Origin of the sequence: Mycobacterium sp. Aquia_216 (assembly GCF_026723865.1) — a bacterium.
In the GTDB taxonomy this organism is placed as follows: Bacteria; Actinomycetota; Actinomycetes; order Mycobacteriales; family Mycobacteriaceae; genus Mycobacterium.
Genome location: NZ_CP113529.1, coordinates 3,902,770 through 3,958,934, shown reverse-complemented (window position 1 = coordinate 3,958,934; position 56,165 = coordinate 3,902,770). Strand labels below are relative to the sequence as shown.

The 56,165-nt window shown below is 65.8% G+C and carries 54 protein-coding genes and 2 pseudogenes (2 of these 56 only partly in view); 20 read left to right on the top strand and 36 right to left on the bottom strand.

The features are described 5' to 3' along the window. From OK015_RS18535 to OK015_RS18495, 9 genes are all read right to left on the bottom strand, one after another. A protein-coding gene (locus OK015_RS18535; protein WP_268125229.1) for a sulfurtransferase crosses the window boundary here: on the bottom strand, nucleotides 1–745 show its 5' portion. 110 nt of this gene lie to the left of the window's left edge; only the first 745 of its 855 coding nucleotides appear in the window; it begins with the start codon at nucleotides 743–745; the stop codon falls past the left edge of the window. A gap of 89 nt (nucleotides 746–834) precedes the next feature. After that, entirely contained in the window at nucleotides 835–1,977 is a 1,143-nt protein-coding gene (locus tag OK015_RS18530; RefSeq protein WP_268125227.1) for a glycosyltransferase, read from the bottom strand. Between the two features lie 80 nt (nucleotides 1,978–2,057). After that, the gene (gene budA, locus OK015_RS18525; protein WP_268125225.1) at nucleotides 2,058–2,870 is read right to left on the bottom strand and encodes an acetolactate decarboxylase; all 813 of its coding nucleotides are present in this window, start codon (nucleotides 2,868–2,870) and stop codon (nucleotides 2,058–2,060) included. Nucleotides 2,871–2,890: 20 nt separating this feature from the next. Further along, a complete protein-coding gene (gene alsS / locus OK015_RS18520; RefSeq protein ID WP_268125223.1) occupies nucleotides 2,891–4,573 on the bottom strand; it encodes an acetolactate synthase AlsS in 1,683 nt (560 codons plus the stop codon). A 23-nt stretch (nucleotides 4,574–4,596) separates the two neighbouring features. Continuing rightward, on the bottom strand, nucleotides 4,597–6,120 hold the full coding sequence (locus OK015_RS18515; RefSeq protein WP_268125221.1) for an FAD-dependent monooxygenase: 1,524 nt from the start codon (nucleotides 6,118–6,120) through the stop codon (nucleotides 4,597–4,599). Then, nucleotides 6,113–6,745 (bottom strand): TetR/AcrR family transcriptional regulator, encoded by a 633-nt coding sequence (locus OK015_RS18510; protein WP_268125219.1) that lies wholly within the window; start codon nucleotides 6,743–6,745, stop codon nucleotides 6,113–6,115. Before OK015_RS18510 ends, OK015_RS18515 begins: the two co-directional genes overlap by 8 nt. A 142-nt stretch (nucleotides 6,746–6,887) precedes the next feature. Next, entirely contained in the window at nucleotides 6,888–8,066 is a 1,179-nt protein-coding gene (locus tag OK015_RS18505; RefSeq protein WP_268125217.1) for an AAA family ATPase, read from the bottom strand. Between the two features lie 31 nt (nucleotides 8,067–8,097). Next, nucleotides 8,098–9,690 (bottom strand): Na+/H+ antiporter, encoded by a 1,593-nt coding sequence (locus OK015_RS18500; RefSeq protein ID WP_268125215.1) that lies wholly within the window; start codon nucleotides 9,688–9,690, stop codon nucleotides 8,098–8,100. A gap of 86 nt (nucleotides 9,691–9,776) precedes the next feature. Then, nucleotides 9,777–10,838 (bottom strand): DUF5685 family protein, encoded by a 1,062-nt coding sequence (locus OK015_RS18495; protein ID WP_268125213.1) that lies wholly within the window; start codon nucleotides 10,836–10,838, stop codon nucleotides 9,777–9,779. Between the two features lie 252 nt (nucleotides 10,839–11,090). Between OK015_RS18495 and OK015_RS18490 the strand changes: the two genes are divergently transcribed. Further along, nucleotides 11,091–11,531, top strand: a complete 441-nt coding sequence (locus tag OK015_RS18490) for a protease inhibitor I42 family protein (RefSeq protein ID WP_268132883.1) — start codon at nucleotides 11,091–11,093, stop codon at nucleotides 11,529–11,531. A 144-nt stretch (nucleotides 11,532–11,675) separates the two neighbouring features. On the opposite strand, the gene OK015_RS18485 is transcribed toward OK015_RS18490, so the two are convergent. The 5 genes from OK015_RS18485 to OK015_RS18465 all read right to left on the bottom strand — a co-directional run bounded on the left by OK015_RS18485 (nucleotide 11,676) and on the right by OK015_RS18465 (nucleotide 18,954). Beyond that, entirely contained in the window at nucleotides 11,676–12,689 is a 1,014-nt protein-coding gene (locus tag OK015_RS18485; protein ID WP_268125211.1) for a TIGR03617 family F420-dependent LLM class oxidoreductase, read from the bottom strand. 25 nt (nucleotides 12,690–12,714) lie between these two features. Then, a complete protein-coding gene (locus OK015_RS18480) occupies nucleotides 12,715–14,979 on the bottom strand; it encodes a putative bifunctional diguanylate cyclase/phosphodiesterase (RefSeq protein ID WP_268125209.1) in 2,265 nt (754 codons plus the stop codon). A 431-nt stretch (nucleotides 14,980–15,410) separates the two neighbouring features. After that, nucleotides 15,411–16,796: an FAD-binding oxidoreductase gene (locus OK015_RS18475; protein ID WP_268125207.1), complete on the bottom strand. Its 1,386-nt coding sequence runs from the start codon at nucleotides 16,794–16,796 to the stop codon at nucleotides 15,411–15,413. Further along, nucleotides 16,793–17,647, bottom strand: a complete 855-nt coding sequence (locus OK015_RS18470) for a phytanoyl-CoA dioxygenase family protein (protein WP_268125205.1) — start codon at nucleotides 17,645–17,647, stop codon at nucleotides 16,793–16,795. Before OK015_RS18470 ends, OK015_RS18475 begins: the two co-directional genes overlap by 4 nt. Before the next feature lie 32 nt (nucleotides 17,648–17,679). Beyond that, nucleotides 17,680–18,954 carry a cytochrome P450 gene (locus OK015_RS18465; RefSeq protein ID WP_268125203.1) on the bottom strand — a complete coding sequence of 425 codons (1,275 nt, stop codon included), beginning with the start codon at nucleotides 18,952–18,954 and terminating at the stop codon, nucleotides 17,680–17,682. A 103-nt stretch (nucleotides 18,955–19,057) separates the two neighbouring features. On the opposite strand from OK015_RS18465, the gene OK015_RS18460 reads away from it, so the two are divergent. Beyond that, complete coding sequence (locus OK015_RS18460) at nucleotides 19,058–19,510, top strand: VOC family protein (RefSeq protein ID WP_268125201.1); 453 nt, start codon at nucleotides 19,058–19,060, stop codon at nucleotides 19,508–19,510. Nucleotides 19,511–19,965: 455 nt separating this feature from the next. On the opposite strand, the gene OK015_RS18455 is transcribed toward OK015_RS18460, so the two are convergent. Then, nucleotides 19,966–20,091 carry a hypothetical protein gene (locus tag OK015_RS18455; protein WP_268125199.1) on the bottom strand — a complete coding sequence of 42 codons (126 nt, stop codon included), beginning with the start codon at nucleotides 20,089–20,091 and terminating at the stop codon, nucleotides 19,966–19,968. A gap of 51 nt (nucleotides 20,092–20,142) precedes the next feature. Here OK015_RS18455 and OK015_RS18450 point away from each other — a divergent pair, with 51 nt between their 5' ends. From OK015_RS18450 to OK015_RS18440, 3 genes are all read left to right on the top strand, one after another. After that, nucleotides 20,143–21,183, top strand: a complete 1,041-nt coding sequence (locus tag OK015_RS18450) for an EcsC family protein (protein ID WP_268125197.1) — start codon at nucleotides 20,143–20,145, stop codon at nucleotides 21,181–21,183. 16 nt (nucleotides 21,184–21,199) lie between these two features. Then, nucleotides 21,200–21,670 carry an HD domain-containing protein gene (locus OK015_RS18445; protein ID WP_268125195.1) on the top strand — a complete coding sequence of 157 codons (471 nt, stop codon included), beginning with the start codon at nucleotides 21,200–21,202 and terminating at the stop codon, nucleotides 21,668–21,670. 101 nt (nucleotides 21,671–21,771) lie between these two features. Continuing rightward, nucleotides 21,772–23,010: an HNH endonuclease signature motif containing protein gene (locus OK015_RS18440; RefSeq protein WP_268125193.1), complete on the top strand. Its 1,239-nt coding sequence runs from the start codon at nucleotides 21,772–21,774 to the stop codon at nucleotides 23,008–23,010. Between the two features lie 147 nt (nucleotides 23,011–23,157). On the opposite strand, the gene OK015_RS18435 is transcribed toward OK015_RS18440, so the two are convergent. Further along, complete coding sequence (locus OK015_RS18435; protein WP_268125191.1) at nucleotides 23,158–24,036, bottom strand: LysR family transcriptional regulator; 879 nt, start codon at nucleotides 24,034–24,036, stop codon at nucleotides 23,158–23,160. A gap of 114 nt (nucleotides 24,037–24,150) precedes the next feature. Here OK015_RS18435 and OK015_RS18430 point away from each other — a divergent pair, with 114 nt between their 5' ends. Genes OK015_RS18430 through OK015_RS18415 form a run of 4 tightly spaced genes read left to right on the top strand, consistent with a single transcriptional unit; the run spans nucleotide 24,151 to nucleotide 27,103 of the window. Then, nucleotides 24,151–25,122, top strand: a complete 972-nt coding sequence (locus tag OK015_RS18430) for a quinone oxidoreductase family protein (RefSeq protein ID WP_268125189.1) — start codon at nucleotides 24,151–24,153, stop codon at nucleotides 25,120–25,122. A 13-nt stretch (nucleotides 25,123–25,135) separates the two neighbouring features. After that, the gene (locus tag OK015_RS18425; protein WP_268125187.1) at nucleotides 25,136–26,005 is read left to right on the top strand and encodes a dioxygenase family protein; all 870 of its coding nucleotides are present in this window, start codon (nucleotides 25,136–25,138) and stop codon (nucleotides 26,003–26,005) included. A 13-nt stretch (nucleotides 26,006–26,018) separates the two neighbouring features. After that, nucleotides 26,019–26,549, top strand: a complete 531-nt coding sequence (locus tag OK015_RS18420; protein ID WP_268125185.1) for a carboxymuconolactone decarboxylase family protein — start codon at nucleotides 26,019–26,021, stop codon at nucleotides 26,547–26,549. Between the two features lie 2 nt (nucleotides 26,550–26,551). Beyond that, entirely contained in the window at nucleotides 26,552–27,103 is a 552-nt protein-coding gene (locus OK015_RS18415) for a carboxymuconolactone decarboxylase family protein (RefSeq protein ID WP_268125183.1), read from the top strand. A gap of 49 nt (nucleotides 27,104–27,152) precedes the next feature. Here the strand turns inward: OK015_RS18415 and OK015_RS18410 are convergent. Both OK015_RS18410 and OK015_RS18405 read right to left on the bottom strand, forming a co-directional pair. Continuing rightward, nucleotides 27,153–27,280: pseudogene (locus tag OK015_RS18410) on the bottom strand (acyl-CoA dehydrogenase); the annotation flags it as partial. A gap of 53 nt (nucleotides 27,281–27,333) precedes the next feature. Further along, on the bottom strand, nucleotides 27,334–28,104 hold the full coding sequence (locus tag OK015_RS18405; protein ID WP_326498488.1) for a cutinase family protein: 771 nt from the start codon (nucleotides 28,102–28,104) through the stop codon (nucleotides 27,334–27,336). A gap of 297 nt (nucleotides 28,105–28,401) precedes the next feature. Here OK015_RS18405 and OK015_RS18400 point away from each other — a divergent pair, with 297 nt between their 5' ends. Further along, entirely contained in the window at nucleotides 28,402–29,100 is a 699-nt protein-coding gene (locus OK015_RS18400; RefSeq protein WP_268132880.1) for an Rv3717 family N-acetylmuramoyl-L-alanine amidase, read from the top strand. On the opposite strand, the pseudogene OK015_RS18395 reads toward OK015_RS18400, so the two are convergent. The 3 genes and pseudogenes from OK015_RS18395 to OK015_RS18385 all read right to left on the bottom strand — a co-directional run. Next, nucleotides 29,097–29,873, bottom strand: a pseudogene (locus tag OK015_RS18395) (lysophospholipid acyltransferase family protein); the annotation flags it as partial. The gene OK015_RS18400 and the pseudogene OK015_RS18395 sit on opposite strands and share 4 nt — an antisense overlap. A 186-nt stretch (nucleotides 29,874–30,059) precedes the next feature. Then, on the bottom strand, nucleotides 30,060–30,404 hold the full coding sequence (locus OK015_RS18390; protein ID WP_268125181.1) for a DUF202 domain-containing protein: 345 nt from the start codon (nucleotides 30,402–30,404) through the stop codon (nucleotides 30,060–30,062). Next, nucleotides 30,401–30,712, bottom strand: a complete 312-nt coding sequence (locus OK015_RS18385) for a YidH family protein (RefSeq protein ID WP_268132878.1) — start codon at nucleotides 30,710–30,712, stop codon at nucleotides 30,401–30,403. The genes OK015_RS18390 and OK015_RS18385 overlap by 4 nt, the downstream gene beginning before the upstream one ends. Nucleotides 30,713–30,892: 180 nt before the next feature. On the opposite strand from OK015_RS18385, the gene OK015_RS18380 reads away from it, so the two are divergent. Then, nucleotides 30,893–31,615 (top strand): haloacid dehalogenase type II, encoded by a 723-nt coding sequence (locus OK015_RS18380; protein ID WP_268125179.1) that lies wholly within the window; start codon nucleotides 30,893–30,895, stop codon nucleotides 31,613–31,615. A 133-nt stretch (nucleotides 31,616–31,748) separates the two neighbouring features. Here the strand turns inward: OK015_RS18380 and OK015_RS18375 are convergent, their stop codons facing one another. The 3 genes from OK015_RS18375 to OK015_RS18365 all read right to left on the bottom strand — a co-directional run bounded on the left by OK015_RS18375 (nucleotide 31,749) and on the right by OK015_RS18365 (nucleotide 34,141). Next, nucleotides 31,749–32,315: an ester cyclase gene (locus tag OK015_RS18375; RefSeq protein WP_268125177.1), complete on the bottom strand. Its 567-nt coding sequence runs from the start codon at nucleotides 32,313–32,315 to the stop codon at nucleotides 31,749–31,751. A gap of 144 nt (nucleotides 32,316–32,459) precedes the next feature. Continuing rightward, on the bottom strand, nucleotides 32,460–33,758 hold the full coding sequence (locus OK015_RS18370; RefSeq protein ID WP_268125175.1) for a cytochrome P450: 1,299 nt from the start codon (nucleotides 33,756–33,758) through the stop codon (nucleotides 32,460–32,462). Nucleotides 33,759–33,793: 35 nt separating this feature from the next. Next, entirely contained in the window at nucleotides 33,794–34,141 is a 348-nt protein-coding gene (locus OK015_RS18365) for an MmpS family transport accessory protein (RefSeq protein WP_268125173.1), read from the bottom strand. Between the two features lie 214 nt (nucleotides 34,142–34,355). Between OK015_RS18365 and OK015_RS18360 the strand changes: the two genes are divergently transcribed. Further along, entirely contained in the window at nucleotides 34,356–35,441 is a 1,086-nt protein-coding gene (locus OK015_RS18360; RefSeq protein WP_268125171.1) for an NAD(P)H-dependent amine dehydrogenase family protein, read from the top strand. Between the two features lie 132 nt (nucleotides 35,442–35,573). Beyond that, nucleotides 35,574–37,394, top strand: a complete 1,821-nt coding sequence (locus tag OK015_RS18355; RefSeq protein ID WP_268125169.1) for an Hsp70 family protein — start codon at nucleotides 35,574–35,576, stop codon at nucleotides 37,392–37,394. A gap of 6 nt (nucleotides 37,395–37,400) precedes the next feature. Here the strand turns inward: OK015_RS18355 and OK015_RS18350 are convergent, their stop codons facing one another. Both OK015_RS18350 and OK015_RS18345 read right to left on the bottom strand, forming a co-directional pair. Next, nucleotides 37,401–37,784 (bottom strand): hypothetical protein, encoded by a 384-nt coding sequence (locus OK015_RS18350; RefSeq protein WP_268125167.1) that lies wholly within the window; start codon nucleotides 37,782–37,784, stop codon nucleotides 37,401–37,403. Between the two features lie 191 nt (nucleotides 37,785–37,975). Further along, nucleotides 37,976–38,935, bottom strand: a complete 960-nt coding sequence (locus tag OK015_RS18345) for an SDR family oxidoreductase (protein ID WP_268125165.1) — start codon at nucleotides 38,933–38,935, stop codon at nucleotides 37,976–37,978. Nucleotides 38,936–38,993: 58 nt separating this feature from the next. Between OK015_RS18345 and OK015_RS18340 the strand changes: the two genes are divergently transcribed. Next, on the top strand, nucleotides 38,994–39,734 hold the full coding sequence (locus OK015_RS18340; protein WP_268125163.1) for an SHOCT domain-containing protein: 741 nt from the start codon (nucleotides 38,994–38,996) through the stop codon (nucleotides 39,732–39,734). Nucleotides 39,735–39,832: 98 nt separating this feature from the next. On the opposite strand, the gene OK015_RS18335 is transcribed toward OK015_RS18340, so the two are convergent. Further along, nucleotides 39,833–40,456, bottom strand: a complete 624-nt coding sequence (locus OK015_RS18335; protein ID WP_268125161.1) for an MBL fold metallo-hydrolase — start codon at nucleotides 40,454–40,456, stop codon at nucleotides 39,833–39,835. Beyond that, on the bottom strand, nucleotides 40,456–41,541 hold the full coding sequence (locus OK015_RS18330) for an S-(hydroxymethyl)mycothiol dehydrogenase (protein WP_268125159.1): 1,086 nt from the start codon (nucleotides 41,539–41,541) through the stop codon (nucleotides 40,456–40,458). Before OK015_RS18330 ends, OK015_RS18335 begins: the two co-directional genes overlap by 1 nt. Before the next feature lie 79 nt (nucleotides 41,542–41,620). Here OK015_RS18330 and OK015_RS18325 point away from each other — a divergent pair, with 79 nt between their 5' ends. The 3 genes from OK015_RS18325 (at nucleotide 41,621) to OK015_RS18315 (ending at nucleotide 44,177) form a co-directional block, all read left to right on the top strand. Further along, nucleotides 41,621–42,691, top strand: a complete 1,071-nt coding sequence (locus tag OK015_RS18325; protein WP_268125157.1) for a class I SAM-dependent methyltransferase — start codon at nucleotides 41,621–41,623, stop codon at nucleotides 42,689–42,691. Between the two features lie 13 nt (nucleotides 42,692–42,704). Beyond that, nucleotides 42,705–43,523: a serine hydrolase domain-containing protein gene (locus tag OK015_RS18320; protein ID WP_268125155.1), complete on the top strand. Its 819-nt coding sequence runs from the start codon at nucleotides 42,705–42,707 to the stop codon at nucleotides 43,521–43,523. A gap of 141 nt (nucleotides 43,524–43,664) precedes the next feature. Continuing rightward, nucleotides 43,665–44,177, top strand: coding sequence for a DUF3145 domain-containing protein (locus OK015_RS18315; RefSeq protein WP_268125153.1), 513 nt, complete (start codon nucleotides 43,665–43,667; stop codon nucleotides 44,175–44,177). Nucleotides 44,178–44,185: 8 nt separating this feature from the next. Here OK015_RS18315 and OK015_RS18310 read toward each other — a convergent pair whose 3' ends face one another. The 3 genes from OK015_RS18310 to OK015_RS18300 form a co-directional block, all read right to left on the bottom strand. Then, nucleotides 44,186–44,701, bottom strand: a complete 516-nt coding sequence (locus tag OK015_RS18310; RefSeq protein WP_268125151.1) for a hypothetical protein — start codon at nucleotides 44,699–44,701, stop codon at nucleotides 44,186–44,188. A 67-nt stretch (nucleotides 44,702–44,768) separates the two neighbouring features. Continuing rightward, nucleotides 44,769–45,686, bottom strand: coding sequence for a diacylglycerol kinase (locus OK015_RS18305; protein WP_268125149.1), 918 nt, complete (start codon nucleotides 45,684–45,686; stop codon nucleotides 44,769–44,771). Further along, nucleotides 45,683–47,263 (bottom strand): FAD-binding oxidoreductase, encoded by a 1,581-nt coding sequence (locus OK015_RS18300; protein ID WP_268132876.1) that lies wholly within the window; start codon nucleotides 47,261–47,263, stop codon nucleotides 45,683–45,685. Before OK015_RS18300 ends, OK015_RS18305 begins: the two co-directional genes overlap by 4 nt. Nucleotides 47,264–47,310: 47 nt before the next feature. Between OK015_RS18300 and OK015_RS18295 the strand changes: the two genes are divergently transcribed. The 3 genes from OK015_RS18295 (at nucleotide 47,311) to OK015_RS18285 (ending at nucleotide 50,859) form a co-directional block, all read left to right on the top strand. After that, nucleotides 47,311–47,880 carry a TetR/AcrR family transcriptional regulator gene (locus OK015_RS18295; RefSeq protein WP_268125147.1) on the top strand — a complete coding sequence of 190 codons (570 nt, stop codon included), beginning with the start codon at nucleotides 47,311–47,313 and terminating at the stop codon, nucleotides 47,878–47,880. Continuing rightward, nucleotides 47,880–49,409, top strand: coding sequence for a glycerol-3-phosphate dehydrogenase/oxidase (locus OK015_RS18290; RefSeq protein ID WP_268125145.1), 1,530 nt, complete (start codon nucleotides 47,880–47,882; stop codon nucleotides 49,407–49,409). The genes OK015_RS18295 and OK015_RS18290 overlap by 1 nt, the downstream gene beginning before the upstream one ends. 115 nt (nucleotides 49,410–49,524) lie before the next feature. Further along, nucleotides 49,525–50,859 (top strand): MFS transporter, encoded by a 1,335-nt coding sequence (locus OK015_RS18285; RefSeq protein ID WP_268132875.1) that lies wholly within the window; start codon nucleotides 49,525–49,527, stop codon nucleotides 50,857–50,859. Between the two features lie 106 nt (nucleotides 50,860–50,965). On the opposite strand, the gene OK015_RS18280 is transcribed toward OK015_RS18285, so the two are convergent. The 5 genes from OK015_RS18280 to OK015_RS18260 form a co-directional block, all read right to left on the bottom strand. Then, complete coding sequence (locus OK015_RS18280) at nucleotides 50,966–52,387, bottom strand: acyl-CoA carboxylase subunit beta (protein WP_268125143.1); 1,422 nt, start codon at nucleotides 52,385–52,387, stop codon at nucleotides 50,966–50,968. A gap of 48 nt (nucleotides 52,388–52,435) precedes the next feature. Then, nucleotides 52,436–53,689, bottom strand: a complete 1,254-nt coding sequence (kasB, locus tag OK015_RS18275; protein WP_268125141.1) for a 3-oxoacyl-ACP synthase KasB — start codon at nucleotides 53,687–53,689, stop codon at nucleotides 52,436–52,438. A gap of 28 nt (nucleotides 53,690–53,717) precedes the next feature. After that, nucleotides 53,718–54,968 carry a 3-oxoacyl-ACP synthase KasA gene (gene kasA, locus OK015_RS18270; RefSeq protein ID WP_268125139.1) on the bottom strand — a complete coding sequence of 417 codons (1,251 nt, stop codon included), beginning with the start codon at nucleotides 54,966–54,968 and terminating at the stop codon, nucleotides 53,718–53,720. Continuing rightward, nucleotides 54,965–55,312 (bottom strand): meromycolate extension acyl carrier protein AcpM, encoded by a 348-nt coding sequence (gene acpM, locus OK015_RS18265; RefSeq protein WP_085224180.1) that lies wholly within the window; start codon nucleotides 55,310–55,312, stop codon nucleotides 54,965–54,967. The genes kasA and acpM overlap by 4 nt, the downstream gene beginning before the upstream one ends. 80 nt (nucleotides 55,313–55,392) lie before the next feature. Continuing rightward, nucleotides 55,393–56,165, bottom strand: the 3' portion of a protein-coding gene (locus tag OK015_RS18260) for an ACP S-malonyltransferase (protein WP_268125135.1). 136 nt of this gene lie beyond the right edge of the window; the window shows 773 of its 909 coding nt (coding positions 137–909); its start codon lies off the right edge, out of view; its stop codon occupies nucleotides 55,393–55,395.

Here is a 56,165-nt window from a genome sequence, read left to right as displayed (position 1 = left end):
TGGCGGCGGTTACGCCGGAGCCGCAGTAGGCGCCCAACGGCCCGGCACAGTCGATGCCGCGGTCGGACAACTGCTGGGCGAGCGCGTAGTTGCCGAGAAAGGTGCCGTCGGCGGCCAGCACGGAGCCGCTGGGCAGGTTCCGCGCGCCGGGGATGTGGCCCGCGACAGCGTCGACGGGTTCAGTGTCACCGCGATAACGTTCCGGGGCACGCGCATCGAGCAGCGTCACGGCACCCGCGCCGGCTTGTTCGGCGGTCAGGGTGCGGCGAGCTCCCGTATACAAATCATCATGGGGCACAGTCACATTCCCCGCCGGCGGGGTGACCGCGCCCGTCTCGAGACTTCGTCCAGCCGCCCGCCATGCGCCCAGGCCGCCGTCCAGGATGCGGACATTCGTTAGCCCGGCCGCGGTCAACACCCACCATGCCCGCGCTGAGCCCGCTCGGTTCCAGTCGTCATAGACCACGACCAACGAGTCTTGCCCGATACCCCAGCGGCGTGCGGCGGCCTCCAGGCTTCGTCCCGAGGGCAGTGGGTGACGCCCACGTCCGGTGACCGTGTGATCGCTGAGGTCCTCGTCGAGTGACACATACACCGCGCCGGGGAGGTGACCGTCCAGGTAGGCGGCCCGTCCATCGGGCTCGTCGAGTCGCCAACGAACGTCCAAAATGGTCAGTTGGTCGCCGGCCTCGATAAGGTCCGCCAACTCCGTGGCGGTGATCAGCACCTGGTCGCGCGCATCCACCGGTTTGCCTCCTCGTTGTCTTCAACGAGCCTAGTCGCCGGTGGGAAAGCGTTTCCGCCCAGCAAACAGCGGCGTACGGTCCTGGGGAGCTATGCGGTGTGCTCGGAATCGTCGTCCGGGCCGGCGATTACGGGTCCCAGCGTTGCCAGCATGCCGGCCGCGGCCCGCTGCCAGGTGAAGTTCTCCGCGCGGCGTCGCGCGCTGGTCCGGCGGTGATATTCGGGCAGGCTGATGACGGTGCCGACCGCCCTGGCGATGGCCTCCGGGTGATTGTCGGCCGAGGCTCCGCTGTCCGGGGTGATGATCTCGGTGAGCGCGGAGGTACGCGAGACCACGGCCGGGGTGCCACATGCCAGCGATTCCAGCGCGGCCAAGCCGAACGTTTCGTGCGGTCCCGGTGCCAGGGTGACGTCTGCCGAGGCCAGCAGCCCGGCGACGCTGTCGCGGTCGGAGACGAACCCGGTGAAGTCGACCGGCAGCCCGGTGGCCTGTCGTTGCAACTTGGCCCGCATGGGTCCCTCGCCCATGACGACCAGTCGGGCATCCACGCCGGAATCGCACAACGCCGCCAGCGCGTCGATGCTGCGGTCGGCCCGCTTCTCGACCGACAACCGGCCGCAGTGGACCAGCAGGAGCTGCTTCGGAGTGGCCCATTGCCGGCGAACCAGGGGAGAGTGCCGGTTCGGATGGAAGGTCTTCAGGTCGACGCCCAGGGGTACGGTGACGACGTTCTTCGCGCCGATGCGGTCGAACTCCTCGCGCGCGAATCCGGTGGTACACACCACGGTGTCGTAGTCGGCGGCAGTGCGGCCGTTGGCAAAGTCGGCGAGGCTGCGCGCGGGTCGACGCGGAAGTACTTGACCGGCAAGGCGATCCAGGCGCTCATGCGAAATCATCACCGTCGTGGCGCCGTGTTCGCGGCCCCACCGCCCCAGCGATCGCAGCGTGAGTCGGTCGGAAACTTCCAATGCGTCGGGCTGCAGTGCCTCCAGCAGCGCCTTGACGGGACCCGGCATCACCGCGCGGTAACCAGCGGTGAAGGGAATCAACCAGGCGGGCATAGTGATTCGCACCACACCGGTCGCCAGCAGCGTACGCTCCGCGCGCGGACCGGGAACGATCAAAAACACTTCGTGGCCGTTGGCGCTGTATTCCGCGCCCAATCGATCGACCGCGGTGCGAAGGCCGCCGGACCGAGGGCCATAGAAGTTGGCGACCTGAACAACGCGCATACGCTGAGGACACGCGGCGCTTGTGTGCACTCAACTATGCAGACCTGACATGTGCCTTAACAGTCTATGAATTCCGCTGCTTAGCGGCCATCCTGGTTGCCCTGGCCGCCTTCGGCTTTGCTGATTTGCTCGGAGAGGTCATCTCCGGAAAGGCGCGCGTCGAGAAACGCCCCGGAGGTCGGCAGGCTCAGATGCAGTTGCGATGCAGCGCTCACCGCGGCCTTTCCCTGCTCGAGGGTGAAGTCGAGGACATGGCCGCCGCTTGTGCGATCACTGTCGAGGAAGTGCAGGTGATACCCGGCCACCGAGATTCCCTGTTGGAACTGCGGGGTGCGAAAGCCGACCAGAACACCGGCCACGTCGGTGAATCGGGTTTCGGCCTGGCCTTCGGTCGCTTTCGTCAGTGGCGGATAGGGCGGATGCTGCTCCATGACGGTGCGGGTGTGCAGGTCGGAGAACTGTCCGGTGACGCGGATCGCGTAGATCAGGTTGGCACTTTCGATTCTGTGGTCGATCGCGTTGAGTACCTCCGACTGGTTGGTGGAATCTTGGATGTCGATCTCGAAATCGCCGTGAAATCGGGTCACCGCCGCGAACGGTGTGCGATCGGAGGGCGCTGCGCGAGTGGCGGTTCCGTCGGCACGCAAGCGATAGCAGATGCCGTCGATGATGACCATCTCACCATCGAGGTGATTGAAGGTGCCCAAACCGAAGTCGCCGTGCCGCAGAATCTCGGCGACGGTCACGTCGCCGTCGTAGACGCCTTCGAGGAGGGCGCTGATCGTCGAGAACTGATATACCTCGGCCTCCTCGCCGGAAGCGGCTCGCTGATGCGCGAGAAGCGTTGCAGCCCAGTGACGGAAGTGGTCGTGTGCACCCGATCTGGCATTCATCGTGGCAAGGCCTTTCCGGCTTATTCGAATGTGTCGTCGTGCAGGTGCGCGGCGAGTTCGGTGTTGCGGCTGTAATCGACGGGGACGTCGATCAGGGAAGGGCCTTCCTCCACCAGCGCTTGGCGCAGGGTGGCGCCGAATTCGTCGAGTGTCTTGACGCGGTAGCCGTGGGCGCCGAATGACGCTGCATAAGAGACGATGTCGTAGTCGCCAAGCTGTACACCGGATTTGCGTCCGTACTTCAGGATCTCTTGGAATCCGACCATGTCGTAGCTGTTGTCACGCAGCACGATGTGGGTGAAGCTCAACCCGAGACGGGTTGCGGTCTCGAGTTCTTGTGCGGAAAAGAGGAATCCGCCGTCGCCGGACACGGAGACCACGGGTGTGCCGGGCCGGGCCAGGCACGCGGCCATCGCCCAGGGCAACGCGACACCCAAGGTTTGTTGGCCGTTGGAAAAGAGCAGCCGTCGCGGCTCGTAGACGCGGAAATGACGGGCCAGGTAAATGTAGACCGAGCCGACGTCGCAGGCAATCGTGGCCTCGTCACCGAGTTCTTCGCGGAGCCGTAGTAACACGGCAACCGGATTGAGCTCCGGGCCGTCGGGTTGGTGATCACATTCGGCTATATCGATCTCATCCAAGGCGTTTCGTTGTTCGGCGATGTCGGAGCGATACTCGTTCGTCAGGGCGAGGCCGGCGAGGTTGTCGGTCAGCGCGTCGAGAGTGGCCGCGACGTTGCCGAGCAGCTCGCGGGTCGGCTGATAGTGGTTGTCGATCTCGGCGGGCAGCGAGTCGATGTGGATGATGGTGCGCTCAACGTCGTTGTTCCAGAGCACGGGATCGTATTCGACGGAGTCGTATCCGATCGTGATCAAGACGTCGGAGCGGGCGACGATGACGTCGCCGGGCTGGTTGCGGAAAAGACCTACCCTGCCCAAAAAATTGTCCTCCAGTGCGCGGGAGATCACGCCCGCGGCTTGGAACGTCTCCACGACGGGTAGGCCGGTGGCGGCGACCAAGTGACGCAGGGCGGTGCAGCTCTCCGGATCGGCGCCGCGGATTCCGACCAGCACTGCTGGCCGTCGCGCGGCGCGGATCAGCTGGCTGGCCCCCGCAATCGCCGCCGCCGGTGCACTTGACAGTGGCGGGATCGGCACCCGAGCGGTGATTCCCGCGGTGGTCGGGGTGGCCAGCACGTCGGCGGGCAGGACGACCGCGGCGGCGCCACGCGGCTCACTAACGGCGGCGCGGAAGGCTCCGACGACGGCCTCGGCGACGTTGTCGGGGTCGTTGACCTCGCCGGTGAACTTGGTGACTGTTCTCAGCAGCGCCGCGGCATCCATCGACTGGTGGGTGCGCTTGAGCCGGTCCTTGCGGCCGACCGCCCCGCACAACGCGACCACGGGATCTTGTTCGGTGTTCGCGGTCAGCAGGCCGGTAACGAGATTCGTGGTTCCCGGCCCGGAGGTCACCAGCACGACACCCGGAGTACCGGTGAGGCGGCCGATCGCACCGGCGATGAACGCCGCATTCTGTTCGTGGCGACACACCACCAGCTGCGGTCCGCCGTCGAGCAGTGCGTCGTACACGGCGTCGATCTTGGCGCCCGGCACTCCGAAGACGTATTCGACGCCCTGCGCCGACAACACGTCGACGACCTTTTGCGCGCTGCGTACGAGCTTACCGGGGTTCGTGGAATTCATATAGGCCAGTCTGGCCGGTGACGCTACTTTGCGCGAGGATCCCCGAACCAGCGCTGTAGCCCGGCGCGCAGGCCGGCTTCCTCGGCTGGCCCGAATGTATCTGCTGCCCAGGCGATGTAGCCGTCGGGCCGGATCAGCAGCCCCGCGGCGGGCCGGTCGGCCATCGAGGCGCTGACGGTGTCGACGCGATCGGTCCAGCCGTGCAGTGCTGGCCCGGCGCTCCCGTCGAGGTCGAGCAGCACCGGGCGGGCGTCGTGCAGGAGTTCGGCGATCCGTCGGCCGTCATCAAGGGTCAAGTCGGGCACGAGGCGGCCCGAGAGCGGATGATCGTCACCCACGTCGTACGTCACGTCGGAGCCGGCCAGTAGCGCGGCCATACGTTTTTGCACTTCCGGGACGGTGAACATCTCGCCGAACAGCGTTCGCAATGCCGTGACTTCGGGCCCGGGAGCCATCAACGCGGTCTGTGACAGCGAGTGCATCATGACGCGCTGGCCCACCGGGTAGCGCTCGGACTGGTAGGTGTCGAGCAATCCGGCGGGCGCTGTGCCGTTGATGTGGGCTGCCAGCTTCCAGCCGAGGTTCATCGTGTCTTGCAGGCCCAGGTTCAGCCCGGGACCGCCGAGCGGGCTGTGCACGTGGGCGGCGTCGCCGAGCAGAAAGACGCGACCGTCGCGATAGCGCTGCGCGATGCGGGTGTTCTGTCCGTTGATCCGGCGCAGGGCGTGCGGCCCGGTACCTATCGGTTCCTCAAACGAAAGATCCACGCCGAGTATGCGATTGGCGCTGTCGCGCAGTTCGGCCAGGCTCATCGGCACCTCCGCGACGGGCGGGCAGAATTCGATGGTGCCGAGCAGCGATCGGCCGGGCTCGAACTCGGCGTAGATGATGCCGCCGCGATCGAGTCGGGTGTGCCCAAACGGCAGCGTGCCGAATCCCGGTATGTCGATGCTCCCGTCGGGGCGATGCATCTGGTCGGGGATGTGCACATGGGCGATCCGGCTTACCGTGGGGGCGGTGCTGCCGGGGAAGTCGATGCCCAGTGTCTTGCGGACCAGGCTGTGGCCCCCGTCGGCGCCGACGACATATTCGGCGGCGACGACGTAGTCTCGCTCTGGCGACGATATTTGCAGTGCAACGGATTCCGGCCCCGGCTGTACGTCGACGACCGTGTGGCCCCAGCGCAGGTCGACCCCGAGGTCGCGCGCCCGCTTCTCCAGCAGCCGTACCAGGCGAGGCTGCGGCATGCGCAGCATGTACATCGGATTGTCCGGCACGTCGAGGAAGTTCAGGGTCATGGCCGCGAATCTGCCGCCGGGGACGGGCCGCGGCGGGTCCTCGTCGCCGGTGAACGCCCGATACAGCCCGCGCATGTCCAGCGCGCGAACCACCTGTCCGACAAGGCCGTTGGCCTTGGGTTCGGCGCTAGGGCCGGGAAGTTGGTCGAGCACGACGGGCCGTATCCCGGCCAGCGCGAGCTCGCAGGCCAGCAGCAGGCCGTTGGGTCCGGCGCCGGCGATGACGACGTCGGCGTGTTCGTCAGTCATGGAGGGTCTTCTTTCTGGACGGTTCGGGCAGCCCGGCGCTGACGCCGGCGAAGCCCTCGCGGATTAGTGCGGTGATCGCGATCGGAGGGTCTGCCCGCACATAGGCGTCCGCCGCGGCATCGCCGATGGCGCGTACGACGGCCATCACCAATCGTGGATACAGGTCGCGGTCCGGGTCGGTGCCGGTGCGCTCGGCAATCGCTTGGAGCATTCCATCGAACAGGTTATGCGGCACCGAGTTTCGGACCTGCGGGTGCATGACGAGTTTGCGGACCTCGACGAGTTGCCGGCGGCTGGGTGCGCGGTTCTCGTCGCCGTACACATCGCCGAAATCTTCTTCCAACGGTTCCAGCACGGCGTGGGTGAGCGCGGTCCACAGCGGCTCGCCGGCGGGACGTTGTTGCAGCACGGCGATGCTGCGTCGCACGCGTTCGGCCTGCCGGTAGGCCAGCGCCTCGTACTTGCTGCCGAAGTAGTTATTGAACGTGCGCAACGAGACTCCCGCCAGATTGGCGACGTCTTCGCGCGTCACATTCTCCAGCCCGTGCTCGAACGCCAGCTGTAGCGCGGCATCGCTGAGAGCGCGCCGGGTGTCGGCTTTTTTGCGCTCGCGCAATCCTGTCATAGCTCCCAACATACGAGAATATTGCCTACTGGGCAATATTGCCTGATGGGCAACTTACGGCTAGCGTCCAGTGTGCGTTCAGGGCGGTGAGTGTGCGGCCAGGGCGGCGACGATGCACACGCAAAGGGTTAGGCCGGCTGTTCTAGCGCTTGCCCCAGTCCCAGGGCGGGGTGGTCAACAGGTTCTGGCCGGTGATGCGGGTTTCGCCCCAGTCCTTGTAGAGCTCGATCTCGACGGCTCCGCCCTCATCGGCCTCTGCGACCGGCACGGTGTCGAGGAACTCCAGCAGCGACCGCGAATGCGTGACGACCACGACCTGTGTCAGCTCCGCCGCGGCGCGGATCAGCGAGGCCAGCGGGCGCACCAGGTCGGGATGCAGCGAGGTCTCCGGCTCGTTGAGCACCATCAGCGATGGCACTTGCGGGCTCGACAACGCGGCGGCCCAGAGTAGGAACCGCAGTGTGCCGTCGGACAACTCGGCCGCGCGCAACGGCCGCAGCATGCCGCGCTGGCGCAGTTGCAGGTCGAACAGGCCGTCGTGGATGGCAACCGAGATTGTCGCGCCGTCGAATGCGTCGGCGACGACCCGGCTTAGCTCATCGGCCCCCGACTCGAGGATCGTTTGAATCGCCGCGGCCAGGTCGCTGCCGTCATCGGCGAGCACCGGCGTGCGGGTGCCGACCTGCGGGTGCCGGGCGGGGGCGTCGCTGTCGACGCGGAAGCCGTCGTAGAACCGCCACCCGCGCAACCGCTCACGCACGGCCGCGAGTTCGGGAAGCGCTAGCGGGTTGGCGTACTCGGCCAGTACGCTGCGGTGCAACGGCAACGACCGGCACAGCTCGTCAAAACCGTTGCCGGAGTTGACGGCTTCGGCGAAAACCCGGGACCGGCGAACTAGCGTCGCGCTGGGCCGCAGGACCGGCCCGGCGAACAACACCTCCCGCTTGATCTCGGGATCGCGGACGAACACCGACGGCCCGGCCGATTGCGGGATACCCAGGTCCACCAGGTAGCCGAAATCGTCTGCGGCGAAGCCCATTTCGAGTGATACGGGTCGGCTGCGGACCGTGCCCTCGGTCAGCTGCGAGCGCCGGGCGCCACCGAGGGTCTCGGGCCCGGCCCACAATACCGATTGCAGGCCGCCCTCGCGGGCCAGCGAGCCGATGACCTCGCCGCGGCCACAATCCGCCAACAGCCGTAACGCGCGGTAGACGGATGACTTTCCCGCGCCGTTGGCCCCGGTAATGATCGACAGCCGGCTCAGCGGCAGGATGACCTCGCGCAGCGAGCGGTACCCGCGGATGGCAACGGTCTGCAGCATGCCGCCGACTGTACGGTCACCGGCCGACGGGTTATTCGCTGTCGGCGTGGTCGAGAAGTTGCACTTCCTCGAGGTCCATCTCGCTCTGCAATTCGCGCAGCACGATGTCGTCGATGATCTTCTGATTCCGTAGTGACAGGATTTCCCGGCGCTTGTGCTCGAGTACTCCGAGACGCACTTGCCGCACTAGCTCGTTGCGTTTGGCCAGGCCGTGCACCCGGGAATCGTCGTCGTTGGCCATGATGATCGCGGCGTGTTCCTCGTATTCCTTACGAATACGGCCCAATAGCTCGTCGCTGACCCCGAGTTGGGCGGCGACCGCCGGCAAGGCGTCAAGGGCGGCTTGCGTACCCCGGCACCGCGCCAGTTGCACTTCTTCGGCGTAAACAACGTCTTCGGGCATGTTCGCCCAGCGAACGACCGCGGGCAGCGTGATGCCTTGGACCAGGACGGTCAGCAGAATGACGACGACCACGACGAAGATGAGCAGGCTGCGGTCCGGGAACGGAGCCCCGCTGAGTGTGTGAGCCGGGACGGCCAATGCCGCGGCCAGCGAGACCGCGCCCCGGAAACCCGCCCAGGCGGTGACGACGCGCTGGCGCCAGGTGGTGCGACGGGAACGTTGGATTTCGCGGCGATCCACCACGCGCAGCACCAGAGTGGTGGCTTCGCCCCAGAAGAAGCGGGACGCGACGACGACACCGGCGACGGCGAGCGAAAGCCAGATGGCGTGGCGAAGTCCGCCGTCGACGTCGCCAATACCGTGCAGCGCGCCGGGGATCTGGACGCCGATAAACACCCAGAGGGAGCCGTTGATCAGGAACGTCGCTATGTCCCAGAACGCGAAGGACTGCAACCGGGAACGAGCCCGGATCACCGATGGTCCGGAGTAGGTGAGAACCAGGGCCGACACCATGACCGCGACCACACCGCTGCACTCGAGGGATTGGGCCAGCAAGAACGCCGCGAACGGCGTCAGCAAGCTCAAGGCGCCCTCCTCGAGCGGCGCGTCGATTCGCTTGCGCACCAGGGTCACTAATCCGCCGACCAGCAGGCCGGCGGCGATGCCGCCGAGGTAGGACCCGATGAACCGCAGGACCAAATCGAACGGGGTGATCGAGGCGCCGCCGATGGCGACGTGGACGGTCACGGCGAACAAGACCAGTGCGGTCCCGTCGTTGATGATGCTTTCGCCCTTCAGCACGGTCACGGATCGGCGGGGTAATTGTTTCGCGAGACCGGCGACGGCGGCGGCGTCGGTGGGGGAGAGCACGGCGCCGAGCACGGCTGCCGCGTGGGGTTCCATACCCATCGCTCGTGCGGTCCAGGACACCGCGACCGCGGTGACGATCACCAGGGCCACGCTCAGCAACACGATGATCCGCGCGTTCGCCCGGATCTCGCGAATGCTCGTGTTCATGCTTTCCCAATAGAGGATCGCCGGCAGGAAGATCAGCAGCACGATCTCGCCGTTGATGTGAATGCCGCCGAACTGCGGAATCAGACCCAACAGCGAACCGAGGAAAATGAGCAGCACTGGGGGACCCACGCGATAGCGCCGGCCGAGCACCGTTCCCACGATGACGGTGGAAACGAGCGCAACGATGAGGACGAGCCCAAACACGTGCCCATCCTGCCGTACGCGGCGGTGTCTAGCCGCGCGGGCCGAAACACGTCACGAAGACGTAATGGCGCAACGAGTTCGAGGCGCTATGTGCAGTCGCAGCAGTCTCCGCAGTCGCAGCAACAGTCGCACCCATCGCAGCAGCAGATGCAGGTGCCGTCGCCGCGGCCGCCCTTCTTCTTTCCGCCGGGGTTGGGGGTTTCGCCCTCGGGGATCGGGTAGCCAGCACCGACGGGTTGGTTGCCGAAGTTGATGGGTTCCTGCCGGCCGTGCGGTGTGCCGCAGGTGGGGTGGCCGGACCGACTGAAGGTGCGGGAGATCGCTCGTCGCACCTCGCGGGTTAACAGCTTGTGGGCCAGCCGGCCGTCGGTGAACTCCACGTCGGCCAACGCCAGCTCGATGCCCAGCGCCGCGTCGTCGCACAAGACGCGGGCCTGTTCCATCGGAGTTTCGGTGGCGGCCAACGGGTTCCACTTACCGCGCGCCAGGTCGTCGTCGTAATCCTCGACGGCGTCGAGCAGGTGCGCCACCCGTCCGAACAGCCGACCGATTTCGCGCAGCGGCGCCTGGTTGGCCGGGCGCCCGGCCAAGATCGCGGTGTGTGCGAAGGCCTCGGCGACCGCGGTTTCGGTGGGCTCGGTCACCAGCAGCAGTGAGCTGCCCGGCCTGGCCGTCGCCTCGAGCCCGGCTTGGCGGTCCATCGCGGCAACGAGCACGCCGGTATCGAATCCCAGGGCGTGACCGGTGTCGGTGCCCTGGCGTACCCAGCGCTCGGCAATGCGCCGTGCGGCCGGTCGCACGCCGACGGCGCCGACCATGCCGTCGTGGTCCTCGACATGATCGCGCACCCGCGCCGCGGCCAGGGCCAGCGACACGACGGCGGCCAGTCGCGCGCAGTCGCCGGTGGCAACCTCGGCCCGGCGCATGCCGCGGCCCGGACAGGGTCCGGCCTTGCGTCGAGTCGGCTGGTCGGGTGACTGCGCTTCGACCAGCAGTGAGACCACGAGGCCGTCGTAGTTGGTGGCGATCCGCGCGGACTGGCCGTAGTCGTCGCGCAGTGTCAGACACAATCCGCACAATTGGGCGGTCCAGGCTGCTGCGAGCTCGCCGCCAAGTCGATCACGGCAGGGCCGGATGATGCCAAACATGCACAGAAGCTACCCGACCCACAGCAAACGCGCGTCTGAATCGCCGAGCTGCGGATGCGGCGCGGGACAGGCCCGCGGACGGTAACTGGCTAACCTATCTCACCAGTGCGGTCGGCCAGTGCCGCCTGTGTGGCGACGGCAAAGATTCCGGCGACGAGCGGTCGCGCCCAACATGGTGATCATCACAAACCCCGGGGTCGGATGCCGAACGGAAACTTTTAGCGCCCAGCCATAATGGAGGTGATGACTTTCGTGAAGATCAGGCTGTCCGTGACCGTCGCGATGCTCGTCTTGTCGATGTCGATGTTGGTGGGTTGCAACTTCGAGAGCAGAAACCCGCCGACGTCCCAGACCCTCGTGGTCCCGATGGATCAGGTGCTCAAGCAGAACAACATCACCCAGACCGTCACGCTGGGGGTTGGCTACACGCTGAAACTGCAGTTGGGCGCGAATTACACGACCCCGTACCGGTGGATGCCCGACACGAAGATCGCCGACACGTCCATCGTCGAGCAAAACAGTCATCAGTATGTGCAGCCGAGCACCGACGCGTTGGGAGCGCCCGGCACCGAGGTATGGATGTTCACGGCGCTGAAGCCCGGGACGACGACGATCTCCACGAACTACTCGAGCATTGTCGGCAAGAACACCACACCGATTTGCCAGTACACGGTGATCGTGACGGTGCAGTAGGTCCGGCCGCCGTCGACGAAGCAACTTTCCTTGTGGCACTTGATGATCCGGCCGATGTGGTCACAGCTGCCACATTGGTCTCTGGCCGGACCGACCGACGTTTTGCCCGCCTCCGAGCGACAATCCGCGGCGACACACCAGTCGTCATCGACGCAGCCGGCGGGCGACCTCGCCATATCGCTCAAAGCGCTCGTCGTCGCCCAGCGCGTTGTAAAGCGCTACGCGCGTGGCGATTCCGCCGTACTTCTGGGTTAGCGCATCGGCCAGGCCGTCCCACGTCGACTCGATGGCGAACGTCGCGATGTGCTCGTCGGTGATCTGGGCCGCCATGGCCTGGAAATCGCCGGCCTTCTGCTTCTCGCGGATCCGCGCCGTGGTGCCCTCGAATCCGGCCTCGTCCCAGATGAACGCGTAGTTCGGGGTGCTGCCGTAGAAGGCCATGCTGGTGCGCACCGTCTCGCGTTGGGTGTCGCGCTCTTCGTCGCTGTCGCCGACGATCGTCATCGCCGGAATGATGACCGCGATGTCCGACACCGAACGCCCAGCTTTCTCCGCGCCCGCGGCGACGTTCGGCAGGACGTGACGTTTGACGTAGCCGAGCTCACCGAGCGGATGGACGTGCACCCCGTCCGCGACTTCGCCGGCCATTCGTAGCATCCACGGATTCACCGCCGCGATATCGACTTTGGGATCGGGTTCGTCGATGGGGCCTGCGCTCCACTGGGGGGTGATGAAGTCGAGGTCGTAGAACTCGCCGTGGTGATCGAGCTTTCCCGTTCGGAACGCCGAGAAGCACGCTTTGACCGCCAGCACGTAGTCGCGCAGCCGGGGGCCCGGGCGCTCGAACGCGACGCCGTAGCGGCGCACGACGTGGGTGCGCACCTGCGTGCCCAGGCCCAGCCGGAATTTGCCGCCGGTGGCCTCCTGCAGCTCCCACGCCTCGGCGGCGGTGACGAACGGGCTGCGCGGAAACGCGACCGCGACCCCGGTGGACAGCTCGAGTCCGGGAGCGGCTTGCGAAGCCACGGCGGCGTTGAGGTAGGCCGTGCGGCCGGTCTCGGTGAACAGCAGGCCGGAGAATCCCGCGGCTTGAGCGCGCTGGGCCAGGCCACCGATCTGACCCAACGGTTGCGGAACCACCATCACGTCAATGTGCACGGCGCAACCCTATGTCCTTGGGGGACTACTGCTCCGCGAGCGTGGCGTTCTGGGGGACGTTCGGAATCTCGGAGGCCGGCAGCGGGGGACAGAAGAAGTTACCTTGCACGGTGTCGCAACCGTATTCCTTGAGGCGCTGGGCTGTTTCCGGGTCTCCGACACCCTCGGCGATCGTCGCGATGCCAAGTCTGGTGTTCAACTCGATCACCGATTGCGTAATCGTGGCGGCGCGTTCGTCGTGCAGGATCGGCACGATGAATTGGCGGTCGAGCTTGACGTCGTCGACGGGCAGTTCGCGCAGATATGTGAGCGTGGCGTAACCGCTGCCGAAGTCGTCGATCGCCACCCGAATGCCGGCCGCGCGGAGACGATTGAGTACCGCGCGGGCCTTCGCGAGGTCGGCGACCAACAGGTCCTCGGTGATCTCGATCGTGAGCGAACTCGGGGACATGCCGCGTACGTTGAGCACCGACATGATGCGGTCGGGCAGGGCGTCTTCGTCGAGCGAGGGCGCCCACAGGTTGACCGCGACGGGGATCTCGGCGCCGGCCGCGTACCACGACGAAGCGTCGGCGACCGCCCGTGACAGCACCAGGTCGGTGACGGCATCTATCAGCCCGTGTTCGCGGACCAACGGCAGGAATTCGCCGGGTATCAGCGTGCCGAGGTCGGGGTGCTCCCACCGCACGAGTGCCTCGGCGCCACAGACCGAGCCGGTCATCATGTCGAATTTCGGCTGGTACAGCAGCGTCAGCAGGCGATCGTCGATGGCGCGCCGCAGCTCGCCGAGCAGTTGCAGACGGGCCATGCTGTCGCCGTGGGTGGGGTGTTTGGCGAGTCGGGCATCCATGTCGGGGGTGAATATCCGCACGTCGGTGGAGCTCGACTGCTGGGCCGACGTCCGGGCCGCGCCGGCCCGATCGAGGAGCTCGCCGTGCGTGGGCACCGAGCCGGATTCCGGTGCGGCCGAGGCCACCCCGATGTTGAGATGCACGTGCAGCCGGTGATCCTCGAGGTCGAAAGGCTCGTCGAAGGACCGGGCGAGCTTCTTCGCGACCCGCAGGGCCACGTCGGGGCATTCCGCGACCAGGATCGCGAATTGGTCCCCGTTCATCCGCGCGATGGTGTCGGTGGGACGGATATTGGTCTGCAGCCGTTCGCCGACGCTGCGCAATAGTTCGTCGCCGACGGCATAGCCGAGCGTGTCATTGACCATGTTGAAGTCACTGATATCGAGCGCGATGACACTGACCGGGACGCCGTGGTGGATGTGCAACCGAAAGGCATGCGCCAGCTGCTCACCGAATAGTCGCTGATTAGCCAGCCCCGTCAATGGGTCGCGCAGGGCCGCATTGGACACCGCGACCAGCAGATGCCTCTTCCGATCGAGCAACAGCAGATGACGGATCAGTGTGGTGACGAACATCCCCACACAAATCGCGAAGATGAATGCCTCGCCCGGGTAAGCGGGCCAAAAGTGCACAGCGCCAACGACGATCGCCAACATCACCGGCAGGTACGGCAGCCAGAGCGACGTCCTTGACGGCTGAGTAAAACCCAGGTCGAGGTCCGGTCCCGGTCGAGACGCAATGCCTGCCATTGCGACAAAATACATGCCGCCGGCCCAGCCGAGAATGACCAACTTATCGGGCACCCGGTCGGGATGGTCGGCCCAAACGCTGACGACGCCCGCTGCCCCGATGGCGGCCCACCCCAGCGTGATCATCGTCGGTGAGAGTTGGCGTCCCGGCTCGGCTTTCCGCACGGTGATAAACGACATGACCACGAGGCCGAGGTACACGGCGGTGGCCGCCGCCAACAGCATCCGCGGAACGCTGTCCAACGGCTCCTGCCGTCCCATGTGACCCAGCGCCACGATGGACAAGACGACCAACAACGCCGCTGCGACGACGATGCCGTCAAGCAGGAGCCCAACACCGAATCGGGAGTCGTCGCGGCTGGGAATGGCCAGGGCGCAGGCCGACGCGCAAAGCGGCAACACCAGGTAACCCAAGTAAGCGGCCGAGAAATTCGAAACCGGCGGAATGCCACCCAGGCTGACGTAACTCCACACAAATTGGCCGGCCGCCCAGGCGGTCAGCCCGATACTCAGCACCGTCCAGGCCAGGCGCTGGCGGCCTCGCGAGCCGCGGGCAGCGCTGACCGCGCAGCCGTTGGCAAATACGCTCAGCAGCCAGAGTCCCAGTGGGGCGGCCATCCCGCGATCCGGGGCGCCGCTGCTGGCGAGCAACACGACGCCGTACGTGAGCAACCCGATCGTGGCCAACACAACCACCCAAGATCGGCGTCGTGTCAGTGAGAACATTTCTTGCCCTGTCCTATGCGGTTATCGTGTGCAGGATAGGCCACAGGGCGAGCCGATGTCCTCTTTATAGGTGGCTGTTCGACAATTTCGTCGGAACGGTGTTCGGGTTGTGATGAGTTCGCTTTCGTAGCTATACCCAAACTCGGCGTGATAAAAATTCGCTAATGAATTCTAATCCAGTGATGCGTTATCACATGGGGCATCACCGCGGGTCATCGGCACGCAGATGCGCTGGCTGGTTACTGGGGCGCCCCGTTGGCGAGCGCCTTGGGACGCCTAACCCAAAATACTGGCCGCCCGCGTTGGTGGTTCAACTTGTTTGTGGTCGACGACCAGAACCCAATTGAGGTAATGCCCGCCTCATAGCGACAATTTGCCGCCGAACGTCGAGCGCCTCACGCATCTGGTGCGGCAAAGACAACGTCGGGGTTGAGGATGCCGGCCGGGTCGAAGCTCTGCTTGATACGGCGTAGCAGCTCGATCTTCACCGGGTCTTCGAGCTCGCGCCAGTACGGGGCTTTGGCGCGTCCGAGGCCGTGTTCGCCCGAGATGGCTCCGCCCAATTCCATCGCCAGCGCAAAGATGTCGGTCAGGAGCTTTTTGCGCGTGTCGCGGTCCTGGCAAAAGATGGCCAGGTGCACGTTACCGTCGCCCGCATGCCCACAGCCGACCGCGCCGCCGCCGACCGCCGTCGCCAGACCGCGCACGGCCGCGAGGAACTTCGGCATGGCGCCGCGCGGCACGACGGTATCGACCAGGTCGTCGGCGCCGACCGCCTTCAGCGTCCAAAATGCGTTCTCGCGCGCCTCGATCAGCTTGCGCGCCGAACCACCCTCGAGCACATAGGCGTCGAGGGCGCCCAGCTCGGCGAGTAGCTCACCGGCCCGCTCCACATCTTCGTCGAGCCGGTCCGCGGTACGATTCTCAAGTCCCACAACGAGATACGCTTGACAGCTGTCGCGGATCTTGTCGGGGACACCCAATTCGAGGTTCTGGGTGTGGACGAGCGCGGCCATCGTCACATTGTCGATGTATTCCAGGATGTAGGGCCCGAGCCCGCTGGCGACGACCTGGGGCACTGCCTCCATGACCTGGTCGAAATCGGTAAACGGCGCGAGTACGGTGGCGCTGTGGTCGAGTCGCGGATGCAGCTTGACGATCACCTCGGTCGCTAAAGCCAGGGTGCCTTCGGAGCCGACGATGAGCTGGGTTAGGTCGTAGCCGGTGGCGACCTTGGCGATCTTGCCGCCGGTTCGGATGATCTCGCCGGTCGGCAGGACCGCTTGCAGCCCGAGCACGTTGTGGCGAGCGATCCCGTACTTGACCGCGCGCATCCCGCCGGCGTTGGTGCCGACGTTGCCACCGACGCTGGAGGACAGTTCGCCCGGTTGCACCATGTAGCGCAGGTTTGCGTCGGCGGTCGCGGCGTCCAGCTCGATCAGCGTCACGCCGGGTTGGACGACGGCGACCTGGTTGGTGGTGTCGACCTCGAGGACGGCGTTCATCCGCTCGAAGGAGATGACCAAGCCGCCTCTGCGCGGAGTGGCCGCGCCCGACAAGCCGGTCCCAGATCCACGGGCCGTCACCGGAATCTGGTGTTGCGTAGCCATTTTCAGTAGCTGCGCGACCTCCTCGGCGGTGGCCGGTTTGGCGACGTAGGCCGGCTGCTGCGGCGGGTGCGTTATCTCCTCGTCGTGCCAGTAATCGTCGGGGATGGCGTCGCCGGTCAGCAGGTTGTGGTTCCCCACGATGTCGGCGAGCTGGGCCGCGATGTCGCTCACGGCTGCTCTAGCAGTCGCAACGGGTGCAAGCCGTCGACCGCGCCGACGAACGGCGGATGGATGCTGTAGCCGATCATGCGCTGAATGTCCGCCGAGACGGTGCGGGCGACGTCGCGTGGAATCGAGAGGGTGTAGGCCTCCATCGGCCGCAGCCACGCTTCGCAATATTGGGCGGTGACGGCGAGCCGCGCGTGGCCGGTGGTATTGGCGCCACCGCCGTGCCACAGCGTGCCCACGAAAAAGACGCACGAGCCGGCGGGCATGACGACGGGTTGTGACACGTCATCCGGCCCCGGTGGGCGGGCAGGCCAGCGATGGCTGCCGGGGAACACCACGGTGGAGCCGTTGTCGGCGGTGAAGTCGTCGATCGCCCAAATCGTCGCGGCCGCCAACGGCTTTCGGGGCCGCGGGACTGGATAGAATCCGTCGTCGTGGTGGGGCAGCTGCGCGGATTCTCTGGGCTGAATGTTGATGGCCTGCAACGCCGAAAGCAGGTAGTTGGGCATCAGGAGCCGGTCGAGTACCGCCAGCACCCGCGGGTGATCGACGAGCCCGTCGCAGACGCGCGTCCGGCTCAGCACGCTGTAGATGCGCTGGGTGCGCCGTCCTTCAAAGGCGTTGCGTCCGGTGTGGTCCAGCCAGGGGCCGACGACGTCGCGGATCTGCCGGCACTCGTCCGGGCTGAGCAGGTTCTCCCAGATGAGGTAGCCGTCGCGGTCGAGGGTCGCCATGTCGGCGTCGACGAGCGCGGGGTCGACTTTCGTGCCGCCGCTGGGCGTCCACTTGTGCCGGCCCGCCAGGTCGCTCTTGAGGTCGTCCAGCGTCGTGACGGGGTCGTCATCGATGCTCATGTATCCGACAGTGGACCTGGTTCGACCGTTGGTCAAGCGTGGGAAGCGCGTGTCCAGCCGCGCTTGGCTCCGGGGGTGAAGGTGACCGGCAGGGTGCCCAGCCCGGTCATGCTCGGGTTGCCCAGGTATTGGTGCACGTTTTGGACGTCGACTTCGTAGTCGGGAATGTGGTCGAGGACGGCCTTGACCATCACCTCGGACATGAGGCGCGCCAGATGCGAGCCGATGCAGCGATGTGGGCCGAGTCCGAATGCTAGGTGGCGGTTGGGTTTTCGATCCAAAATGACCTCGTCGGGTCGCTCGAATTCGCGCTCGTCGTGGTTGGCGGAGAGCCAGCTGATGATGAGTTTGTCGTTCTTTCTTAGTTGTTGGCCGTTGAGGTCCACGTCTTTGGTCACGGTCCGGCTCAGTGAGCGGTTGACCGTGAAGTAGCGCAGGAATTCGTCGGTGGCGGTGCGGTGGAGCTCCGGGTTATCAATGAGTTGTTGTCTTAGGTCCGGGTGGGTGCCGAGATGCCTTAGCGTGAGGGCGGTTTGGGAAGTGGTGGTGTCGACGCCGCCGGCGATCAGGTTCCAGAGAATGTTGAGTAGCTGGTCGTCGTCGAGGCGCTTGCCTTCGAATTCGAATTGGATCAGGAAGCTGGTCAGGTCTTCTTGTTTGTCGGCTCGTCGGGCGGCTGTGTATTGGAGAACTTCCTCCATCATGGTCGGGACTTCGGCGATGGCGTCGGCGTATTCGGCGCTGTCTGGCGGGGCGGCCATGACCGAGTGGAAGAGGTTGGCGTAGAGCCGCCAATTGTCGTGGGGCAAACCCATCATCTTCATGGTGAGGATGGCCGGGACCGGGCTGGCGTAATCGAGGACGAGATCCATCGCGCCGGTGGCGATTTTTGCGTCGAGGAACTCGTGGGCCGTTGCCTCCATAAACGGCTTCAGTCTGTCGACGGCGCCGGGGGAGAAGAACGGGGCCAGCGCGTGCCTTAAGGCCAGGTGATACTCGCCATCGATCTCACCGATGCCCAGGGCCGGTTGGCCGTCCGGGCGCGGAATGCCCATTTCACCCTGGTAGTCCACGCCGTCTTCGGCGTCGGGTTCGTATTTGTGGGAAAAAGTGGCGTCATCGCGGGCCGTTTTGCTCACGGCATCGTAGCTGCTGAGGTACCAGAATCCGTCGTAGTTCGTGTTCCAGGCGACGGGGCAGCGTTGTCTTACCTCGGCGTTGACGGTCTGCTGGTTGAGATTGAAGGCGTCGGAATGGTGGTCGAAGTCGACGATCGCGTCGTGCGCGATGCCGGGGCGTGTCGTCATCGAAAGCCTTTGGTGGCGGGTCTGCGTCTGGACATGGCGGCTGACTATTGCGCTATCTTTGCATTATTACGCTTTTGACTCCGCCGAGGCTACAGAGGTTGTAATGACTGTCTACCGAACGGTTTTCAACCACGTCGGTCTGTGTGTGGCGGATCGCGAGCGGTCGCGCAGGTTTTACGAAGACGTGCTCGGCTTCCAGTTCTGGTGGGAACTCGAACCGCCGGACAATCTCACCGCGCAAGTGGTCCAGCTCCCCGAGCCGCTTGGGGTGCACGCGACGTACCTGGTGCGGGACGGCTTTGTGCTGGAGCTCATCGACTATTCGAAGCGCCACGTGCACGTTGGGGCGGAGCGCGTCATGGATGAGGTGGGGCTGACGCACATCTCGTTGTCGGTGTCCGACATCGCTGCTGTGCTGGCGAAGGTTGTGGAGTTCGGGGGAACGGTGATCGACGCGGCGGTGTCGGAAGCCATGGCGATGATCCGCGACCCGGACGGGCAACTCATCGAGCTGGTCACGGATGGATGGCTGGCGGCATTGCCGCAGCGACCGTAGGTGCGGCGTCGGCCGTTGGCCAGATGTCCTGCGCAGTTTCGTCGGCTGGCGAAAGAACATTTTAGGGACGCGATCTCGGAGAGCTGTGACTCCCGTCAGACAGTGAGAATCCGGTATATCGCCCGAGCCTGCGAGATCTTGGAAGTGTCTACCGAAACGCCAGCGGGCTGACCCGGACTGGCGTAAAACGGTCAAGGGCAACTGACAGGAGAAAAGTTGAAGAAAATCGCCGTAAGCGCAGCGATGCTGGTGACAACACTGCTGATGTGCGTGCCATCGCCCCTTGCGGCGGCCTGTGGCTATACCAACGTCGACGGCCACTGCATCCCATCGCCAGATCAAAATCGGAGCAGTCTCCCTGATCGAGACGGCACGTACAGCCACTCGGAACACAGCCAGGGCTCGGGCTCGTGGCACGGCGGGACGGGGCGGCATCGCTAGTCCGTCGACGATTTTTAGGCACTCGTCGGCTGCACCCCGGCCGCGGTGAAACCCGCATCGAGGCGCTGGCGGATTCTCACCCGCGGGAACTGAATGAAATCGTGCCCGTCGAGGTCGGAATGCCGGGTGATCCGCTCCATCCCGCGTTGTGTGCTCTGATGTTGCTGGGACAACCACGTGGGGAGTATCCGGTGGCGCTATCTGACTACGAGCGAGAACAGCTCAAGAAGGTCGCCGCGCACAAGGAGCGCATCCTCAGCCGTAAGTCACGTCGCCTAGTTCCCGTCGCATTAGGCGGGGTGGGTTCAGGGCTGTTCGGCAAGCTAGCGAAGCTGCCGGGCCTTCGCGAGGCGAAAGACCAGGGCGCGGCACTGCTAGACGCAACGGCGGCGGGTGCGGGCAAGTTCATGAGCAGAACGGCTCAGCTGACGACTTCTGACACGCACGTCATCGATGTCTATGCGAGGAAAGGTCATTCAGTAACTCATCTCGAAGACATCAGGACGCTCGACCTGAAGACGATCGACGAGGTGGCTTCATTCGCTCTCCTGCATCACGCCTACTCGATCTCCGCAGCAGTAGAAGGTGCCGCAGCCGGTCTCGCCATCAATAGCGGTGAGGTCGTGGCCACTGCGGGTTCGGTCGCAACTGGCGGAGTTGCGGCTGCGCCGGGACTCAGTACCGTCGTCGCGGCGATGGGTGTCGATGCCGCAGCGCTCTTGACCGCTTGCACCGGGGTGGTGGCGCGCGATGCCCTCTACTACGGCTACGACCCGCGCGATCCCGCCGAAGAGATCTTCATGATGCAAGTCATCGGGTTGGCGTTGGCGACCACAACATCGGCGAAAGCCGCTGTCTACCAACAGCTTGCGACATTGACAGAAGGCCTTACCCGCGACGCCGCTTGGCATCAGCTCGATCAGCAGACGTTCGACAAAGTGGCTCAGCGATTCGCCGTTGAGTTCAGCCACAAGCTGATGGAGAAACGGCTTTTTCAGCTTGTCCCCGTCGTCGGAGTGGGGATTGGCGCCGCCCTGAACTGGAAGACGGTTGCCCAGATCGCCGATGCCGCGTACTGGGTATACCGCGAGCGCTTCTTGTACGACAAGGGCGGCAGTGTCGAGCCCATCGCTATCGATGTCGAAGACGCCGACGACGGTGCGATTGATGTGATCGACATCCTGCAGTCGGAAGGCGTCGACATCGAAGGCCCTCATCCCGAGTCCGAGTGACGAAGGGACGGTCGCCGTGGACCCCATTGCAACGGCGGACGCCATTGCGGCCGAAGCGCATGCGGGCCAGGTCGATAAGGCCGGCATGCCCTACGTGGGACACGTCCGCCGGGTGGCGTCCTACGTGGATCCCGCGAACACCGATGCCGTGGTGGCCGCACTGCTGCACGACGTCATCGAGGACACCGGCATCGACGCGGCAGAACTGCGCGATCGGGGCATCGCGCCGAGAGCGATCGACGCGATAGAGCTGCTCACCCGCCGCAGTGACCAGCCGACCGCCAGTTACTACCAGCGCATCAACGAGCACCCGACCGCCCGGGAAGTGAAGCTCGCGGATCTGGCCGACAACACCGATCCCGATCGCCTGGCATCGCTGAGTGAGTCAGACCGTCAGCGACTGACGCAGAAGTACGCGGGCGCCTACGCGGCGCTCGGCGCCGACTTCGATGATGGGGCCCGGCGCAGATCCCGTGCGGCGCAATGAAATTTAGGTCTGCGATTCCGCGGGCGCCTGATACAGCGTCCACGTCAGCGGCGGGCTCACGGCGGCCGAAACTTGTCGTACCCGGCTGCGATGATGAGGTTATGTCTTCGATCGCATCCGCTGGCGCCGTGGTGGTGAGTCCTGCTGAGCGGCTTGAGGTGTTGTTCGAGGAGTTAGCGGAGTTGGCGGGTCAGCGCAACGCGATTGATGGGCGCATCGTGGAGATTGCCGCTGAGATCGATCGCGATGAGCTGTGTGGGGCGACGGGCGCGCGGTCGGTGGCGGCGTTGATGGCGTGGAAGCTTGGCTCGTCGTCGGCAAATGCGCACACGATCGCCACGGTGGCGCGCCGGATGGCGGAGTTTCCGCGCTGTGTGCAGGCGATGGCCCAGGGTCGGCTGTCGCTGGATCAGGTCGGGGTGATCGCGGCGCGGGCCGGCGAGGGATCCGATGCGCACTATGCGCAGCTGGCCGAGGTCGCGACGGTCAGCCAACTGCGCACCGCGGTCAAGCTGGAACCGCGACCCCAACCCGGTCCTCGGCCCGAACCGCAGCCCTCGATCACCCAGACCTCCGACGAGGAGTTCAGCTGTTGGCGGATCACACTGGGGCACCTGGATGCGGCGAAGTTCGACGCCGCGTTGGCGTCGCATCGGGATGCGCTGATCGCCCAGTGGAAACACGACCACGGCGACCGCCAATCAGATCAGCGGCCCCCGTTCCCGAACGCCACCGACGCGTTTATGCGTCTGGTGGAGGCGGGGTGGGATGTCGAGGCGGCCCGCCGCCCGCACGGGCAGCACACCACTGTGGTGGTGCACGTCGATGTGGCCCAGCACGTTGCGGCGTTGCATCTGGGTCCGCTGCTCACCGACGCCGAACGCCGATACCTGACCTGTGATGCCACCTGTGAAGTCTGGTTCGAACGTGACGGCGAGCCCGTTGGTGCCGGGCGGGTGACCCGCACCGTCAACCGGCGGCTTCGCCGCGCGCTCGAGCACCGCCACCCGACCTGCGCGGTCCCCGGCTGTGGGGCCACCCGCGGCCTGCATGCACACCACGTCCGCCACTGGGAGGACGGCGGCCCCACCGAGTTGGCCAACCTGGTGCTGGTCTGCCCCTATCACCACCGGCTGCACCACCGCGGCATCATCACCATCACCGGCCCCGCAGACCATCTCATGGTCACCGACAGCTCCGGGCGACCCCTTGAAGCAGGATCGCTCGCGCGCCCACCCAACCGTCCCCCGCCCGATGTCCCCCCGTGCCCCGGGCCCACCGGCGAACGCGCCCACTGGTGGTGGTACCAACCCTTCCAACCCCAACCACCAACTAGGTAGCTCAATGCCGCCGGTCATGACCAGCACCAGATCAAAGCTCAAACGGGTTGGGAAATCAAGAATTCGTTCGCGATACGCGCAGCATGAGCTAACTCGGGCCGACTTCGACGACGGTTCCCGACGCAGATCCCGTGCGGCACAATGAGTTTAGCTATCGACGTACCGCGCGATCGTGTCGACGAGCGCCTTGACGGCCCCGGTCTGCGACTCGGCTGACGCCAGATACAGCGTCCACGTCAGCGGCGGGCTTAACGGAATGACGCGTAGATCGGGGAATCGGTCGGCCGCGTTGATGGGCAGCACCGTCGCCGCCAGCCGGTGCCGCACGAGCTCGGCGGCGATCGCGTAGTCGGCGACTTCGTAGGCGCTCGTCGGCCGCACCCCGGCAGCGGCGAAACCCGCATCGAGGCGCTGGCGGATTCCCCACCCTCGCGGGAACTGAATGAAGTCCTGCCCGGCGAGCTCGGCGAGTTGCACGTGTCGGCGCCCCGCCAGGACATGGCTGGATTCGCAGACGAAGACCATGGGCTCATGCACCAGCTCCCGGACCGCGACCAGCCGAGACGAAGACGAGGCGAGTGAGACCAGAGCCAGATCCATCTTGCCGTCGGCGATCGCGTCCAGATGGCCGGACGACCCGGTGAGGCTCTGCCGCAGCTGCACGGTGACCAGCGGATGCAGGCGACGGAACTCTTCCAGCACTGCCGCCAGATTCAACCCGCCCCACGACATCAGGGTGCCCAGCGTGACGGTACCGGTCAGCTGATCCCGGTAGTCCGCAACCGACGACTGCGCCCGCTGGGCTGTGTGGATGACTTCCCGGGCATGCTGCAGAAAGACCTCGCCCGCCGGGGTGAGCACGATCTGCCGCTTCGACCGGTCGAACAGCTCGACACCCAGCTCCTTTTCCAGCCTGGCCACCGACGCCGACAGCGCCGACTGCACGACGTGGATGCGCAGGGACGCCCGGGAGAAGTTCAACTCACCGGCCACCGCCACGAAGTACTCCAGCTGCCGTAACTCCATCCGAGCAATCTATCGCGAATGGCGATTGTTTTGATCGATTTCTGCCGTTGGACGAGATCAGTCTTTGGGTGTTGTGTTGAGGGCAGCCGCCGATGTTTCACAGGAGGACCCAAGATGAGGGCTTTACGCTTTAACGAATTTGGCGACCCCGATGTCCTGCATATCGCGGATCTGCCCGACCCGCACGCCACAGCCCAGGAAGCGGTGATCCGCATCGAAGCCGCATCGATCAACCCCTCCGACGTGAAAAACGTTGCTGGCCAAATGGACTGGACCGTGCTGCCACGAACCCCCGGACGTGACTTCGCCGGCGTGGTCGTCGACGGGCCGGCCGGATGGGAAGGTGCCGCGGTATGGGGCACCGGCGGCGACGTCGGCTTCACCCGCGACGGCTCGCACGCGGAGCTGATATCGGTGCCCGTTGAAGCGCTGGCGCGTAAGCCGGAACAACTCACCTTCGACGAGGGCTCCACCGTCGGCGTGAATTTCGTCATCGGTTGGCACGGCGCGGTCGAGACGGCACAACTAAAAGCCGGAGAAACGATCGCGATCTTCGGTGTCTCCGGGGGAGTGGGCGGTGCCGTCGCACAGATCGCGCATGCGCTCGGCGCCACGGTGATCGGCGTCGACCGTCGCAAACCCGACCCGGAAACGCCCACCGCGCGTGTCCTCGACGAATTCGTCGCCTTCGATCCCGACGCCGACGTCGCCGCCGAGGTCAAACGACTCAGCAGAGGCAAGGGCGTCGAGGTCGTCTACGACGCGGTCGGCGGCGTGACCACCGCGGCCGCGCTCGCCTCCCTCGCCCACCGGGGCCGACTGGTGGTCATCAGTGCCGTCGGTACCGACACAGTCGATATCAATCTAAAAGACCTGTACCACAATGAAACCCGGATCTTGGGAGCCGACAGCGGCACCCTCAACGTCGTCGACTCCGCGCGACTATTGCAGAAGATGTTGCCCTACTTCGAATCCGGAGAGTTTCGGCCACTTCCCATCGCCGCCCGCTATTCCCTCGACGACAGCCCCGCCGCATATCGCGCGGTCGCCGGCCACATCGCCGGCCGCGTGGTGATCAATCCCTAAGAAAGGCAACGACATGTCAACCGATCTGACCGAAGCAACGATCACCGAGGCCGTCCAAAAGACCTTCGACACGTCCACCGATGAGCGCTTCAAGCAATTGATGGTGAGCTTGGTGCAGCACATGCACGACTTCGCCCGCGAGGTGCGGCTGACCGGCGACGAATGGTTCACCGCGATGGACTTCATCGAACGGCTCGGCAAGATCTCGAGCCCGACGCGTCAGGAAGTGGTGCTGGCCTCCGACCTCCTCGGCTTGTCCATGCTGCTCGACACGATGAACGAGAACCCCGGGGGCTCGGCCACCGACTCCGCCCTGCTCGGCCCGTTCTATGTCGAAGGCCCTCCGACGGCGAACAACGGGGACGACATCTCCAATGGCGTTGCGGGCACACCGATGTTCGTCACCGGCCGCGTCCTCGACGAACACGGCGAACCGATCGCCGGCGCCCACGTCGACACCTGGCACAGCGACGGCGAAGGATTCTACGACGTTCAGCAGACCGGGCAGCTGCACGACGAGTTCGCCATGCGCGCGCTCCTGACCACCGACGAGGACGGGCGGTTCTGGTACCGCTCCATCACACCTCGCTATTACCCGGTGCCCACCGACGGCCCCTGCGGGGAGATCATGCGCGCCGCGAATCGATCCATCATGCGGCCGCAACACGTGCACTTCTGGTTCCATGCCGACGGCTACCACTCACTGATCACCCAGCTGTTCCTGAAAGACGATCCCTACATCGATTGCGACGCCGTGTTCTCGGCGCAGGACTCTTTGAAGGCCGACTTCGTGCGCCACGAGCCGGGCGTCGCGCCGGACGGCACGACCGTCGACGAACCCTTCGTCACGCTGGACTGGACATTCACGCTCGCCGCCGAGTGAAAGGATCGCCACCATGACACGCATCGCCCTCGCCGACCTCGACCAGCAGCCCGAGCCAATACGCGAGTGGGCCGCCCGTCGCGGCAACCTGAATGTCTTTCGAATACTTGCCAACGCGCCCAACGTGTTCCCCGGCTGGTCCCGGATGGTCGACGAGTTGTTCGCCAGCCCGACCTTCAGCGCACGCATGCGGGAAGTGATCGTGTTGCGGGTCGCTCATCTGCAGGGCTCATCGTACGAGCTTGCCCAGCACGTGCCGATGGGCCGCGCCGCCGGGCTCACCGATGAACAGCTCGACGCGCTGGCCACCGGCGATCTCGACGGAGCCGGCTTCAGCGCGGACGAACACGCGGCCCTCGGCGTCGTCTTCGAGCTGTGCACCACCCACCACCTTGGCGACGACTCGTTCGCTGCCGCCCGGGCCGTCTTCGGTGACGCGCCGCTGACCGAATTGCTGATGATCGTCAGCTGCTATTACGGGCTGGCATTGGTGCTCAACGCGGTCGATCTGGACATCGACACCACAACGCGGTTCAAGGCCTGACGATGACTCGTATCCCGTATCGACGTCCCGAAGACATGACCGAGCAGGCCCGCGAATTGACCGAGGAGCGCGGCAATCTCAACGTCTACCGCACACTGGCCAACGCCGAGAACGTCTACACCGGCTGGATGCTGGCCGGCCGCGACGCCCTGACCAGTCCGGTGCTGTCGCGGCGGCTGCGCGAACTGGTTACCCTGCGCACCGCCTACCTGATGGACAGCGCCTACGAACTCGGTCAGCACCGCGACGTCGCCCGCACGGCCGGAGTCAGCGTCGACGAGATCACCGCCGTGACCACCGAGTCCGATTGGCAGACCATAGATTTCGACTTGACCGAAGTCGCCGTCCTGCGCCTGACGACCGAGCTGGTCACCACCCGCAACGTCGGGGCACCGCTCTTTGCTCAGGTGCGCGACGCGCTGGGGCCGGAGGCCACCGTCGAAGTACTGATGGTGATCGGTCGCTACGCCGGCCTGGCGCTGATGCTCAACGCGCTCGACGTCGACCTCGACGAAACCGCACGGCTGCCAACGATCCCCAACCCGACGCCGTAGATAATTCCGAGATCGGACGGCTCTGCCAGCGCCGGCCGCACCGAAGTAGTCACACCATCACGATCGGTGAGGCTTTGGCTCCAGTTACCAATGCCCCGGCCAACTCTCGGCTCACGTCGTAGTCAACACCACGTGGCCCGCGGCGAGGTCCACGTCGCGTTTGTCCCGCTGCAACGGGGGACCCTAGGCGAACGCTTCCTCGTGACCGCGCGTCGAACAGCGACCCGCGATCAGTTGCCGAAGCTGCCGCCGGTGGGCGCGTTCACCACTGTGGCCGGTCCGGCGGGGCCTGGGCCTCCATCGAGGTGGCTGGCGGCAAAGGAGGCGCCTTTGTCGATCCAGGCGCCGTCGTCGGCGTAGGTGTTGTGGGCGGCGAAGTTCATGCCGTCCGAGCAGACCGGGTCGTCGGTGGCGCAGACCTTGATGGTCTTGGCCACGTAGGTCGGTCCGATGACGACCGGGGGCTGGCCCAGGAAGTTCATTGCCCGCACGTTGGGCATGCCGAAGAGCACCACCGCGGCGACGTGGTCGGCGATCTCGGGTGCCAGTGGTTTGGGCACGGTCGCGGGATCCACGCCGTCGGGGACTGCGGCCGAGGTGACGAAGCCCATCACGGCCGCGCCCTGGGAGAAGCCGCCGAGCACCATCTTGGTTTTGGGGCAGCTGCCGGCCATCGATACGACATGGGCTCCGGCGTCCCTGATGCCGTCGAGGCCGGTGGACCACTCGTCGCTGGCGGGGTAGTTGACCGCGTAGACGTCGACGGACTTGCCACCCTCGCGCCCGCGCAGGTTGTCGATGAAGGCCTGTCCGGTCGGCCCGACCCCGGGAGCCTCACCGGTACCCCGGGCGAACACCACCTGGGCGTCGGGACACGGTTCGGCCGACGCCGACGGAGCAGGAGAGACAAGGAAAGTGGTGCCAAGGCCCAAGACTGCTGCGGCCGTAGGCCCAACGAAACGATTGATGTGACCGGCGTTCATGCCGAAATAAATTCCCATCAGAACCCATCCCAAACCTGTGAGTTTCCATACCAGTTCATCACCATTGCCATAGACCACAAAGTCGACACGCAGATCATTGATGGTGGTCTTATGTGGCCTGATTCCCCGGGGTCAATACCGAAGGACTGCGGGCCGGTCCCGATGTCGTGCCATACAAATCAATCGGCTTGATCCCGAGGATAGCAGGGGGATTGTTACCATCGCGCGGTGAGCGATCCGCCCGCGCCACTTTGGTTCGGCCGGCTGAAATCTGTTTCCAGACGCGAAGTCTTGAAACTCGCCGGTATCGTGCCGATGGTTCTCGGTCTGACAACGTTTGATGTCCCACGTGCGGTGGCCGGCCTCGCCGGGACATCCGTGTTCCTCGACGCGGGCCACAATGCGGTGAATGATGCCTCGATAAATCGGCAAGTTCCGAATGGCCGGGGTGGCACCAAACCGTGCCAAACATCGGGAACCGCCACTAATGACGGCTATCCGGAACATGCCTTCAATTGGGCGGTCGTCGGCCTCGTCAACGATTCGCTGCGACAAATGGGCGTGAACACCGCGCTGTCTCGCGCCGACGACAACTCAGTCGGACCCTGCATCGACGAGCGCGCCGCACAGGCCAATGCGGCGCACCCCGACGCGATCGTCAGCATTCACGCCGACGGTGGGCCGCCGTCCGGCAGCGGATTCCACGTCAACTATTCCAGCCCGCCGCTCAACGACGTCCAGGCCGGCCCAGCCGTTCAACTGGCCCGCACCATGCGCGATGCCTTGGTCCAGGCGGGATTTCACCCGTCCACCTACCTCGGGACGGACGGCCTCTACGGACGCGACGACCTCGCCGGCCTGAATCTGGCGCAGTACCCGGCGGTGCTCGTCGAACTCGGCAACATGAAGAACGCGGACGAAGCCGCGCGGATGGAAAGCCCGGACGGCCGGGCGAAGTATGCCTCGGCCGTCACGCAGGGGATCGTCGCGTTTTTAAACGCCAAATCCGGCTAGCCGACCGTGGAATTGTGTTCTGGAACAGCCTCTTTCGCCTGATCCGCGGCGGCAGGAGGCCAATTGGCGAGCGCGTCCAGATAGAGCTGACGCACCTCGGCAATGCGATCCGGCAACGTCTCCAGTGTCCAGTCGTCGACCGGGATCGGCGGCAGCACGGCGACGTCGACCGTGCCCGGCGTGATCTTGAGCGACGAGTCGCGGGAGGCGATGATCTCCGCGTTGCGGATCACGATCGGCACGATCGGAATGCCCGCGGCCATCGCGATCCGGAATGCCCCTTTCTTGAACGGGCCGACCCCGTCGGTGTCTCGCGAAGTGCCTTCCGGGGCGATCAGGATGGACAGGCCGTCCTTCGCGCGTTCTTCGACTTGGCGCAGGGTTTCCACCGCCGCGACCGGGTCGTCTCGGTCGAGGAACACGCCGTCATTGAATCTGAGCAGCGTGCCGATGATCGGGTCGCTCGCCAGTTCCTTCTTGGCGATCTTGATCCAGTCGTCCCGCAGCAATGCGGCCGCTATGAAGGGATCGACCCCGTTGCGGTGGTTGTAGAGGAACACCGCCGGGCGTTGCGCCGTCAAGTTCTCGGCGCCGATGACGTCGAATCGGATGCCGTTGGCCGCCAGCAGCAACTTGGGCCAGGTGGATCTGAAGAAGTTCAGCCCGCGGCGACGGCTGCGGGTCAGCAGGCCAACCCCCAGCGCACCCACTCCCACCGGGAGGGCCAAACCGAAGCCCGCGACAAGGTTTCCGCCCCTGCGAATACGAACGCCGAGCGGCGTCTCCGGCAAACCCGAAACGGTCACTCAAACCTCCCGAGGCATCGCGATGGGTCCTTACAAGCGGCACGCCGATTGTAAGGACCCATTCCGCGAGGCGCATCCGCAGCAATGCGGCGACAAACTCTGCCAAGCAGCAGGTTGGCATATCAACGCAAAACGCAAAGGGCGGCAACCCGCCTACGTCAGCTGCGCGGCCGTGGCCATGACGATGAGCAATAACGTGGCCATCCCGACGAGGTACACGGGGCGACGTGGACTGATTTGCGCCGGCAGTGGCCGCTGCTGCAGTGATGCTTGCCGCCTGAATGCGATGACACAGGTACACAACGCCGCAGCGAGAGCCAGGCCCGCCGGAATCAGCGGCGCCAAGCCCCGTGCGCCGTGCATTTCCTTGATGGCCAGCAACACGCCGTTGCCCAGGAACGCGAATGACGTCCGGCTCCAGGCCAGCGTCGTGCGTTCGGCCGTCAACGAGTTCGCCGACCTGGTCCTGGACGTATTGCGGGCCCCTGCTTGGGTCAACCCGAGACCGCCTTGAGGATGACCAACCCGAGCGCGATGAGCCCGACCAGGCTGAGTCCGACCGCAAGATAGGCCGGCGAGGGGTGACGGGGCAGCGGCTCGCCGCGTCGCATGGCGTGATCGGCCTGTTGCCAGCGCAGCAGCCCCATCCCGCTGGTGAGGATCGCCAGCACCACGAGACCGAGACCGATCAGCCGCCGGGCGCCGGGAATCGTCAACTCGGGAACCAGCTGGACCAGGGCGACTGCCGCCGCGAGCAGCCCCAGCGCAGTGCGCTGCCAGGACAGGAAGGTCCGCTCGTTGGCCATCGTGAACCGGTAGTCGGGTTCGCACTCTTCGGTGCTGTCGGCATGACGCTCGTTGGTCGGTGCGATGGTGTTGTCGCGCACTGCGTACCTCACAAGACATATAGAAAAAAGTATTTAGATACATCTGATTTTAACTCACGAGTGGCACCGGCATGCCGTGGCCCAGAACCTGACGGCATCATGAAGCTTGTGGTTAAGGCGTTGTTGTTCGACGTGCAAGGCACCGCGACGGATTTCTTTTCGACCGTCTGCGGCGAGGCGCAGCGGGTCAGCGCCGGCCGTCACCCGGACGCCGCTTGGCCCGACCTGGTCCGGCGTTGGCGCGCTGGCTACTTCGATGCGCTCGAGGCCGCCCGCAGTCGACATGACGGATGGGTGCCGGTGCATTCGGTGTATCGCGACGCGCTGGAGACGGTGCTGGACGAGTCCGGCATCACCGACTTTTCGGAGGACGAGCGCGAAGAACTCACGCTGGCCTGGCAGCGCCTCGAGCCGTGGCCGGATGTGGCGCCCGGGCTGTCCTGGCTGAAATGCGATTTCGTGCTGGCCACGCTGTCGAACGCCGACGTGTCCGCGGTCATCAACATCTCCAAGCGAGCGCGGTTGCCCTGGGACGCGATCTTCGCCGCGGAGATGGCCGGGGTGTTCAAGCCCGATCCCGCGATCTATCGCATGGCGGCGACCTACCTCGGCCTGGATCCGGCCGACATCATGATGGTGGCGAGCCACAAGTACGACATTCGCGCGGCGGGTGAACTCGGCTTTCAAACGGCGTTCGTCGCCCGCCCGCTGGAGTTCGGGCCCGACGGAGATCCCGATGTCGAGTATTCCGACGAGTTCGACATCAACGCGTCGGACTTCCTCGACCTCGCCGATCAGCTGGGCGCCCGGTGGCCGTCTTAAAGCGTCAGCGATGCACGGAACCGGTCAGCGGTTGACCGTTGGCGGCCAAATGCGTTGTGGCGCAACCGGGAACGGTGACACCGCGACGGCGGTCAGGCCCGGATAACGGCTTCGCGTCCGCACGGGCCGCCTCCTAGATCGCTTCGGTGAAGGCCGGCGGAACGGTGTTGGTGAGGGCCGGGTCCGGCTGCTCCGACGACATCGACAGCAGACCGCGCACAGCGCGGGCGGCCAGCAGCCAGTTCGACGGCTTCTTCATGTCCAGCCCGCCGAGAAGCTGCTTGATCATGGTCAGCGTGTCGAAGTAAATGCGTTCGCAGACAAGCGTTTCGGTGTCGTCGAAGACAAAGTAGGCGTTCATACGGACCCGGAACCGGCTGCCGGTCGGTGGAACCTTGCCGAGGAAGCCCCGATGGGTGCCCATCAACCAGAACTCGACGATCACCGCGTCGGCGCTGTGCCGCAGCGCGATGATCTCGTGGTCCTGATCGGGAAATGCGGTGCGCGTGTAGTTGTAGTAGCCGCGCACCTCTTGGTTTCCGTCGTGGATGACCATCTGCGGGATCAGCTCGTAGTGGGGGTGCGGGAACGTCGCCAGCACATCGTCCCAATTCTGGCGGACTTCGTCGTGGAAGTGGTCGAGCACGAGTTTCTGGCGTGCGGCCAACACCTCGGGAGCGGGAAACGCGGGGGCTGTCATTGCGCCAGACTAAGCCGGGCCGTGGCCTTCGTGGAATCGGATAGCGCATGCGCTATCGAGTGTGAAAGTGCGGTATGCCTTCCAAAACAGGCCGGCGAAGATACAGGTCTTCGCCGAACTTGATAGCGGATGCGCTATCAGCGGTCAACCCCGCGGGGCAGTCCAGACCACCGGCAACGTCTTGATGCCGTGAATGAATTGCGAAAGTAACCGCGAAGGTTTGGCGGTCACCGTGATATCCGGGATCTCGCGGCGCAATTCGTCGAAGACGACTCGGATCTCGCGACGAGCCAGGTTGGCGCCCAGACAGAAATGCGCGCCCCCGCCGCCGAAGCCCAGATGCGGGTTGGGGTTGCGCGCGACGTCGAAAGCCCACGGATTGTCGAACCGTGATTCATCGCGGTTGGCCGAGTTGTAGAACAGCGCAACCTTGTCGCCGGCCGCCATGTTGACGCCGCTCAGCTCGAAATCCCGAGTCAGGGTGCGGCGCATGTAGATCACCGGCGAAGCCCACCGCACGATCTCTTCGACCGCGGTGGGTGTCAGCTCGTCGAAGTTGGACCACCACTTTTCCCGTTGCTCGGGAAAGCGGGACAAGGCCAGCACGCCGTGGCTGATCGCATTGCGCGTGGTTTCGTTGCCGGCCACCACCAGCAGGATGAAGAACGACGCGATCTCCTGCGAGCTAAGCCGATCGCCGTCGACCTCTGCTTCCACCAGGCTCGTGGTCAGATCGTCGTGGTGGTTGGACCGACGGTCTTCGGCGAGCGCGGTGGCGTAGGCGCCGATGTCCATCGAAACCTGCATGAACTCTTCGAAATCCAGCGTCAGATCGGGGTCGCCGAACCCGAGAATCACGTTGGTCCAGTGGAAGACTCGCTGATGGTCCTCCTCCGGAATGCCCATCATGTCGCAGATCACCTGCAGCGGCAGCGGCCCGGCGAGCTCGGTGACGAGGTCGGCTTCGCCGTCGGGATGGTTGGCGGTCAACGAGGTGACCAGCCGATGGGCCCGCTCACGCACCGAAGCCTCAATGCGGGCAACCACTTTCGGGGTGAAGGCCCTGCTGACTATCGAGCGCAGCCGCTGGTGTCGCGGGTCGTCGAGCACGATCATCGAGCCGAAGTACTCGGCCAACTCCGGTGTCTGGTCGTTGACCGTGATGCCGCCGGCGGAGCTGAAGATGTCGGGATGGCGGCTGGCGAAGTGGATGTCGTCGAGCTTGGTCAGCGCCCAGTAGCCGTTGCCGGTCTCAAAGCCCTCGAACTCGATCGGGGGCCAGAACGAGATCGGCGCATCGCGGCGCAACGTGGCGAAAACGGCGTCTCGCACGTCGTCGTTGCGCACCCAGAAATCGAGCGACTCGAGATGGATGTCGGCAAGCGGGATCTCGGGCGGTGGTGTCCCATTCGGTCGGGTCTCGATACCTGTCTCGAGGCTCACGTAGTCCTCCTTCGCCGTTGAAGAAACAGACCGCTCTAGTGCGCACAAACCGTTCTGGCGGGCACGCCCGTCGTTGCCGTCGCGGCGCTGACCACGTTGCCGTCGACAACAATCTTGCAGGAGATGGGGCCCGGTCCCTGGGCGCTGATCGTGAAGACTTGCCCGCCAAACGCGGTGAACTCCGTCGACCAGGGCAGCGGCGCATTCACCTGGTGCAGCTGCCCGGTGTCGGTCTGGTAGTAGATGAACTGGGCCACCGCGGGCCCATTGACCTCGTATCGGACCTGGGGCATCTGGGGTATGGCGTGCGCGACGCCGCAGACGTTGGCGAACCCGAACCCGACAGCCAGCAGCATCGATGGTGCGGCGAGGTGCTTTCTCATGAATTGCATCGTGTCACCACGAGCGGTGGTAGGGAAGCGATTCGTAGCTAGACGTTCGGCGCAGCTGGTTGCCACACCGGCTGCGAAGAACGTCGGCCGCGGACTCGCCCCTGTTGCTGCGAGGCGCGGAAAACCTGGAAGCGGCGGCGGACGAGTAAGGGCTTAATGTGAAGTCCGAAGCGGGGGCTGGTGACCGGAAGGGTGGCGTTACGGCATGGCGGGACACAGCTCTAAGCGTGTAGTGGTGTTTGGCACTGGGTTCGTGGGCAGGATGGTGATCCCCGAGATCGTCAAGCACCCGCTGTTCGAGTTGGTGGGTGTCGGCGTCAGCAATCCGAACAAGGTAGGCCGCGACGTCGGCGAGATCTGCGAATTGCCGGAGAAGGTGGGCGTCGTCGCCACCGACGACATTGACGCGCTTATCGCTCTGAAGCCCGACGCGCTGGTGCACTACGGCCCGACGGCGATGCACGCCAAAGAGAACATCTCGCTGATCACCCGCTTCCTGCGGGCCGGTATCGACGTGTGTTCGACGGCGATGACGCCGTGGGTGTGGCCGACGATGCACCTGAACCCGCCGAACTGGATCGAGCCGATCACTGAAGCCTGCGAGCTGGGTCAGTCGTCCTGCTTCACCACCGGCATCGACCCCGGGTTCGCCAACGATCTGTTCCCGATGACGCTGATGGGCCTGACCTCGGAAGTGCGTCGCGTGCGCGCCTCGGAACTGCTCGACTACACCAACTACGAGGGCGACTACGAATTCGAGATGGGCATCGGCCGCGAGCCCGAGTTCAAACCGATGCTGGAAGACCGCGACATGCTGATCTTCGCGTGGGGCGCCACCGTCCCGATGATCGCGCACGCCGCGGGCATCATGCTCGACGAAATGACCACTACCTGGGACAAATGGGTGACCCCGACCGAGCGCAACTCCGCCCGGGGCGTCATCAAACCCGGACACGTCGCCGCGGTGCGGTTCACCATCAACGGCCTCTACAAAGGCGAGACGCGGATTCAGCTCGAGCACGTCAACCGGATCGGACTCGACGCCGCTCCCGACTGGCCGACCGGCCACGACAACGACGTCTATCGGGTGGACATCGAGGGGACGCCGAGCATCTTCCAGGAGACCGCGTTCCGGTTCACCGACGGCTCCGGCCGGGATGCGGCCGCGGCCGGGTGCCTGGCGACTGGGCTGCGGGCGCTGAATGCCGTGCCGGCGGTCAACGAGCTGCGGCCGGGCTGGGTGACCCCGCTGGATCTTCCGCTGATCGCCGGAGCCGGCAATATCCGTTGACCAGCGCATATACTGAGGCCGATTCGTTATACAGCTAGCGCATAGCCAGCGCAGAGACTGGCTATAGGTATAACCGACAAAATCGGGGCTAGGCGGATGCGGGGGCATTCCGCTCGATAACGGGGATGGACGATGTCAGACGGAGCTACACCCGCGCTGGGGCTCTCGATTGGCGCCACCAACTTCGCCGCGGTCACTGCCGACCATGGCATTACACGTAAGCCGGTCCTGACGCTCTTTCGCGAGCGCCTGCCCGAGATCGGCGTACCGGCCGAGAACCCCCGGCTGGACCAGCCGGGCTTGGTGATCACCGACTTCGTGGATCGCATCGGCGACCCGATTGGCATCGTGGCGGCCGACGGCTCCGTGCACCGCGGCGAGGTCCTGGCCGCCGACGGGCTGCGGGCGTTGGCCTATGCCGCCACCAACGGGGCCGGCCTGCCGCAGAACGTCGCGGTCACCCACCCCGCGCACTGGGGACCGAACGCGGTCGAGGCGCTGGGTTCCGCGCTGAGCCGGGTGCCCGAATGGTCGAATCGCGAGCGGCCGCTGACGCTGATCCCGGACGCCGCCGCGACGCTGTTCGCGGTGCGCGCCAACCCGGGCATCCCGGCGCGCGGGACCGTGGCGGTGTGCGACTTCGGTGGCAGCGGCACCAGCATCACGCTGATGGACGCCGCGGGTGACTACCAACCCCTCGCGCCGACGGTGCGACACCAGGACTTCTCCGGCGACCTGATCGATCAGGCGCTGTTGACGACCGTCCTGTCCAACCTGCCCAGCGCCGATTCCTTCGACCCGTCCGGCACCTCGGCGATCGGCCCGCTGAGCCGGCTGCGGACCGGATGCCGACACGCCAAGGAGCAGCTGTCGTCGAGCACGGTGGCGACGCTGTCCGAAGGGCTGCCGGGGATACCCGGCGAAATCCGGCTCACCCGGAACGAACTTGACGACGCCATCCGCACGTCGCTGACCAACTTCGTCGCGGTCCTGGATGAAGCCTTGGCGCGCAACGGGATTCGCGATCTGGTCGCGGTCGTGTCGGTCGGCGGCGGCGCCAACATCCCTGCGGTCACCACGATGCTCTCCGGGCATCTGCGAGTTCCGGTCGTGACGACGTCGCGTCCGCATCTGGCACCGGCGATCGGTGGGGCGCTGCGCGCGACGCGTCGACCGGGGGAGACCAGCGCAACCATGCTGACCCCGGCCGCGTCCCGGGCGACGGCAGCGGCGGTGGCAGCGCCGGTGGCGGTCGAGGAGCGCAAGTCCGTGCTCACCCAGGCGCCGCCCTCGGAACCGGTATCTAGGATGATGCCCGCGCTGGCGTGGTCAGAGGCGGGCGAGGATTCGCGGGTCATGCCTGTCGCCGCGGGGCACGGCCCCAATCACGGTGGTGGGACGGGTTATACGTCGGCGCGCCCGGCCTTGAGTTTCGAACAGTCCGTCCAGCCGCGGCGGGAGAAGAAGGACCCGATCATCCCGTGGTATCGGGTTCCGGCCATGGTCATCATCAGTACGGCGGTGGCGGTGCTGCTGGTCGGTATCGCCTTGGCGATCGCCCTGTCCGACGATCAACCCGGCCCCAGTCCGGGCGTGAGCACCAGTCCGGCGTCCGCACCGCCGGCCAACGGCCAAGCGCCGCAACCCGCGCCGCCGACCCAGGCGCCGATCACAGGTCAGGCCGCGGCTCCGCCGCCAGCCGCTCCCGCTGACACTCCGGCTCCGGCGGCAGTAGATCCGCCCCTGCCCGCGGCAGTGGATCCACCTCCACCCGCGGCGATGGATACGCCGATCCCGGCGGCACCTCCGCCACCGCCGGCCGTTGAGGCTCCCGCTCCGCCGCCGGCGCCCCAGATACCGGCACCCGCACCCCGGGTTCCGCCGATCCCGGCGATTCCGCCCATCCCGCACATACCGGGAATTAGCTTGCCAATTCCCGGATTCGGTGGTTAGTAAGAATTATTTGGGGCCGGGGCGCTTTTCGCCCTTGTTTTCCTCGCCGGCTAGTTTCCTTAGTTCTTCGTTCAGGGCCTTGTCTTTCTCGACTTGGTCCTGCCAGTCTTTGTCGCCTGAACGATCGTCGCCCGATTCATCGCTGTACTTCGGGCTGCCGTCCTCGTCGACCCAATCGTTGACCGCCGTACCGGAGATTGCTCCGCCGGAACCCGGCAGCACCAGCGTGGGCCGGTCCTCGTAGGCCACCATCATCTCCGCGGCTTTTTGTTTTTGATCGTCGCCTGGTTCTGGCTTCTCCGTCAGCTGCTGCTCGTGCTCGTCCGGCTGGTCGCTGTCCTCCGGCTGTTCGCTTTCTTGACCTGCCGTTTTGTCGTCCTGCACGCTCATCCGTTGTTCCCCCTTTGAGTTGCATTTCGACCGCAACCTCTGTCGGTTACCCGCTGCCGCGCTGTGTCGAAACTCTCGTTGCCGCAATGATTTTTGCCTGACCAGCGGTCACGAGTCGGGCAGGGCGGCATACCCGCTCGATAGCACTTGACAAATGCCCGAATTGGCTTTGACGAAAAGCCGTGTGTCAGTTACCAGTTGATTGTCGGATAGCTGACGCGGGTCAGCTCCTCGGAAACCTCCCACAGCCGCCGGCAGTCATCTTCGTTGCGAGCACGCTCGGGCGTTTTGGCCACTTTCACTCCACCGCCGGCAAGCTCCATGAATCCTCGGGGTCCGTAGAACTCGCCGCCTTCGGCCTGCGGCGAGGCCGCCGCATACAGAGCCGGCAGGATCCCCTCGTCGATCTCCTGCCAAAGGAACGGCGTGAAACGCCACGACGCCTTGTACAGCCGCTCCATCAGCGCCGGCTTTTCGCGCCCGTGCGAAGGTCCGCTGACCTGCAGGTTGGTCTTGGTCAGGCCGGGGTGTGCGGCATTGGAGACGATGCCCCAGCCGCCGGCGCGGCTGCGCTTGTCCAGCTCGCGGGCGAACATCAGCACCGCGATCTTCGACTGGCCGTAGGCCGACATCGGCGCGTAGGACTTCTCGAACTGCAGGTCGTCGAAATGGATCTTGCCACTTTGGCTGGCCGCCAGACTGCTCAGCGAGACGACCCGGGCACGCTGCGCGGCGCGCAACAGTGGCAGCAGATGCCCGGTCAGCGCGAAGTGCCCGAGATGGTTGCTGCCGAACTGCAATTCGAAACCGTCGGCGGTGGTGTCGCGTTTCGGGGGCGTCATCACCCCGGCGTTGTTGATCAGGATGTCGATCGGCCGGCCTTCGGCGTTGAGTTGCTCGCCCAGCACAGCGACCGAGGCCAACGAGGACAGGTCGAGCGATTTGATCGTCAGCTTCGCGTCGGGCACGCTGCTGCGGATCTTTTCGATCGCCGCCTCACCCTTGACCCGATTGCGGATCGCCATGACGACATCGGCGCCGGCCGCGGAGAGCCGCCTGGCCAGCCCGAAACCCAGACCACTGTTGGCGCCGGTGACGACGACCAGCTTCCCGGACAGATCCGGCACGGTCGCGACGAGATCGTTGGACATGGCTAATAGTGTGCTCCTTAGCTGGCCACGGGTCACTAGCAGTGACACACTCCGGAAGATGTGGAGCAGACTGCCCGCCAGGATTTCCTTTATCTCGGCCGTCGTCGTGACGATCATGTCGGTGGCCGGCTTCATCGTCGCCGTGGTGCTCAACATATTTTTTCTGGACGAGTACAACGCGTACGGCGAGGTTCCCATCCCTGGCTCGGGCAGTCTGCATCTGCCCCAAGGCGAAGTCACCGTCAGCCTGCATACGGTAGTGATCGGCAGTCCCAACGGCGGCTTGCCGGTGCCGCCGCTCGGCGTCACGATCACTCCGCCCGACGGCGTCGCACAACCTGCGTTGACCGAAAACATCGGCAGCACAACGACAGTCAACAATGACGCACACCTTCGGGTGTGGGTGGCGCAGATACCCGCCGACGGCACCTACAACATCATGACGGACGGCCAAGTCAACGGGTTCATCCAGCCTCGACTTGCCTTCGGCCACTCGAGCTCCTACGGATTTCTGATCTGGCTGTTCGTCGGCACATTCGTTGTGGGGCTGACGGCTTCGATCATCGCGGGGCGGTGGTTGCGCAGCACTAGACACAAGGCAGCGGCGGCCGTCGTGCAGGGGGCATCGCCGATCGTTTCAGTGGGGACGCCTCAGCAGTCGCCCACCACGGCCTACGAACCGAGTGACGAGGGCGTCCGTGTCGAGCGGCTCAAAACCCTGGCGGCACTGCGGGATTCCGGAGCGTTGACCGAGGACGAGTTTCAGACCGAGAAGCGGCGGATCCTCGAAGAGGACTGAGGCATGTGGCTTTTGCGGGCGCTGGGGGCCGCGAGCGTAACGGTACTGCGAGTTTGCGGGGGTGGATTTCGCCGTGACGTTACGCCCGCGGCCCGCAACTAGTGGCCGCGGGCGACCCATTCCTCGTAGTGGACGATCTCGTCGCCGATGGTGGTGCTGTCCCCGTGGCCGGTGTGCACCACGGTGTCGCCGGGCAACGCGCCCAGACGTTCCGAGATCGACTTCAGGATCGTCGGGAAATCGGAGTACGAGCGGCCGGTCGCACCCGGCCCGCCGGAGAACAGCGTGTCACCGCTGAACACCACGCCCAGTTCGGGGGCGTACCAGCACACCGATCCGGGGGAGTGGCCGGGGGTGTGCAGTGCCTGCAACGCCGTGCCCGCGACCGTCAAGGTGTCGCCATCGGAATACGCGCGAAAGTCTTTGTCGGGATGCGTCATTCGCCACAGCACTTCGTCGCCGGGGTGTAGTAGCACGGGCGCTTCCAACGTGTTGCCGAGCTCGGGGGCGACGGTGACATGATCGTTGTGGCCGTGCGTGCAGATCACCGCGACCACCTTACGGCCGCCGACGGCGTCGAGGATCGGCTCGGCGGTATGGGCCGCGTCGAACACGACCACTTCGGAGTCGTCGCCGACGATCCAGATGTTGTTGTCGACTTCCCAACTGCCACCGTCGAGTTCGAAGGTTCCGTGGGTGACGATATGCCGGATCGCAGCCATCAGAGCAGCACCACCGAGCGCAACACCTTGCCCTCGTGCATCTTGTGGAACGCGTCCTCGATGTCGGTGAGCCCGATGCGTTCCGAGACGAACTTCTCCAGTGGCAGCCGGCCCTGCATGTAAAGGTCGATCAGAGTGGGGAAGTCGCGTTCGGGCAGGCAGTCGCCGTACCACGACGACTTCAACGAGCCGCCGCGGGAAAAGAAGTCGACCAGTGGCATGTCCAGGCGCATGTCGGGTGTCGGGACGCCCACCAGCACAACGGTTCCGGCTAGGTCGCGGGCGTAGAACGCCTGCTTCCACGTCTCGGGCCGGCCGACGGCGTCGATGATGACGTCGACGCCAAAGCCGTCGGTGAGGTCTTGGATGGTTTCGACGACGTCGAACTCGCGGGCGTTGACGGTGTGGGTCGCACCGAATTTGCGGGCCCATTCCAGCTTGGTGTTGTCGGTGTCGACGGCGATGATTCGCTTGGCGCCGACCAGCGCGGCTCCCGCGATCGCGGCATCCCCGACGCCGCCGCAGCCGATCACCGCGACGGTGTCGTCACGACCGACGGCGCCGGTATTGATCGCGGCGCCGATGCCGGCCATTACGCCGCAGCCCAGCAGCCCGGCCACCGCCGGGTCGGCCTCGGGATTGACCTTGGTGCATTGCCCGGCCGCCACCAGCGTCTTGTCGGCGAACGCGCCGATGCCCAGCGCCGGGGTGAGCTCGGTGCCGTCGGTCAGCGTCATCTTCTGTTCGGCGTTGAACGTGTCGAAGCAGTAACTCGGCTTGCCGCGCTTGCACGCCCGGCACTGGCCGCAGACCGCGCGCCAGTTGAGGATCACGAAGTCGCCCGGCGCCACGGCCGTCACGCCCGGCCCGACCGCTTCGACCGTGCCGGCGGCCTCGTGGCCGAGTAGGAACGGGTACTCGTCGTTGATGCCGCCCTCGCGGTAGGTCAGGTCGGTGTGGCACACCCCGCAGGCGATGACATCGACCAGGGCCTCTCCGGGGCCGGGGTCCGGGACGACGATGTCCACCAATTCGACGGGTTGGCCCTTCTTGCGTGAAATCACTCCGCGCACTGTCTGACTCATGGGCTACAACCTACTGTCGAAGGCCATACACTGCTCGGCCGGGCGTCCACCCATAAAGCTGGGTGTAGCGTCCGTGAACGTGACGGCTTTGGAGACCACCGAAGAGTTCACCGGAAGAATCGTCTCGGCAATCGACGGCGCGAGCCTGGCCCTTCTGCTGAGCATTGGACACCAGACCGGACTGCTGGACACGATGGCCGGAATCGGGCCGGCCAGTAGCGCGCAGATCGCCGACGCCGCTGGTCTCAACGAGCGTTACGTCCGGGAGTGGCTGGGCGGCATGACAACCGGGCATGTCGTCGACTACGACGCGGCCACCGGAACCTACTCGCTGCCGGCGCAGCGCGCGGCGGTGTTGACCCGCGCGGCGGGGCCGCACAACCTGGCCGTGGTGGCCCTATTCCTGCCGCAGCTCGCCGAGGTCGAGCAGAAAATCATCGGCTGCTTCCGGGCGGGCGGCGGGCTGCCGTACAGCGAGTTCCCGCGCTTCCACGCGCTGATGGCCGAGCAGAGCGCAGCGGTGTTCGACGCGGCACTGGTCGACGTCGTGCTGCCGTTGGTCGACGGCCTGCCCGAACGCCTGCGGTCCGGGGCCGACGTGGCCGATTTCGGGTGCGGCAGTGGTCACGCGATCAACGTGATGGCGCAAGCGTTTCCGTCGAGCCGGTTCACCGGTATCGACTTCTCCGACGAGGCGATCGCGGCCGCCGTCCGGGAGGCGGCCCGTCTCGGTCTGACCAACGCGACCTTCGAGCGCCACAACCTGACTGAGCTGAACAAGGCCGACGCCTTCGACGTGATCACCGTGTTCGACGCCATCCACGATCAGGCCCAGCCCGCGCGCGTGCTGGAGAACATCCATCGGGCGTTGCGACCCGGTGGGGTCTTCTTGATGGCCGACATCAAGGCGTCCAGCCGGCTCGAGGAGAACGTCGACGTCCCGATGAGCACCTACCTCTACACCACCTCGCTGATGCACTGCATGACGGTGTCGCTGGCCCTGGACGGCGCCGGGCTGGGCACGGCCTGGGGGACTCAGCTGGCCACTTCGATGCTCGCCGATGCCGGGTTCGCCGACGTGCGGGTGGCCGAGGTCGAGTCCGACCCGGTCAACAACTACTACTTGGCCTTCAAGGGGGCCACTAGGTGAACCGCCCGACCTGATGGCCGCTCTCGATGCTCTCGATGACTGGCCGGTCCCGGCCGCCGCCGCCGCGGTGATCTCGCCCGCCGGCGTGCTGGCCGCGCATGGCGACACCGAGCGGGTGTTCGTGCTGGCGTCGGTCACCAAGCCGCTGGTGGCCCGCGCCGCACAGGTCGCGATCGAAGAGGGGGTCGTCGACCTGGACACCCCGGCCGGCCCACCCGGCGCGACGGTCCGGCACCTGCTCGCGCATGCGTCGGGGCTGGCGATGCTCAACGACCGGGTGCTCGCCAAGCCCGGCACCCGGCGCATCTATTCCAACTACGGCTTTGCCGTGCTGGCCGAGACCATCGAACGCGAATCGGGTATCGAGTTCGCCCGCTACCTCGCCGAGGCGGTGTGTGAGCCGCTGAACATGCACGCCACCCGGCTGGCGGGCGGGGCGGCGGAGGCCGGGTACGGGGCGACCTCGACGGTGGCGGACCTGGCGGCATTCGCGGGCGATTTGCTGCGACCGGCGATCGTCTCGCCGCAACTGCATGCTGAGGCGACGACGGTGCAATTTCCCGGTCTGGATGGCGTGTTGCCCGGCTACGGCGCGCAGCGGCCCAACGACTGGGGGCTTGGTTTCGAGCTCCGGGACTCGAAATCGCCGCATTGGACCGGCGCGCGCAACTCGTCCCGGACCTACGGCCATTTCGGCCAAGCAGGCGGTTTCATCTGGGCAGATCCCGACGCTGAGCTGGCCTTTGTCGTGTTGACGGACCGCGATTTCGGCGACTGGGCGCTGGACTTATGGCCGGAAATCTCGGACCGGGTGCTCGGTGAGTCAATTTAAGGAAAATGCACACTAGCGCAACACAGGCATCACAGGGCACAATAGACACGCAAGACACAAAATTTGATGCGAGCATGCCGCTCGTCGGGTTCACCAGGTCGTTGGGGAAGACGTCCCTCGTGGAACCGAAGGAGCAACAATATGCGTGCGTCGAATCAATTCGCCGACGTGACGGCTGGTGTGGTGTACGTGCACGCCTCGCCCGCGGCGGTGTGCCCGCATGTTGAGTGGGCGTTGTCGTCGACCCTGCAGTCGAAGGCCAATTTGGTCTGGACACCGCAGCCGGCGATGCCGGGACAGCTGCGTGCGGTCACCAACTGGGTCGGTCCGGTGGGTACCGGTGCCAGGTTGGCTAACGCGCTGCGGTCCTGGTCGGTGCTGCGGTTCGAGGTCACCGAGGACCCGAGCCCCGGAGTCGACGGCCACCGCTTCAGCCACACCCCGCAACTGGGCTTGTGGACCGGGGCGATGAGCGCGAACGGCGACATCATGGTCGGCGAGATGCGGCTGCGGTCGATGATGGCGCAGGGCGCCGACACGCTCGCCGCCGAACTCGACTCCGTGCTGGGAACCGCGTGGGACGAGGCGCTCGAGGCGTACCGCGACGGCGGCGACGCCGGCGAGGTGACCTGGCTCAACCGCGGCGTCGGCTAAGCCTCTGGCTAAACGACCGGCGGGTTCGCCGGGGCGGCGGACACCGGCATGTCGACGTTGCCCTTGCACGCGCCGCTGGTGATGTCGGTGTGGAAGACGCCGGTAAGGACCCCGTTCGGCCCGGGGGTATATGCCGTGATGGATTTCGCCGGGTCGTATTCGATCGTGCCGTCGGGCAGCAGGCAGTCCCATTTCCAGGCCATTTCGCGTACCCACTGCGAGCCATTCCAGGTGAATTCCACCGTCTGCGGCATGAACTGATTCTTGGGCGGTGGGGGGTCGTTCACCGTGGCGGTGCAAACCCCGTCCGCACATTTGGACGTAATCGAATAACTGGCCCGGTGGGCGTATTCGGGTTGGCTGGCCGCGATGCTGGTGCCGTTCTTCGCGTTGGCCGACAGCGTCAGGATGTATTGCCCATTCCAGAGCGGATCGCCTGCGAACACCGCGGGGGCAAGCGATAGCGAGCCGCCCAGCGACATGGTCGCCAAGGCGATAACCGCGGTGCTGCGATGTCTCGACATCGTTCCTCCCAGGGCAGCGCTCCCACGGCGCGCTTCTCCTCAGATGTCGCGTTTGTCGCGCGAGTCGTTACACGCCCGCGCGCAGGATCTGTAGTGCGCCGGGCACCGCGGATATCTCGGCAGGCAGCGGACAGGCGAAGTCGCCGTCGGCGTAGACGTTGATACCGGGGCATTCGACGTGGATCGTTTTGGCGCGCGCCGTGCTGACCTCGTCGAGTTCGACGTGCGTGCCTTTCATCACGGTGGGAAACAGGCGGACCAGCTTCGACCGGGATGCGGTGTGCGCCATCGTGATGTCGAGCAGCCCGTCGGTGTAGTCGGCGTTGGGACAGATCAGCAGGCCGCCGCCATAGCTTCGGGTATTTCCGAAGGCCGCCAGCGTGATATCGGCGTCGATCTCCCTGCTGCCGTCGAGCACCAAGCGAAACGGCAACTGCCGCAACTGGGAAAGCTCGGCGAGCATCGCGACGTAGTAGCGCAGCCGCCCGTGCGGCCAGCTCATCCGGTTGGCGCGATCGGTGACCAGGGAGTCGAATCCGGTGGCCGCCACGGTGCCGAACCATTTGTTGACGCCCTCGGTGTCGCGGATGCGGCCCAGGTCGATCGTTTGCGTCCAGCCGTCGGCGACGACGTCCGCGGCGGCCTCGGGATCCTTTGTCGGGATACCTAATTCACGCGCGTGGTCATTGCCGGTGCCGGCCGGGATGATGCCTAGCGGAATGTCGGTGCCGGCCAACACTTGTAGCGCGTTGGAGATGACGCCGTCGCCGCCGGTGGCCACCAGCGCGTCGGTGCCGCGTTCGATGGCCGCGGCGGCCAGATGCCGGGCGTCTTCAGCGTCGTCGCCGATGATCTCGACGACCTTGCCGCGGGCGTGCAGCCTGGCGATGGCGACCTGCGCCGCGTGCACGGCGGTGCCGTGTCCCGACAGGGGATTGGTCAGCGCGGTCACCTTGTTGATCTCGCGCCGGCGCAGCCCTGTCACGGAATTAGCTTGCCGGGATTGAGGATTCCCGCCGGATCCAGCGTCGCCTTGACCGCGCGCAACACCTGCACACCCAGATCGCCCACCTCGTTGCGCATCCAGGGCCGGTGATCCGCACCGACCGCGTGGTGATGGGTGATGGTGCCGCCGGTGGCGACGATCGCGTCCGACGCGGCCTTCTTGGCGGTCTGCCACTGCTCGATCGGATTGCCCCGCTGGCCCGCGACGACGGTGAAGTACAACGATGCGCCGGTGGGGTACACGTGCGAAATGTGGCACATCACCAACGCCGGTGTCCCGGTTTCGGCCAACGCGGTGGTCAGTGCTTCGGTGACGGCGGCCTTGAGCGCCGGGATGTTGGACCAGTCGGTGGCGGTTTCCAGCGTCTCGCAGAGCGCGCCCGCCGCCAGCAGCGAGTCGCGCAGATACGGCGCGCCGAACCGGCCGCGCTCCCAGGCCTGTGCGGGACCTTCGCCCAACGACGTGCCGCCCTGGGCCGCCAGCAGCGCGCCGGTCTCGGCGTGCCGGCTTTCGACGTGTTCCTTGCTGCCCTCGAAGACGGTGATGCCCAGGCAGCCGCCGGTGATCTGATTTTCGCCGATCGCCTCGGTGGTGGCCAGGTTGACTCCGGTCTCGGCCTCATCGGAGAGCCGAATGACGGTGGGGCCGGTCGCATTCTGGGTGACAGCACGCAATGCCGCGGCGCCGGTCGCGAAATCGGGAAACGACCAGGCTTCGTAGCGAATGGCTTCCGGTGCCCGGTGCACCCGCAGCCGCACCTGTGTGATCACGCCGAAGGTGCCCTCGGACCCGATCACCAGCTGACGCAGATCGGGGCCCGCGGCCGATTCCGGTCCGCGGCCCAGGTCCAGCGTTCCCGCCGGGGTGATCATCCGCAGACCGCGCACCATGTCGTTGAACCGGCCGTAGCCGGCTGAATCCTGACCGGAGGAACGGGTCGCGGCAAAGCCGCCGATGGTGGCGTATTCGAAGCTCTGCGGGAAGTGGCCGAGCGAGAAGCCGCGTTCGCCGAGCAGGCATTCCGCTTCCGGACCGGTGAGGCCAGCGCCTAGGACGGCCTGCCCCGAGACTTCGTCGAGCGAGATGAGTTGGTCGAAGCGACGCAGGTCGACGGACACGACAGCGCCGAAGTCGCCGCGGGTGGGATCGAGACCACCGACGACATTGGTGCCACCGCCGAACGGGATTACGGCGATGCCGTGTTCGGAGCAATAGCGCAGGATCCCGGCGACGGCATCCTCGTCGCCGGGCAGCAGGATGGCGTCGGGCGCGTCCTGGACGCCGGTGTCCTTGCGGCGCAGCAGGTCGAGAGTGGACTTACCGCCGGCGTGCAGCAGCCGATCGCGATCGTCGGTGCGGCAATACTCGGCGCCGACGATCGCGGCGAGCGCGTCGCGATCCGTGTGCGACAGCGCCGACGGACGCAACTGAACCTGGTCGAGGCCGAGCTCGGTGCCCTGCGAATCTTCCAGGCCGACGGCCTGTTTCAACAGCGACCGGATGCCGTCGGAGAGCGGTTTGGCGCTAGCGGGATCTCCCCATGCGTTCCATTTCATCGGCGGAAGGAGTTGCTCGGGATGCGTCATGCGTTACAGTATTACATATGCTGTCAATCAGTAACGCGGGATTGGATGTCGGCGACCGGATCCTGGCGGCCGCCGCCAGCTGTGTCGTCGATTTCGGGGTTGACCGGGTGACACTCGCGGAGATAGCCCGGCGCGCGGGCGTGAGCCGCCCGACCGTGTACCGCCGCTGGCCGGACACACCCTCGATCGTGGCGGCGCTGTTGACCCAGCGCATCACCGCGGTGATGCAGGATGCGCCACTGCTGGGAGAAGACCGGGAATCCCTTGTACACCAAATTGTTTCGGTGGCCAATTTGCTGCGCCGCGATGAACTGATCATGTCGGTGATGCACTCACACCTGGCGGCGGTCTACATCACCGAACGCCTCGGGGAAAGCCAGCAGATGCTGATCAACGCGCTTGCTGACCGGTTGCGGGCGGCCCAGCGGCACGGCAGCGTGCGCGCGGGCGATCCGCTTCAGCTGGCCACGATGGTGTTGCTGATCGCCCAGTCGACCATTCAATCCGAGCGCATCGTGCGCCCGATCCTCGATGCCGATGCGCTGGCCACCGAACTCGCCCACTCGTTGAACGGATACCTGTCCTGATGACAGCCTTGAACGCCGCCCGCCGCACCGCCGACCTGAATGCCCTTGCCGATGGCGAACCGCTGGACGTGGTCGTGATCGGCGGCGGCATCACCGGGGCCGGGATCGCGCTGGACGCCGCATCGCGCGGCCTGCGGGTGGCGCTGGTCGAGAAGCACGACCTGGCGTTCGGCACCAGCCGCTGGAGTTCCAAATTGGTCCACGGTGGGCTGCGCTACCTGGCGACCGGCAACGTCGGTATCGCCCGGCGCAGCGCCATCGAGCGCGGAATCCTGATGACGCACAACGCCCCTCACCTCGTGCACGCGATGCCGCAACTGGTTCCGTTGCTGCCGTCGATGAGCCACCCCAAGCGTGCGTTGGTGCGTGCGGGATTCCTTGCCGGTGACGCGTTGCGGGTGCTTGCCGGAACCTCGTCGTCGACCCTGCCCCGATCGCGCCGGGTGTCCGCGCAGCGGGTGGTGGAGATGGCGCCCACGGTGCGCCGCGACGGCCTCGACGGTGGACTGTTGGCCTACGACGGGCAATTGATCGACGACGCCCGCCTGGTCACCGTGGTCGCGCGCACCGCGGCGCAGCACGGCGCCCGGATCCTGACCTACGTTGCGGCATCCGAGGCGACCGGTAGTTCGGTGCGGTTGACCGATCAGCGCACGGGGCAGTCGTTCGACGTGTCCGCCCGCGCGGTGATCAATGCGGCCGGGGTGTGGGCGGGGGACATCGACCGCTCGTTGCGGTTGCGGCCCAGCCGCGGGACCCACCTGGTTTTCGACGCCAGCGCGTTGGGCAATCCGACTGCGGCGCTGACGATTCCGATTCCCGGCGAGCTCAACCGTTTCGTGTTCGCGATGCCCGAACAGCTGGGCCGGGTCTACCTCGGGCTCACCGACGAAGCCGCGCCCGGCCCGATTCCCGATGTGCCGGAGCCGTCGGCGCAGGAGATCACCTTCCTGTTGGACACCGTCAACACTGCGCTGGGAACCGCTTTGGGCGCCACCGATGTGATCGGGGCGTACGCCGGCCTGCGGCCGCTGATCGACACCGGGGAGGGGCGCACCGCCGACGTGTCGCGCGAGCACGCCGTCGTTGAGTCACCCTCGGGGGTGATCAGCGTGATCGGCGGCAAGCTGACCGAATACCGCTTCATGGCAGAGGACGTGCTGGACCGCGCCGTCAGCCTGCGTGGGCTGCGGGCCGCTGGTTGTCGGACGCGCAATCTGCCGTTGATCGGGGCACCGGCCAATCCCGGGCCGGTCGTGGGCCCGGTGGCCGGGCTGCCCGCATCGCTGGCGGCCCGCTATGGCGCCGAGGCGCCCAATGTCGTCGCGGTTGCCACCTGCGGGCGCCCGACCGAGCCGGTCGCCGAGGGTATCGACGTGACTCGCGCGGAGTTCGAATACGCCGTCACGCATGAGGGCGCGCTCGACGTCGACGACATCCTCGATCGTCGCACCCGGATCGGCCTGGTGCCCCGCGATCGCGAGCGGGTGGTGGCCGTGGCGGCGGAGTTCCTCGCCGGCGTTGGCTAACCGGGTCTATCTGGTTCGACCCGGCGCAGTTGGGGTAACAAGGGTGTCGATGGACACCGATGGCGCGCGGCAGAAGTGGGCGCGTGACGAGATCACGGTCACCGATCCGAGCGTGATGTCCCAAGCCATTACGGGCACCGCGATCGGCAATGTCATGGAGTGGTACGACTTCGGTGTCTACGGCTACATCGCCACCACCATCGCGCAGGTGTTTTATCCCGGGAACAGCGTCAGCGCCGTCCATCTGATTGCCACCTTCGGCACTCTGGCGGCGGCGTTTGTGGTGCGCCCGCTGGGTGGCATGATCTTCGGGCCGCTCGGTGACCGCATCGGTCGCAAGCGGGTGCTGGTGATCACGATCCTGATGATGACGGCCGGTACGACGATGAGCGGCCTGCTGCCTGGTTACAGCGCTATCGGCATCTGGGCGCCGATTCTGCTCGTGGTCGCCCGAGTCTTTCAGGGGTTGTCGACCGGCGGCGAATTCGTCGGCGCGATGACCTACCTGGTGGAGCAGTCACCGGATCGGAAGCGCGGCATGCTGGTCGGGTTCCTGCCGTTGGGCAACCTGATCGGGTTTGTGGTCGCCGGCTTCTTGGTGACCGGGCTGCAGGCGTGGTTGCCGAGTCACGACTGGTTGACCTGGGGCTGGCGCGTGCCCCTGCTGCTGGCGGCACCGTTGGGCCTGATCGCGCTCTACATGCGACTGCGCCTCGAGGAGTCACCGGCTTTCACGCAGATGAGTCAGGATGCGGATGCCGCCGAAGCGGGCGGCCGCAGCCAGTTCCGCCGCACCGTCGTGGAGCAGTGGCGGCCGTTGCTGATCTGCGCCGCCCTGGTGCTGACCTCCCAGGTCGCCGATTTCATGGTCACCGGTTACCTGCCGACATACCTGAAAACGGTTGTGCACCTTGGGGAAACCCCGGCATTGGTGCTGATCGTGGTCACCCTGGCCGTGTTGATGGCCTCGATAGTGTTCGTGGCGAAGTTGTCTGACCGGATCGGCGTGAAGCCGATCATGCGGACGGGTTGCATCCTGCTCGTCGTGGCGTCAATCCCGGCGTTTCTGCTCATGCGCCATGGCGGGGCCTATCCGGTGATTTTCCTCGGGGTGCTGCTGATCGGGCTGATGGAACTCTGCTTCGACAGCACGACGCCCTCGGCGCTGCCGGCGTTGTTTCCCACCAGGGTGCGCTACGGGGCGTTGGCCATCTCCTACAACCTGTCGATCTCCACGGTCGGCGGCATCACCCCGCTGATTGCCCAAGCGCTGGTGTCGAGCACCGGCAATGACATGGTGCCGGCCTACATGCTGATGGTCGCGGGCCTGGTCGGCGTGGTCACTCTGCTCTTCATGCCGGAGGTCGCCGGCAAACCATTGCCCGGGTCGGGTCCCGCGGTCGAGACCGAAGAGGAAGCTCGTGAATTAGCGAGCGGCTCGCGAGCGTAACGCCACAGCGAATTTCGGCGCGATATTTGGCAGTGGCGTTAGGCTCGCGGAGAAGAAGCCCCCCGGGCTCGCGGAGAAGAAGCCCCGCTCGCGGCGGAGGGCCGGTCTACAGCGGGATGTTCTTGTGGCGACCGCGACGTGCCGGGGCCTCGGCCAGCGCCTCGCAGAGCTTGCTGCGGGTGTGCGCCGGGTCGATCTTCTCGTCGACCACGCCGATCTCGATGGCGCTGTCCACGCCGCCGGCGATCCGCTCGTGCTCGGCGGCCAACTCGTCGTGCAGCGCTTCGCGCTCGTGGTCCGGTGCGGCGGCCAGCTTGCGCTTGTGCAGGATGCCGACCGCGGCCTTGGCGCCCATGACCGCCACCTCGGCGTCCGGCCAGGCGTACACCTTGGTCGCGTTCAGCGAGCGGGAGTTCATCGCAATGTAGGCCCCGCCGTAGGTCTTTCGGGTGACCAGCGTGACCCGTGGAACGGTGGCCTCACCGAACGCGTGCAGCAGCTTCGCGCCGCGGCGCACCACGCCACCCCACTCCTGGTCGACACCGGGAAGGTAACCCGGCACGTCGACGATCACGATCAGCGGAATCCCGAACGCATCGCACAACCGCACGAAACGGGCTGCCTTCTCGGCGCTTTCGGAGTTCAGGCAGCCGCCGAGGCGCAGCGGGTTGTTGGCCAGCACGCCGACCGTACGGCCGGACAGCCGGCCCAGTCCGACCACCATCGACGGCGCCCAGTTTGCCTGAAACTCGTCGAACGGTGTGTCCCCGTCGAGGATCGCGGTCACGATCGGGTGCACGTCGTAAGCCCGCCGCGCCGACTCCGGCAGCAGCGCGTGGATGTCGGTGTCACCGGCCTCGGCTTTGTTGCGGTCGAAAAGCCCTTGCTGGCAGAACAATCCGACCAACCGGCGACCGCGCTCGTAAGCGTCGAGCTCGTCGTCGGCCACGATGTGGCATACCCCGGACTTCTTGTGGTGGGTTTCCGGGCCGCCGAGTGAGCACATGTCCACGTTCTCGCCGGTGACGCTGCGCACCACGTCCGGACCGGTGACGAACACCCGGCTTTCCGGCGCCATCACGATGACGTCCGTCAGCGCCGGTCCGTAGGCGGCGCCGCCGGCGGCGAAGCCGACGACCACCGAGATCTGCGGGATGTAGCCGGAGGCCCGAATCATGGCCTCGAACACCAAGCCCACTGCGTGCAATGCCTTGACGCCCTCGGCCAGTCGGGCCCCGCCCGAGTGCCAGATGCCCACGATCGGGCTCTGCTCCTCGATCGCGGTGTCGTAGGCGTTGACGATGTGCTGGCACCCCTCGATGCCCATCGCGCCGCCCATCACGGTTCCGTCCGTGCAGAACGCAATGGTGCGCACACCGTTGACGGTGCCCGCCGCGGAGAGCACACCCGAGCGGTCACGCTCGTGCAGCAGCTCGACGCTGCCGTCGTCGAAGAAGTTGCTCAGACGCAGCAACGGGTCGCGGGGGTCGAGGGACTCGCCGACCGCCTCGGGGGCCATGAGTGTCATCGCAGATCTCCTGTTTCCGGTGAGTTCGGGGTTCAATACCGCTGGGTTCTAATACCGTCCAAAGGTGATCGCCACGTTGTGACCGCCGAATCCGAACGAGTTGTTGATCGCGAACCGGTAATTGCCCGGCCGCGGCTTACCCGCCACCACGTCCAAATCGATTTCTGGATCGAGGTTCACCAAATTCAGTGTCGGCGGGATGATCTGCTCCCGCAACGCGAGGACCGTCAAGATCGATTCCAAAGCACCGACCGCACCCACCGAGTGGCCAAGCGCCGCCTTGGGCGCGTAGACCGCGGGGTGGTTGCTGCCCAAGGCTCGGTTGATCGCCTTGCCTTCGGCCAAGTCGCCGACCTGGGTGCCGGTGGCGTGGGCGTTGACGTGATCGATTTCGCCGGGTGTGATGCCCGCGAGCTGGATCGCCCGCGTCATCGCATGCCCGGCGCGTTCGCCGTTGGGATCCGGTGCCACCATGTGGAACCCGTCCGAGGTCACGCTGGCGCCCATGATCCGGGCCAGGATGTTGGCGCCACGAGCCTTCGCGTGCTCCTCGGTCTCGATGACCATCAGCGCACCGGCCTCGCCGAACACGAAGCCGTTGCGGTCCTTGTCGAACGGGCGACATGCACCGGGTGGGTCATCGTTGGTGGTCGACATCACGACCCGCATCGCGGCGAATGCTGCGATCGGCACCGCCTCGATCTGGGTCTCGACACCGCCGCAGATCGCGATGTCGGCCTCACCCAGCACGATCTGCTGCCAAGCCCGGGCGATGCCCTCGCAACCGGACGCGCACGCCGAGATCGGCGTCATGACCCCGGCTTTGGCGTGCCGTTCCAAGCCGACGGCCGCCGCCGCTCCGTTGGGCATGTACTTTTGCACGCCCAACGGAGAGACTGCCTTCATGCCGCGCTCACGCATGTCGTCGTAGCTGAAGACCAATTCCTCGGACGAGCCGAGACCGGTGCCGATCGACACCGCCAACCGGTTGGTGTCGACCTCCGGCGAACCGGCGTTCTCCCACACCCGGCGGCCCAAGATGGTGGACATTCTCTGCAGGTAGCCGGTGCGACGCAGCTCAATACGAGTGAGCTGACTGTCGAACTCCTCCACGAGATGTCCGCCAATGCGAACCGGCAGGTTGTACTGCTCGACGAACGGGTCGGTTAGGGTGCGGATTCCACTTTGGCTGTCCAGCAACAACTTCCAGGTGTCTTCCACGTCGGGCGCCAAGGCGGTCGTCGCGGCGATGCCGGTGACGACCACGTTGGGGAAAGCTTTCCCAGTTACCAGCTCTGTCATGGGAGTGGCGAACGTTCCTCTCGTACTCTCAGTAACGCCCGAAGGCGAGGGCCACGTTGTGGCCGCCGAACCCGAATGAGTTGTTGATCGCGTATTGGAAATTGCCAGTGCGAGGTTCGCCCGCGACGACATCCAGCGCGATCTCGGGATCTGGGGTTTCGAAGTTGAGGGTTGGCGGAATGATGCCGTCCCTCAGTGACAGCACTGTAAGCACCGACTCGAGCGCCCCGACTGCGCCGATAGAGTGCCCCAGCGCCGATTTCGGCGCGTACACGGCGGCCTGCTCGCACCCGGCGACCCGGATGGCGTTGGCCTCGGCGGTGTCGCCGATCGGCGTCGCCGTCCCGTGTGCGTTCACGTGGTCGATGTCCTTGGCGGACACGCCCGCCAGTTCCAGCGCCCGGGTCATGGCGCGACCGGCGCGGACGCCGTCCGCCGCGGGCGCCACCATGTGGAAAGCGTCCGAGGTGATACCGGCACCCAGCAACCGGGCCAACGGCTTGGCGCCGCGGGCCCTGGCGTGCTCTTCGGTCTCGATGAGCATCAGGGCTCCGGCCTCGCCGAAAACGAACCCGTCGCGGTCTTTGTCGAACGGCCGCGACGCGCGCTCGGGCTCGTCGTTGCGAGTCGACATGGCCCGCATCATCGAGAACGCCGCGATGGGCAGCGCTTCGATCGGTCCCTCGACACCGCCGCAGACGGCTACCTCCGCGTCACCCATGACGATTTGGCGCCACGCGTGCGCGATGGCCTCGGAGCCCGACGAACACGCCGACACCGGGGTGATGACCCCGGCCCGCGCTCCGAGCTCCAGACCAACCACGGCAGCGGCGCCGTTGGGCATGATCATCTGAACGGCGAGCGGCGACACCTTGCGGGGGCCGCCCTCGTTCATCAGGTCATAGCTCTCGACGATCCGCTCCGCGCCGCCCAGACCGGTGCCGACCACGACGGTGAACCGGTCCGGATCGAGCTCCGGGTTGCCGGCCGACTCCCACAGCTGGCCGCAGAGGTACTTGGCCAGCCGCTGGACATACGACATGCGGCGCATGTCCAACCTGCCCATGTGGTTATCGATCGGCTCCTTGAGGTGTCCACCGATCTTGACGGGCAGGTCCCACTTGGTGACGAACTCGTCTTCGAGGACGCGGATGCCGCTTTCGCCGGCCAACAAGCCCTTCCACGTGCTCTCGATGTCCGGCGCGATCGACGTCGTCGCCGCGAGGGCGGTTACCACAACATTGGGGTAACCGCCGTTAGCAGTGGAAGGCTTGGTCACTTGCTGTCTGCTTCCAGCCTCGCCTGGACGTTGGCAGCGGCCTCGGGGTTCTCGGCGACGAGCTTGGAGCGCAGCGCCTCGGCGGCCTCGGGGTTCTCTTCCTCAAGCTTCTGGATGTAGGAGACGACGTCACCGACGGTACGCAGACCGGCGAGGTCCTCATCGGGGATCTTCACGCCGTACTTGTCTTCGGTCTGGACGGCGATCTCCACCATCGACAGCGAGTCGATGTCCAAGTCGTCGACGAACGACTTCTCCGGGGTGACCTCGGAAGGCTCGATACCGGTGACCTCTTCGATGATCTCGGCAATACCGGCGATGATTTCTTCCTGGCTAACAGACACAGCCTTATTTCCCTTCGTAATGTGTTGTGTGTAAATCGGTTTGATGTGCTCTTATGTGGTTGTACTGGCGGCGGCTGGCGTTAGATGTCGGCCAGCCCGTCCAGGTCTGCGGGCGTTTTGACGGCACGTACCGTCACCCCCCGAAGCTCACGCTTGGCGATGCCGGCGAGCGTGCCCGCGGGGGGGAATTCCACGATCGCTTTGACATCGTGGGAAGCCAGCGTTGCGGTGCACAGGTCCCACCGCACCGGCTGGGTCAGCTGAGCGACCAGCGTTTCCATCGCCACGGCCGCCGTAGTGACCGCCTTTCCGTCCCGGTTGGACAGCAGCGTGGCAGTGGGCTCGGCGGTCGCGATGGCGGCCGCCGCGGCGGCGTAGCCCTCCAGCGCGGACGCCATGTACTTGGTGTGGAACGCTCCGGCCACGCCGAGAGCGCGCACCCGGGCCTTGGCCGGCGGGTCTTCGGCGAGCTTTTCCAGCGCGGTCAGCGGGCCGGCGGCGACAATCTGCCCGGCAGCGTTGCGGTTCGCGGGGAACAGGTCGAGCTGCTCGAGGCGGGTCAGGACCTCGGTCTCGTCTCCGCCCAGCACCGCGGACATGCCGGTCGGCTCGGCGGCGCAGGCCTTGGCCATCTCGGCGCCACGGGTGGCGGCCAGGGCGACGGCGTCATCGGCGCCGATCACGCCGGCGATGGCGTAGGCGGCGATCTCGCCGACCGAATGACCGGCCACGACGAAGTCTTCGCCGGTGAAGACGCCGCGCTTGGTCAGCTCCTGATGGGCGAGCAGCGTGGCGGCGACGACCAGCGGCTGAGTGACCGCCGTGTCGGTGATCTCTTCGGTCGACGCGGTGG

Coding starts and splice junctions, on each gene's coding strand:
- OK015_RS18530 (WP_268125227.1), bottom strand. CDS start 1,977: ATGCGCGTTGTTCAGGTCGCCAACTTCTATGGCCCTCGGTCCGGCGGC.
- budA (WP_268125225.1), bottom strand. CDS start 2,870: ATGAATGCCAGATCGGGTGCACACGACCACTTCCGTCACTGGGCTGCA.
- alsS (WP_268125223.1), bottom strand. CDS start 4,573: ATGAATTCCACGAACCCCGGTAAGCTCGTACGCAGCGCGCAAAAGGTC.
- OK015_RS18515 (WP_268125221.1), bottom strand. CDS start 6,120: ATGACTGACGAACACGCCGACGTCGTCATCGCCGGCGCCGGACCCAAC.
- OK015_RS18510 (WP_268125219.1), bottom strand. CDS start 6,745: ATGACAGGATTGCGCGAGCGCAAAAAAGCCGACACCCGGCGCGCTCTC.
- OK015_RS18505 (WP_268125217.1), bottom strand. CDS start 8,066: ATGCTGCAGACCGTTGCCATCCGCGGGTACCGCTCGCTGCGCGAGGTC.
- OK015_RS18495 (WP_268125213.1), bottom strand. CDS start 10,838: ATGTTTGGCATCATCCGGCCCTGCCGTGATCGACTTGGCGGCGAGCTC.
- OK015_RS18470 (WP_268125205.1), bottom strand. CDS start 17,647: ATGAGCATCGATGACGACCCCGTCACGACGCTGGACGACCTCAAGAGC.
- OK015_RS18465 (WP_268125203.1), bottom strand. CDS start 18,954: ATGACGACACGCCCCGGCATCGCGCACGACGCGATCGTCGACTTCGAC.
- OK015_RS18460 (WP_268125201.1), top strand. CDS start 19,058: ATGACTGTCTACCGAACGGTTTTCAACCACGTCGGTCTGTGTGTGGCG.
- OK015_RS18455 (WP_268125199.1), bottom strand. CDS start 20,091: ATGGAGCGGATCACCCGGCATTCCGACCTCGACGGGCACGATTTCATT.
- OK015_RS18440 (WP_268125193.1), top strand. CDS start 21,772: ATGTCTTCGATCGCATCCGCTGGCGCCGTGGTGGTGAGTCCTGCTGAG.
- OK015_RS18435 (WP_268125191.1), bottom strand. CDS start 24,036: ATGGAGTTACGGCAGCTGGAGTACTTCGTGGCGGTGGCCGGTGAGTTG.
- OK015_RS18430 (WP_268125189.1), top strand. CDS start 24,151: ATGAGGGCTTTACGCTTTAACGAATTTGGCGACCCCGATGTCCTGCAT.
- OK015_RS18425 (WP_268125187.1), top strand. CDS start 25,136: ATGTCAACCGATCTGACCGAAGCAACGATCACCGAGGCCGTCCAAAAG.
- OK015_RS18420 (WP_268125185.1), top strand. CDS start 26,019: ATGACACGCATCGCCCTCGCCGACCTCGACCAGCAGCCCGAGCCAATA.
- OK015_RS18415 (WP_268125183.1), top strand. CDS start 26,552: ATGACTCGTATCCCGTATCGACGTCCCGAAGACATGACCGAGCAGGCC.
- OK015_RS18405 (WP_326498488.1), bottom strand. CDS start 28,104: ATGGGAATTTATTTCGGCATGAACGCCGGTCACATCAATCGTTTCGTT.
- OK015_RS18400 (WP_268132880.1), top strand. CDS start 28,402: ATGGTTCTCGGTCTGACAACGTTTGATGTCCCACGTGCGGTGGCCGGC.
- OK015_RS18385 (WP_268132878.1), bottom strand. CDS start 30,712: ATGGCCAACGAGCGGACCTTCCTGTCCTGGCAGCGCACTGCGCTGGGG.
- OK015_RS18380 (WP_268125179.1), top strand. CDS start 30,893: ATGAAGCTTGTGGTTAAGGCGTTGTTGTTCGACGTGCAAGGCACCGCG.
- OK015_RS18375 (WP_268125177.1), bottom strand. CDS start 32,315: ATGACAGCCCCCGCGTTTCCCGCTCCCGAGGTGTTGGCCGCACGCCAG.
- OK015_RS18365 (WP_268125173.1), bottom strand. CDS start 34,141: ATGAGAAAGCACCTCGCCGCACCATCGATGCTGCTGGCTGTCGGGTTC.
- OK015_RS18360 (WP_268125171.1), top strand. CDS start 34,356: ATGGCGGGACACAGCTCTAAGCGTGTAGTGGTGTTTGGCACTGGGTTC.
- OK015_RS18355 (WP_268125169.1), top strand. CDS start 35,574: ATGTCAGACGGAGCTACACCCGCGCTGGGGCTCTCGATTGGCGCCACC.
- OK015_RS18350 (WP_268125167.1), bottom strand. CDS start 37,784: ATGAGCGTGCAGGACGACAAAACGGCAGGTCAAGAAAGCGAACAGCCG.
- OK015_RS18345 (WP_268125165.1), bottom strand. CDS start 38,935: ATGTCCAACGATCTCGTCGCGACCGTGCCGGATCTGTCCGGGAAGCTG.
- OK015_RS18340 (WP_268125163.1), top strand. CDS start 38,994: ATGTGGAGCAGACTGCCCGCCAGGATTTCCTTTATCTCGGCCGTCGTC.
- OK015_RS18335 (WP_268125161.1), bottom strand. CDS start 40,456: ATGGCTGCGATCCGGCATATCGTCACCCACGGAACCTTCGAACTCGAC.
- OK015_RS18330 (WP_268125159.1), bottom strand. CDS start 41,541: ATGAGTCAGACAGTGCGCGGAGTGATTTCACGCAAGAAGGGCCAACCC.
- OK015_RS18320 (WP_268125155.1), top strand. CDS start 42,705: ATGGCCGCTCTCGATGCTCTCGATGACTGGCCGGTCCCGGCCGCCGCC.
- OK015_RS18315 (WP_268125153.1), top strand. CDS start 43,665: ATGCGTGCGTCGAATCAATTCGCCGACGTGACGGCTGGTGTGGTGTAC.
- OK015_RS18310 (WP_268125151.1), bottom strand. CDS start 44,701: ATGTCGAGACATCGCAGCACCGCGGTTATCGCCTTGGCGACCATGTCG.
- OK015_RS18300 (WP_268132876.1), bottom strand. CDS start 47,263: ATGAAATGGAACGCATGGGGAGATCCCGCTAGCGCCAAACCGCTCTCC.
- OK015_RS18295 (WP_268125147.1), top strand. CDS start 47,311: ATGCTGTCAATCAGTAACGCGGGATTGGATGTCGGCGACCGGATCCTG.
- OK015_RS18290 (WP_268125145.1), top strand. CDS start 47,880: ATGACAGCCTTGAACGCCGCCCGCCGCACCGCCGACCTGAATGCCCTT.
- OK015_RS18285 (WP_268132875.1), top strand. CDS start 49,525: ATGTCCCAAGCCATTACGGGCACCGCGATCGGCAATGTCATGGAGTGG.
- OK015_RS18280 (WP_268125143.1), bottom strand. CDS start 52,387: ATGACACTCATGGCCCCCGAGGCGGTCGGCGAGTCCCTCGACCCCCGC.
- kasB (WP_268125141.1), bottom strand. CDS start 53,689: ATGACAGAGCTGGTAACTGGGAAAGCTTTCCCCAACGTGGTCGTCACC.